The following is a 43,495-nucleotide window of genomic DNA, read 5'->3' on the forward strand; positions in this document are numbered from 1 at the left end:
CATAAAATTCATGATTCTGTCATGATTCACTTCTTATTATTATAAGGAATGAAAAAAGAGAAGATGAAGATGAATAACAATCATAAGCCAGTGAGAATCAAACTGGCACACATCAATGACACACATTCCTACTTTGAACCAACGTCATTACAGTTAAAGCTTAAGATAAACAATGAACTCACGCTAGAACCCTATGTCAGTGCTGGCGGCTTTTCTCGTATCGCAACCAGAGTCGAGCAGTTAAGAGATGATGCTCAGCGCCAAGGTCATGGGATGTTGTTCCTCCATGCCGGAGATTGCTTCCAAGGCACGCTGTATTTCTCACTATTTAAAGGCAAAGCCAATGCCGACTTATTGAACGCATTAAAGATTGATGCAATGGCGTTAGGTAACCATGAATTAGATATGGGGAATGAGCCAGTTGCATTGTTTTGCCAACGTACTCAGTTCCCATTGCTTGCTGGCAACTGGGATTTATCCAATGAATCACTTAAAAAACCTCACCGTATCAGTGATTGCAAGGATGTATATAGTTACCAACCGGATACACAGAGCGCTCAATACATTGTTAAAGAATTCCATGGTGAGCGGGTCGCGATTTTCGGATTATCCATAGATAAAATGAGCGACATCGCAAACCCTGATGCAGACACGCCTTTTCACTCAGCAATTGAAACCGCCAAGGCGACCGTAAAACAAATCCATTCATCAGGTATAAAAAATATTATTCTTCTGAGCCACTTAGGTTATGAAGGTGATTTAGAGTTAGCTGAGCAAGTTGCAGGTATTGGAATAATTGTTGGTGGACACAGCCACCGGTTGCAAGGTGATTTTTCATCAATAGGGTTAGGACAAGACGATCCCTACGGTATCAAAATTAATGATACCTATGTGGTGCAAGCGGGTTTCCATGCTTTGACAATGGGGCACTGTGTCATTGAGTTTGATGAACACGGTAAAGCAACGATGTTGAGTGGACAAAATGAACTGTTGCTGGGTCGACGTATTTTTTGGGACTCGACGCTAAACCAACAGCTCGACCAAGGTGTATTCGAAACCGCGTGCGACTTCATCCATGGTCAACCGAATGTCGTGGTTTGTAAGAAACACCCGGAAACTCAAGCGATCCTGAGCGATAAATATATTCCTCAGGTCAGGCAGTTACAGTCACAAGTCATTGCTAGTGTTGACACCAAAAAGCGTCATGTGAGAATTCCCGATGAATTTGGTGAGAGTGAGTTGGCTTCCTCCGTTGCCCGATCATTTCTGCACTGTTTAAACAAACGTGGATATGACGTTCAATTTGCAATTCATAATGCGGGTGGCGTGCGAACCTCTTTGAACCCTGGCAACATTACAGTGGCAGACATTGCCGGACGGCTGTTGCCTTTTGCCGTTCCTATCGGCTTTTACGATGTAAAAGGCAGCGCTATTCGCCGTGCACTTGAAGGCGCGATAAATAATGCACTCAACAATGGCGTAGAAGGCACTGGATCTGGCAGTTATCCGTACACTTACAATTTAAACTTCGAGTACCACGCAGATGCCCCAAAAGGTGAAAGAGTTCAATCATTAGTGATTTTTGATGGTAAACAATGGGTAGGTGTTCAAGATGATGTTTGGTATCGAGGGACTTCTTCTGCCTATACGATGAAAGGGAAAGAGGGGTACGACGCATTGCAGGAGATGAAAGGAGAAGGGCGTGTGACCAGTTTGTCCATGGCTGATTGTTTTATTGAACTCCTGACCGATGAGCCAAACTGTTTGAATCAAAGTCACAAACTTTACACAAAGCGACGTCGATAATAGATACTGGTATTCATTTTGCTGCTCTCCACTTACTACATGGGTTGATGAGGATGGCAGTATGTGGAATAAAGATTGGGCAGATACGGCAGTCGTGGTTGCCTGGATCGCAATTTGGTCAACACTGGTCTACTTTGTGCCTCTAAGCGGCTTTTGAATTGCTAAGAATGTGGATGTTACAAAAGGGAGCAGTAATGCTCCTTTTTTGTATCTATCTTCCCCGTTAGGGCTCTAACCAATGAAGAGTTTGTCTTGAGCCATTTGCTGATTTTTGTCTGTTTACTAAAGTTCAGTGGTTGAATCCATTTCTTTCTTTTTATAGTGCTTCCTGATTTTTGATAAGAATTTTATTTCGATAAGACAAGGTTTTTTTGTTGGAAAGCCTGACGCTCGGCGTTATTATGTCGGCGTTTGGGGAGTAGTTAGCGCAAGTTTACTTATCGTCATCTCGTTAAGCATCAGCTTATCCGGTAAGTAAAGGTGTTACGTGGTTTATTCACATCAACACTTCAACGAGACCAACGCATTCATTGACTAGCAGCACATAATCGTTATGTGGCTGTTGGTTGTTATTGTATGCGGAAGGTCACCAAACGAAGTCCTTCCGCCATGGGAGGAAATATGTCTCTTATCAAAAGTACCACCCAATTGAGCCAATCGGTGCCTCTTCAAGAATCATTAGCGATGTATGGTGCTTTTGGTTTATTTACCCTTGTTCTAGTTACGCTTGATATCTATCAAACACGTGGTGGCGTTATCACGATGAAAAAAGCCATCGTTTGGAGTGTTTTTTGGTTCTTGCTTGCCTTTGTTTTTGCAGGTTCTATTTATTTATTCTGGGACTTTTACGCGCCACATAGCGCTTATACGAACGACAAAGCAACGATTTCATTCTTAACTGGTTACTTACTAGAGAAGTCGTTAAGCGTGGATAACTTGTTTGTGTTTGCCATCATCTTTGCACAATACAGTGTGCCGGAGCATTTGCGTCCGAGAGCATTGCTTTGGGGGGTGATAGGTGCGCTAGTTTTACGCGCTGTCATGATTGCGGTTGGTGCTCAGTTACTTGCACAGTATCACTGGGTATTGTACTTATTTGCTGCTTTCCTTATTTGGACAGGTGTTAAGCTAGCTCGCGACAAAGGCGAAGCAGAAGAGGTTAATCCATATCCGGAGCAGTTGATTCGAAAGGTATTGCCAGTTACAGATGACTACCAAGGAAATCACTTAATCTTAAAGCAAGCTGGTAAGTGGGTGGCAACACCGATGCTGATCGTTGTTGGTGTCATTGCAGTAATGGACGTTATGTTTGCATTGGATTCTATACCAGCTATATTCGCGGTAACGCGAGAGCCATTTTTAGTCTTAGCCGCGAACGTATTTGCATTATTGGGTTTGCGATCGCTGTACTTTGTTCTTCAAGCAATGTTAGATAAGTTTGTGTACTTAAAACCAGCATTATCAGTAATCATGATGTTTATCGGGGTGAAAATGCTATTGGTTGGAACAGAATATGAGATTCCGACAGCATGGTCTCTCACATTTTTAGTTGTTGTGATGACATCGGCAGTGGTGGCATCACTCCTAAAAAATAAAGCGAAGCGTCAAACTAGCGTTAATATTACTAATCAAAAAAATATAAAGTAAGCACTAAAATCAAAAGAAATAACGAAAAATATTGTTAAATATATGTTGTTTCTTAAGGGGCGATTATGCAGGTAATGTTCAGTTATTCAATGTAATTACAGCAATTGTGATTATTTATGCCGTTATTATTCATTTGTATTTTTGAGTTTTGTAATGAGTTTGTTTTATTAGAAATTCTAATTTGAATGGGTAAAATTTGTCATTTCTTAAACAATAAGAAACTGACTAATATACAACCAACTAAACAGACTACTGCTTTTAAAGAGAGGCAATCATGGCACAAGCAATGCAAATGACAAATGTAGCTTTACCAACCTCTATGGATAAGAAAACCTACGCGGTTAACTTCAAAGGACTGATTGCTCACTTACTGGACATTCTATTTGTAGATAACACTGCGCCACGCAGTTACTACGCAGAAGACTTGTCAGCACATATTCAAAAAGACATCGGTATGTACCGTTAATATTGAAATAATGTAAGAAATACCGGCCTATGAGCCGGTATTTTTTTATTTGTAAAACATGCCTACTCAACCTACGCCCTAGAAAAGAAACACTCTAGAGGAGGTAGACATGAGAGTAGATTAAGTGTTGTATAGAAAAACGGGGCACCATTGGTGCCCCGTTTTGACATGACTGAAGTGCGATATTACTTCTTGCGGCAGTATTCTGCGATCACGTACATCGACTGACCACCATTTGCCTTACCCGAAACTAGCTTTGGATCATCGCCAAGGCTAATGCCACGAATCACTGTACCTTGTTTGATTACTTGGTTAGTGCCTTTTACTGGTAGGTCTTTAATTACTGTTACATCGTCACCTTTCTTAAGTTCAGTGCCGTTACAGTCAACCGTTTTATCGTCAGCAGACATCCCTTTCATTGCCCAGTTCATTTGCTCTTCTTCCATGTACATCATGTCAAGAGCATCTTGAGCCCAGCTTTCTGTGTTTAGGCGAGTGAGTTGGCGCCATGCAGTCACTTGTACAGCAGGAACCTGGCTCCACATGCTTTCGTTTAGACAACGCCAGTGGTTAATGTCTTTTGGCTCATCGATCTCACCCAGACACTTATCACAAACCATGATGGCAGTATCAACCGTCACATTACCGTGAGGTGGGACAGCGTATGCAGTTAGTTGAGATTCAGAAGAACACAGTTCACATTTTGACTCGCAGCGCGCAAGCAGAGTAGCTTCAATAGACATAAGGACTCACCTTAGTAATGTTATTTTGTGGCGGTATTATCCACTTTATCCTGAGAAATAAAAGGGTGTTAGCGAATTAAAGACTAGATTTTACAATACTCCAACCTGATTAAGGTGAAGATGTAAAATATTCGCTAAATAAATAATACGGAAGTATAAAAGACACTATTAATTGTTTTGGCTTATGAATTAGTTGTGTCAATTTCTACAACGATTACAAGCCTAAAAGAGGTAAATGTAGAGAGAGGGTGGCTAGAACATAGCCCTCTAATTTACAGAGGGCCTGTCGTTAACGTTCGACAATCTGGACAATTTGCTCTTTTGAAATACTCATTTCTTTACCATCCATGTCTTCATATTCGTACATACCCGTTTCCTCGTTCAGGTCTGGTTTACCGTAAGAGGTAATAATTTTCCCTTCATTTGTCGACATCAGATATTGGCTACTTCCGCATGCAGAAAGAAGTAATACAGTGGCAATAACAGTCAATACGCGCATAGAGTTTTCCTTTTAAACAAGTGAGTTAGGCAAAGACATCGATTTAACTATAGCAGAGGAAATATGAGTGGGTTTGAATAGAATTGAAATGAAAAAGCCCAGTAGAAACTGGGCTTTGGTAGGAAGGATGTTGCGATTACTTCAAAACAGAAGTGTTAGTGGCACCTGTTAATGCGTCATCCATTAAGAAGTCAGTGTTTTCCATCTGCATCTCTACATGATGATCAATATCAGACAAAGTGCCATTTGGCGAAGCAAAAGTACTGTGCGATGCAGTAGCATTAAACTGTACAAAGCTCGCAGTTGCATTCACAGTAGTGTCCGTACTGTTCACAGTCTTCAACCCTAGCTTATTAGCGAGCGGTTCAGTACCCGCGAATGGTGCATTTGGAACGCTGTTTGGTACTGTGCTATCGCCATCCACTTCTGTCATAAAGAATGGTGTCGTTAGCGAACCAGATGCCACTAAATCTGAAGCGTTTGTGAACGGATCGACAGTGTCTAGTGTAGTCTGTGCTGCATAGATAAATTGTGAAAAACCTGCTTCTAGCGCTGCTACTTGAGCTTCCGTTGCCGCAGCCTCAAAAGCTTCGTAACATGTTTTATCTTCTAGATCCGCACATGATGCATCAGCGTAATTCGCATAGTCTTTTGATGCTGCATAAGCGAGGTTATGTTTGATCTGAGGGCCGTAATTGTCTGAACCCAGTAACAAATTACCAATTTGTCCACCAGAGTTCTGTACTGATGCAGAACTAAAGGTGTACAGCGCATCCGCAGAAGGGCTGCCCAGTGTATTGTTTGCTGCTGCGACGGCAGATGTAGCTACAATACCGCCAAGTGAATGACCTAGCATTTTGACTTTTGAACCCGTCATTGGGTTGAAGCCTTGCAGAGGACCTCCAGCTAAAAGACCGCCTTGAGCAGATACTACTAAGCTAGCGCGCAAACCTAACACATCCAGAACACTCTGACGTAGGTTGTCACGCGCAACGGCTAAGTTGGAAAGATTTAGATAAGCCAGTACATTCGCATTTGCGGAACGTTGTTCATCTAAGCTGCGCGTACCATGAATAGGTAAGTCAATAGCGATAACTGCCACACCTGCTTTTACCATATTGAACGCGAACGCGTACGCATTCTCTTTCGCTGAGGTGATGCCGTGTTGATAAATCACAACGTCTGTCGCGACGCCAGATTTAGGTGTGAAGACCAGTACTTCGACATCTTCAACCGATTTCACTACGGGAACAGGCGAGTAGCGAGTAATAATACGCTCACTATCAAGCTGGGTACCATCGGTAAGAGTAAGCTTAGCTCCAACAAGTTTTAGCTGCTCTGTAGGATCTGTAGCAAGCTTTGTCACATCAACAGGATCATTTGCAAAAACGCCTGTTGATAGCTGCTGAACCATGTTTGCTTGCTCGTTCGGATCCGCTAATGCTGCGCTTAGCTTCGCTAGGCTTGGCATCGCAGATACCATTGGTTGCATGTTCCAGCTTGCGCCTTTTTCCAGGTAATGAGGCAGTCTTACCACACCTTGTGTCACGCTTACATCAGCACCTGATTGCATGTAAAGGCCTTTAATTGCCGTTTTAGCTGCGTCTAGATCGCTAATGTATTTACTAAAGTCATCGTCAGAGTCTAGCGCAGTGCTAAAGTCTTGGGTTTCACCGAGCGTTATTGTGTAGGCCGTTGATAAGTCTACTGAACCTTCGTTTGAGTCATTTTTGTAAACGGTATTTAGTGTGTTTGCGCCGGTAGAAAAACCAGTAGCGGTTACTCCTTTGACTGCCGCTAACGTATCACCTACAGACTGGGTACTGAACCATGAGGAGTAAACGATGTCGTTAGGATTAACTTGAGCTAGACCAAAAATGCCTTCAACCGCCTGAGTGACTGCTTGAACAGAAGCAAGGTCGCCAGTTTCATAAACGATTTCTTTCGATTTACCAGTTGCATAACTTGCTGATGTACCAATTGGCTCACCATTCACGTCAGTAACATCTTGTGTGACCGCAAAAATGTACTCGCTTGACTCATCAAGTGCAGCCAAGAACTGGATGTATAGAGAGTTACCTTTTGCTTGAACTACGTAGTCTTGGTTCTGAACAAGCTCTTCTTCGATTGGGTTAGATTTGCGGTCCCACTCGGTTAAGCGTTGATTAATCTTGATGACTTTAACACCAGACGACAGCATGCCCGTTGCAAAACCGTCGCCATTGAAGTTAAGAACGATTGGCATAGACGTTGACCATCCATCCATCGTGTTCATCGAGGCTCTAGGGTTGGTTAAAGCATCATCGCCATCAGTTGGCAGACCAAGCGTACCATCGCTTGTGTCCATTAATAAGTAAGACGGTGCCGGTACATCTGCGTTCGCTCCTTGAAGCGTAAAACTGATGGATGTTTCGCGATCAAGCAATGCTTGGACTTCATCTTCAAATTGAACTTTGTCGGAAGTACCAGAACTGGAGGTATCATCACCACAACCAGCAAGAAGGATTGCAGAACAAAGCATTGATAATTTAAACGTGTGTTTCATTGGTTTACTCCGTAATCCCATTATTTGAAGGTGTAGTTCATCTGTACCGCGCTGATGTAAGCAGTGCCTTCTGAGTCAAACTTAATCTCTTTACCCAGAGCATTTGTCTCAGTGAAAGAGCCTGACTTACTCTTAACAAGTGCAAAGCCTGCATCGAAAGTTAAATTCTCATTCATTGCGTAAGTTAGGCCCGCGCTGTACCAAAAACGGTCACTGTCAGGGATACTCAATGTCGCTTCACCTGCTTGTTCGTCGTACGCAAAGCCTGCACGGAATGTCCAGTCTGTATTAAGTATGTAAGTTGCACCAATGGAGTAGCGATTGTTGTCTTCATATTTCTCAGGTTTAAAGAAACATACTCCGTCATTACATTCGTTACTGGTCGCTTTTAGTTCTTTAAATGTGCTCCAGTCGGTTTGTTGCCAGCCGTAATGTACAGCCCATTGTTCATTCAGTTGATGGAAAGCCGATAATTCGATAATTGAAGGGAGAGAGATTTTTAAACGGCCATCAACTTTTGGTGATGAAGCTCGACCAGAGTCGTAACTACTAAACTCACCGTCATCAAAATCTAGATCAACCTTAGAGCGGTAGCCAAAGCCAAAACGGTTGTTTTCATTTAGCTCAAATAAAGCGCCGACATTCCAACCCCAAGCGAAAGTTTCACCTTCCATGCCGACAAGGTTATCGGACTTATTACCACCTAAAATACCGGCGAGTGCGCCTTTGTGGCGAGTCAGCTCTGCTTCAGCGTATACGAGGTTGATACCACCACCGACACTGAAAGACTCGTTGATACGGTAAGCGACATTAGGGTTGATGTTTACTGAAAGTAGGGAAGTGTCACCCGCCATATCACCTGCGGAAATATCATTTGGATAGTCAGTAGCAACACCGTATGTTGTGAACATACCGATACCCCAAGCCCAGTTATCATTGATAGGACTGATGTAATAACCTGCTGGCACGATCTGTAAAGGGGCGACATCTTTCGCGTGTTCATTGTTTACAGTGTCGTACACATCGACTTCAGGGTCGATGATAGATAACGCGCCCGAAAATTGAGCTTCTTTGAAAAGTGTCATTGCTGCAGGGTTACGAGCAAGAACGCTGGCATTGTCTGCGACAGCCCCTTCACCTGAAAATGCTCGACCAAGACCAGATGCCGAATGTTCAGCTACCTGGAAGCCCGCTGAGTGGGCATTACACGCAAACAATATTGAAATTGTAAGCAGAGAGCAGTGCTTCTTGTTCATCCTTGACCCTCCTAGGGTGTCATAATGCTGGACCGAAGTCCTTGTAATTGTTGTGTGGTACTTACACCAATTGTTAATACGCGAAATACAACGGTGATGTAAATGTAATGTTAATTGTATGTTTAATAACTTGTCAAAGTTTGAGCGTATTTTGCGTTTTAAATATGATGCATAGGTCAAACGATGGCTTGTAAGGGCATGTATTATCGTTATATTTTTGAAGAGAATGGTACGACCAGAATTGTTTTGCGAGCTTTATAGTTAAATAACGATCAAATCAAGAGATAGCTCGCTTTGCTGTTTCTTCACTTCACAGGCATAATTCGCGCTCGCTATGTAGTTATTCAATAGACGCAATAGGAACCGCATTGGAATTACTGAATGTTGAATTTTTAGGTCGTTCGCTAAGGCTCGAAGGATCGATGGCTGGGTGGCAGCAGTTATATTGGGATAATACGTTGGTGTCTCAAATCGATGCCAGTGACAATACCGCAGAGACTTGTCTACACCAGTTTAGGCTCTCTGCGGGTGAGGAAATCCTGAACTGTCATTTAGAGTGTTCTTTAACATGGCAACCGTTTGAATTGAGTTACAAGGTCACAATTAACGGTGAGCTCATCAATGAAGGTTGTCGAAATGAAAAAGACATTGAGCGCCAAGTGCCAGAAGTTACGCCACCATCCGAAAAGCGTTTAAGTGTAATAGGCCTCGTATCTCTTGGGATGAAAGCACTTAAAAGTGCGAAAGTTATTAAAGTGGCGTTAGCGTCTGCAAGTCTCGCTGCATATTCTTGGCTATTTTCCATCGAGTTCGCGCTAGCGTTGATCGCTTGTTTGGTTTTTCATGAATATGGTCACATTAGAGCGATGAAGTATTTTGGAATGAAGACCAAAGGGATCTATTTGATTCCATTCCTAGGTGGTTTGGCGCTAAGTGACGAAAAGATAAACACGCGCTGGCAGGATGTGGTTATCTCAATCATGGGACCATTTTTCGGTTTAGTACTTAGTATTGTTTTTACTTTGCTTTATTGGATGACTGGTGAGGTGATCTTCGCTGGGCTTGCTGTGTTTAACGCCTTGCTAAACCTATTTAATCTGCTGCCTATTTTACCATTAGATGGTGGCCATGTGCTCAAAAGTATTACCTTCTCAATGAATACTTGGGTCGGGTTAGCTGGCAGTATTGCGACCGCTTTATTGGGCATTTTTATCAGTTACTATTTCGGTCTGACGTTGCTAGGGTTTTTATTGTTAATGGGAATGTTGGAAGTGGTGATGGAATGGAGAGCTCGACATCAAAGCCATTTATTGCCATTAACCCGTTATGGGCAGCTATTCTCACTGGCTTGGTACTTGGTCTCTGTCGGAGGTTTTGTTTCTATCATCTGGTATTTTGCCACTCTCGGAGATAGTTTGTTAAGTTTGCCGCTACAGATATTGGGCACTTGATTAGAATCATTAAAAGCTCCCTAGGGAGCTTTTTTATTTTCAGCCCTAAACCACCTACTTCAGTAGGTGGTTATCATCCGCTTCGGCTTTGCCTGTAAAACTACTCATGCTAAATGCATCTTTGATTTTTCCAGAAGTCAAAGAGGACGAATAACATGAGTAGATACAATCAAGCTTCCCACGTACATTTAGTTGTAAAGGTTCCACCAAAGCTTTCGATATCCAAGTTGATGGGGGTATTGAAAGGCAAAATAGCCTTAAAGCTATTTAGCAAGTTTCCTCACCTTAGGAAGAACAGGCTTTGGGGTAATCACTTTTGGCAAAGAGGCTATTTTGTCGATAGTGTTGGAATCAATGAAGAAATAATACGCCGATATGTAAGACATCAAGAGAAACAAGAGCGAGTAGAGCAGCAGCAATTGGCGCTGGACTAAACAAAGGCCCCCTTTTAGGGGGCTCACACAAAGCCACCTTCTTTAGAAGGTGGTAATTTACTTGGCAAGCTTAAGTAGTAGACGATAGTAGCAATGAATTAGCCACATCTTGGTGCTTTCGCGTTATACGCAGGCAGCTTATTTATGGTTGCTTGTAAATCTTTAATGCGCGTACTGTGCGATGGGTGGGTTGAGAAGAATTCAGGTGGTTGAGAACCACCTGATGCAGCACTCATATTTTTCCATAAATCGACACTTTGACGTGGGTCGAAACCTGCTTTTGCCATGAATTCCAGCCCGACAATATCAGCCTCAGATTCCTGAGTACGACCGTATGGCAAAATAACACCGTATTGGACACCGACACCAAGTGCCGCCATCGTCATTTGTTGATACTGTTTGTACTCGGAAGCTCCAATGGCAACGTTTGCTAGAGACAACCCGGCATTTGCTAACTGACTTTGTGAAAGACGTTCATTACTGTGGTCAGCGAGGACGTGAGCGACTTCGTGACCAATAACTGTTGCCAACTGATCTTGGTTTTTCGCGACATCTAAAAGCCCGGTATACACGCCGATCTTCCCACCTGGTAGAGCAAACGCATTGACTTGTTCACTATCAAAAACAACGACTTCCCAGTCTTTAAATCCAGATTGAGCGGGAATGGTGTCAGTGATGTGTTTGGCAACGCATTGAACGTAGGCATTCGTTTTGCGATCTTTGCTGATTGGGATATCTTTCTTCATTTGTTCGAAAGATTTAGCGCCAAGCGATGACATTTCCTGATCTGAAAACATCAGGATCTGGTTGCGACCCGTCGGTGATGCGCTACACGCTGTTAAACCCGCGATAGTTAAAAGAGCAGAGGCTTTCATCCATACCTTCATAACAGGCTCCATTTAATTTTTTGTTTTGAAGCAATAGTATATACCCAAATAGTAACATGATGCATGGATCAAGTTATTCATCTGATTAATAAAGAGGGTGAGATGTTACGTCTTGAAGTTATGCCCAAGTAGCGTCTATGCTAGCTTCCTAGCACATCGTTACAACCTAACAAACCAGTTTGTGAAACTAAGAGTAAAACAATGAGTATATGGAAAAAGCCCGTAAGCATAGAGATTCTGAATGCCACGTCAAAAAATACCCTGATCGAGCACCTACAAATTAAATATACAGATTTCACTGACGACTCCCTTACAGCAACCATGCCCGTATGCAGCTTTACTCATCAACCTTTAGGAATGCTTCACGGTGGTGCATCAGTCGTGCTCGCAGAAACATTAGGCTCATTGGCTGCAAACTTCTCTGTCGATGAGGGCAGCTACTGCGTCGGTTTAGATATTAACGCGAACCATGTGCGAGCCATGCGAAGTGGTCATGTGATTGGTACGGCAAAACCGCTTCATCTGGGTATTTCAACGCAAGTGTGGCAAATCGATATCACTGATGAGCGAGGCCGTTTAGTGTGTACCAGTCGCTTGACCATCGCTGTGAAACAACACAAAACAAAGTCGGTATAAACTAAGATGGTGATTGAGTTTTCATTAGGAAAAATCATTGCAACCCAGCGTGAAATAGTGATTAAGCTCTCCGGTAGTGCAATGGTAACCTTGCAAGCGCAAACCGATGCAATTCAGTTGCTGGGTAGAGGAGCGAACGTTGTTTTATCTCATGGAGCAGAGTGCAAATGGTCTATCAAGCTGGACAACGAGGAACAACTGGCTGAACTTTCGCGAGAAATTGGTATCGATATTCAATAATCTATAGTGTGATGTTTGCACTTTTTGGTAAAAATGAGGAAACTTAGCTTATCGACAACAAGATAAGAATTTCCTCTTTATGAGTAGCCCTCGTTTACGTGTTCAGTTCGAAACACTGTTTGAAAAATTTTCCGGTCACGATACGGACGTTCAGCTCGAAGACATCACCGAAGCGTTGTTTTGTACACGTCGTAATGCTCGTATTGTTCTAAATAAACTTGAAGAAGAGGGCTGGATTGAGTGGCATCCGGCAGCGGGTCGAGGAAAACTTTCGAAACTCGTTTTTAAACGTAATCGAAGCGATGTCAGCGAAAACCTCGCCAGGCGTTATCTCGATGAAGGGAAAATCGGTCAGGCTCTAGATGCGCTTGATAACGATGCGGCACGATTGACGCAGGTTATCCAAGGTTATTTAGGGCTTCAGCATCGACAGGGCGAGCAGGTCGTGCGTTTGCCTTATTATCGACCATTGTCGATGTTAAACCCGCAGAAACCGATGCGGCGTTCTGAACAGCACATCGCCAGACAAATTTTTAGCGGACTCACTCGCCTTGATGAAAATGAACAACTTCAACCAGATTTAGCCCACACGTGGGAAGCAATTTCTGATACACATTGGCGTTTTTATCTTCGTCGTGGAGTACGCTTTCATAACGGTGAACCGTTAACAACCAGTTGTGTTCTTGAAAGTGTGCTTGCGTTAAATAGCTTGAACTTGTTTTCTCACATAAAGCGGGTGTCTTCACCACAAGAGTGGACCGTTGATATTGAGCTCGTCCGTCCTGATCGCTACCTTCCTCTGGCTCTGAGTGAGTCGCAAGCAAAAATTTTGCTACCGAGTGCTTTGCGTTCTGAAAGCTTCGATAGACAACCGATAGGGACAGGGCCGTTCCAAGTTAAAATGAATGATGATAAGCGTCTTATTTTGACTGCTTTTGATGGCTACTTTGGTTTTCGCCCTTTACTTGACCAAGTGGAGGTGTGGGTAATCGATGAAGCCTATTCCTCAATGGTTTATCCAAGCCTGTCAAAGCCGAAGATGGATAAACAAGGTTCATCCGATGAAGTCGAGCTGGACCCTGGCTGTACATTCCTATTACTAAACAAAAACACTGGGATTGCAAAAGATCCACGTTGGGCAGAGTTCCTCTCGCAAACCCTCAACAGTCACCAGATTTACGCGCATGTCCCACAAGATAAAGTGATGGAACTGGGAGTATTGCAAGCCTTTGGCCTTAAGCCCGGTTGGATTGATCTTAGGCCAGCAGAAGCGGGCAGCGTACCACAGGCTAATAAGGTAATTTCCGTAGCGTATCAGAAAAAGCATCCGATGTTTCCAGTAGTTGCCAAGGCCATCAAGACACTCTTAAAACCGCACGGTATAGAGGTTGAGTTTATTCGTTATGATTCTCAACCGCCCGCACCGGAGGAAGTGGATATCTGGGTGAAAGCTATGGGCATTGCAACGAACCGAAATGACGCGTTGGCGGGCTGGCTCCTGGATTACAGTGATATTGAGAAGTTCAGTTCAGGTTACGATTTTAGTGAATGGGCTAAACTTGTCGATCAATGGCGTGCTGGGATGCACACAGACTTTCCTGCGCGTGAGCTAGGACGACAGTTAGTAAAAAGCTGTCAGGTGATTCCTATGTTTCACTGTTGGCTAGGCGTGAATAAAGACCACAGCGGTGCGTTACAAAATGCAAAGTGTAATGCCTTAGGTTGGTTTGATTTTAATAATGTATGGGTCAAACCGGATATAGAAAGTAACCATGGCGAAACCGAATAAGAAGCAGCCGACGAAAACCGTCGATATCTATTGCTCAAAGTGTAAAACTCAACTATTTAAGTACCGTAAAGGCGGAAAAGGCGCACTGGTCAAGTGCTTCAAAGAGCGCATTGTTGACGATTTCACACAAACCCCATGCATCTGTCCCAGTTGCGGGCAAGAATTTGCAAGAGATACCCTAGTGAGAGGAACGCCTGCTTACAAAATGATTGGCGGCAAAGTGACAATGAAATAATGAAGGGCTAGAAAATGAGTATAAAACATGACTACTGCATGGTGTTAAGCACAACCAGCAACGAAAAAAATCGAGATCAGATCATTAAAGGTTTGCTAGATGCCCAATTAGCCGCGTGTATTCAAACGATGCCTATTGAAAGTCACTATGTGTGGAAAGGGGAGATTTGTACTGACAACGAATGGTTGCTGGTGATCAAAACTCGTCGAGAGCTCTATGAATTGGTGGAAGAGAAAATAGAAAACCTGCACGAATACGAGGTCGCTCAAATCGTACAGGTTCCAATTGTTGAAGGGTTTAACCCTTATTTAGAATGGTTGAGAGAATCGACGTTGAGCCGACATTAAGAATAACGACAACACTGCACCAACGGTATCGCACAACATATCTTTCTGGGCGTCCCATATGTCACCCTGCGAGCCCAGAAAGGCAATTCCCTCATCGCCACCAGCCAACTCCGCATACCACCATTCGATAATCTCATAGCCAGCAGCAAGTGACATGATAGCAAACAAAGCAAACCAGCAAGAAAACGCTTTGTTGAACCGTTTTTTGTTTATCAAGTATTCAGCGATCGGATATGCGTAAAGGCCAATTGAAAAGTGCGCAACGCGATCAAAATTATTTCGCTCTGAACCAATCATGTCGTTAAACCAGTCAAACGGCACTTCGGAGAACGTATATTTCGCACCGATAGTGTGCAAACAGAGCCAGATGAACATTAAAAAGTAAGCCGTATTACTGAACTGATAGCGAATCGAAATTGCCCAAATAGCAACAAGAATACCAATCGCTGGGATAATCTCCGCAAACCAAACTGCACGTGAGTTAGGTTCCAACGCAGAAAATAAAAACACGATGGCATAAAAAATCGTTAATCCTAAGAGTGTCGAGGTGCTTTTCATAGAGTTATTTGATCCTTCAATTTATCTTACAGTGGGACTCCATAGATTGTGTTAATGATTGCACTTAATTGAACGGTGTGCAATTGATATTTTAATGGTTTTTTTGATCACTGAAAATGTTGATTTATTGGCAAACTGCTCAACATTAAAACGTTTGCGCGTGCACTTTTCATTAAAGTTTGATTTACAACATGCCCATCCATAGAATCCATGATTCAGTCTAATAAAAAAGAAGTAAAGCCATGAAACTGGAAACTGTCGATTATCTTGCTGACGATGCTGCTCAACAGTTCGTTACCTCTCTACGAGAAACGGGGTTTGGTGTGTTGAAAAACCACCCGATTCCACAAGAGCTTGTAGAGTCAATTTACAAAAACTGGCATGAGTTTTTCTGTTCAGATCAAAAGAATGATTTTCACTTTAACGTAGACACCCAAGATGGCTACTTCCCACCTTCTGTGTCTGAAGTGGCGAAAGGGCACAAAGTGAAAGACATCAAAGAGTACTTTCATGTTTACCCTTGGGGGCAGATCCCAGAGCAGCTTAAAGCTGAAATCTTAGAGTACTACGAGCGTGCCAATGCATTTGCTCAAGAGCTATTAGGTTGGGTTGAAGCGTACGCACCTAAGGACGTTCAAGAGAAGTTCTCTATCGCGTTGTCAGAAATGATCAATAACAGTGACAAAACATTACTACGCGTGCTTCACTACCCACCGATGACAGGCGAAGAAGAGCCAGGCGCTATTCGTGCTGCTGCGCATGAAGACATTAACCTGTTAACGGTTTTGCCTGCTGCTAATGAACCTGGACTGCAAGTAAAGAGTAAAGAGGGTGATTGGATCGATGTACCATGTGACTTCGGGAACTTAATCATCAACATTGGTGATATGCTTCAAGAAGCGTCAGGTGGTTATTTCCCTTCAACGACTCACCGTGTAATCAACCCTACGGGTGGCCGTCAAGAAAAGTCACGTATCTCATTACCGTTGTTCCTGCATCCAAAGCCGGAAGTGGTGTTATCTGAGCGCTACACTGCACATAGCTACCTTATGGAACGTTTACGTGAGCTAGGGGTTATTTAACCTTTACGTGATTTCCTTACAAAGGCCGATGGTGAATGACTATCGGCCTTTTTGCATTTATGCTACAAAGTGGAAACTATGTTTTTTGTGCCGTGAATGGGGCCCTAAACTCGTGTCAGAGAGGATGAATGGAAGGACAACGTACTGTCAATAGTATTGAGCCTCATGCAATAGAAAATCCGCTGCTTTGGCCAATGTTAGAAATTCTGAGAAAACAGCCCTCTAATTGGAAAGTGCACACCTTGGCAAGCTCGTTGGGTGAACAAGGTTATATTTCAAAGCTGGACGACTCTCCCGATAAGGATTTATTCAAAAGAAACTTCCTGATCATGAATGCATTATATCAACTGCAAGACACTCTGTATCCGGATAGCTGGCTTCAAGTCGAAGCCATGGATATTCAGCTCATGTCTTCGATGGAAGCTTTGAGGCATAAGATCGATATTCATGATCCTTTGCGTGAGTATTACTTAGATTGGCGCAATTACGAAGCGGACGAAGATGAAGTGCGTCGACTGTTGAATGAATTTTGGACAACTTATCAAAAGTTCATCGGTGGTTCGTCAGTAGCCAGCGTAGATAAGACAAAGGCACTGTCACTATTTGAACTTAACACTGACGCTACGCCTGCGGAAATTAGAAAACAATGGCGAAAACTCGCGCTTCGTTGGCATCCTGATCGAGAAAATGGCGATGCAGAAAGATTTAGAGTTCTTTGTGAAGCGTGGAATGTACTGAGAAACGAATGATTCGCTAAGAATAAAGATAAAGGAAGGCAGCTAACTATAGCTGCCTTTTGATTGAACTGTCTCTGTCAGCGTATCAAAACTAGCATGATGACTTAAACTGAGATTTTCGCATGCGGTTGAGGGCAGCCATAACGTCTAGTGTGCGTGGTTTGGCTAAGTCGCCTTGTTTAGGAAGAGCGGCATGCCACTCACCAGACAGCATTTCTTCAATCTCCTTCGCCGGATGATTACACCAACCTGGAAGTTGAGCAATTTGGAACCATAACCAGCCAATTGTGTTGACTTCATCGGCTGACTCTATCTGTTCCAAAGCGCTAAGATCAGTAAACTCTTTACCAAATCGAAGTGACTCTTTGCCTTTCGCATTCACACGGAACTTGCCGTCAGTCAGAATATTCATCAACGCAACGCGGTTCAGTGCTCGAGGTGGGAAGGTCTGTAAACGTTCTTCTGACTCGTTATGGCGTTGAGTAGGGTGCTGAGCGATAACTTCTTTCGCTTTTTCAGTCACATCAACGGCTTGGTAGTCGTGCATTTGAATGACGGTATCGGCAACGTCTAAGTAGTCGCCCGACCCACCCATAACGATAATGGTAGAGATATCAAGATCATCTCGTAATTGACCAATGCGGTCGACGAGAGGAGTAATTGGCTCATCACCTTTTGCCACCAATGCCTGCATACGCTCATCTCTAATCATGAAGTTGGTAGCAGAAGTATCTTCATCAATCAATAATGTGCTTGCACCCGCTTCAATAGACTCTTGAAGCCAAGCGGCTTGCGACGTTGAGCCTGATGCGTCTTGAGTAGAAAAGTCCGCCGTATCTTTACCCATCGGTAAATGGTTGATGTAGTTCGACAGGTTCAAGTGGTGTACGCATCGGCCATCTTCGGCACGAATCTTCATAGCCTTGTTATCGGCAACAATGTATTCGCGGCCATCTCCTGGAATATGATCGTAAATTGAACGCTCTATTGCATTTAATAAGGTAGATTTACCGTGGAAGCCGCCACCTACGATCAGTGTGATACCTTTTGGAATTCCTAATCCTGTGACATGGCCCTTGTTTGGCGCATGTAAAGTGGCTTGTAGAGATTCAGGGGCTTTAAACTCAACGGCTTCTTTCATTGGAAGGTCGCAATTACCTGCAATTCGAGGAAGAATACTGCCGTTTGCGACAAACGCGACTAAGTTATTGGCCTCTAACTGTTCTCGCAGGGCATCTTGGTCTTCAACAACTTGGCAGTGCTTAATTAAAGCGGCTTTGTCGAGTTCACGCTCTAAAGTTGCTCGACGGATAAACTTAGGCAGGTGGAAAGTCAGTATGTTGTTGGCTTTTTTCCCCAATACTGAACGACCTTCAGCCGGTAAGTTAACTCGAAAACGCAGTTCAATACCTTCTTCAGTAAACAACACCGCGGTGCTATCCAGTACAGTTTGGCCTGTCAGTGAAATTGATACTGAGTTTTCTTGTTTAGCAAACTGTTCAAAACTACGCGCAATAAAATCACGTGCACCTCTTTGAAATGCAGGAGACTCGTCTCTTAGCCACTCAAGACCAGTCAAAGACCATGCGCGAGTCGCACGAAAACGTGACGCCGATGCATAAGGGTCACCCTGTACATGATCGACAAACAAAGTGAAATCAGTGAAGTCGTATTGACCTTTGATTTGCTGATAAGCTCGGTAGTTCTGCTTTTCAATTTTCTTAAGCGTGGCAGTCAACTGATCCATGAAGATATTGGCCTTTTAATAGAAGCGGGCGGCGATTATAGAAACCACCGCCCTCATAGTAAAGAGAATGCTTAGGAAGAGTAGGCGTATTGCCCGCCAGAAAGGCGCTGATTAAACAAACTTTGCTCAAATTCATTACAAGGCATAGGTTTACCATAAAGAAAACCTTGTCCGATATCACAACCCTCACCAATAAGAAACTGCTCTTGTTGGTGGGATTCAATGCCCTCGATCACTACTTGGAGTTCCAGTTTTTTTGCAATGTGTATGATTGAACAAATGATCTCGCGATCATCATCTGACTTTTCCATTTGCTGGACGAAGCTTTTATCAATTTTGATGGCATCAAACGGATATTTCTTTAAATAGCTGAACGAAGCATATCCTGTACCAAAGTCATCAAGTGACAATGTCACACCTAGTTTATGCAACTTATTTAACGTTGTGCGTGCTACTATTTCATCAGCAATTAGAGCGCTCTCGGTTACTTCGAGTTCGAGAAAGTGTGCTGGCAAATGGAAAGTGTCGAGTAGGTGTTGCACTTGTTCTGCAAAATTTACGTTTTGTAATTGAATGGGAGAAACGTTGACGGCAATTTTGAAGTTATCGATTAACTCAGACCATTGTTTCGCTTTGTCTATCGCGGTACGCAGAACAAAAGAGCCAACTTCAAAGATAAGCCCGTTTTGTTCGGCCATATGTATCAATGCTTCGTTGGAAACGTCGCCAAGTATTGGATGTCTCCAGCGAAGCAAGGCTTCTGCGCCAATCCATTTACGTGTTTTGGAGTCTACTTGAGGTTGAAAGTACAACACTAAATCGTCGTTACGCACTGCTTGTAAAAGGTAACTTTCCAGTTCATTGTGACTATTGAGATCCGCCGAATGATTTTCTCTAAAATAACTAAAAGGTTCGCCGGATTCTTTACATAGAAGCATCGCGTAACATGCATGTTGAAGGATACGCTTAGCATTGCTGCAATCTTTGTAAGCTTGAACTATACCGATATACGTGTGCAAATGTATTTCTGTTTTGTTGAAGACAAATCCATCTACGCTAATTTTAGTGATATCATCTAATAGTTGATTTAACCGAGCTTCAATATCCTCTCCCCAAATCAATAAAACCATGTCATTCGAACTTGGTCTACCAGTGATAAATCCGCTAGCACCGTGTCTGGTTAATCTGGAGTGAAATTCTTTTAAAATGTTGTCAAAGACCTCGAACCCGTGCCTGGTCTGAATACTGCGAGCGTTACTAAAACCAATGTTGATGACCACAAGCGATTGCTGATCACTATCAAGGGACTGTAAGGTGTATTGGACAATGTTCTCAAGTGCAGAGCGATTTAGAAACCCAGTTCCCTGATCATGTGTTTTTTGGTAGCTCACTTGTTTTTCCGCGGCTTTACGGCGATCAATTTCTTGTGTTAAGGAGTAACTTAACTGGGCTAAATCCGTGGTACGATTTTCAATTCGACTCTTTAGCTCGGTGTTAAGTCGCTGAAGTTTATGTTGTTGGTACACAACTGAAAGCTGTGCTTCGATTGAATCTTTGAAAGTTTCAAGCAACTGACGGTAACTATCGTTGTACTCGTTTCTCTCAGAGTCAAGCATACAGATTGTTCCAAATGTTTCCCCATTTGGCCAGAATAGCGGTAAGCCGCAATAAGAAATCATGCCTAGTTTGATGTCTGGGTTATTTTGCCATTCTTCATCTTCAAGCGCATTGGGGATTACAAGCTCGCCTTTCTGTTCTATAACTTGCTCGCAATACAAACCGTTACCAAGCAGCTCTGCATCGCCAGTACGATAAGGATTACCTAGAGTTTCGCTAGATGTATTTACTTCTATGCGATCCGGATGGATACGCATAATTAATGTGGTGGGTACGTGTGTTATTTGAGCCAGTAAGTTGACGATTTCCTGCCAACTTCTTCGCATAGACTCAGGGATTTCGTAGTCTAATGTTTGCAATCTCCCCATATAGGTCATCCTTTACGTGGTTTCACTTCCTGTGAATTAAAAATGCAGACTGCTCTATTTTGTTCTCGCTTTTTAATTAAGTATAGGGTGGCTAGGGCTCGAAACAAAAAAAAGTCCTGAAAAGTGTTCAGGACTAGGAATAGTTGTCACATATCTCATCCTTGAAACAGATAACAAGCATCAAGGCTTAAGCGACATTAACGATTCAATAGAAATGTCTTGCGAATAGTCGACATCCTCAAAGTTAAAGCCATTGAGCTTCATAAACTCATCTTTAAAACCTTGGTAATCACCAATCTCTTTAAAGTTTTCAGCATTCATCTGTTCTAAAAGAGCGTGGACTTCTTGTTGAACTTGCGGTTCAAGTTCCAAGTCATCTATTCGAATCAAGCGTTCGCCGTCAACTGGCACTTTCTCTTGATCGTATAACTTCGTAGTAAACAGTCGCTGCATTTGTTCAATACAGCGTTCGTGAGTACCTTTTTCCTTCATCACTCGATAAAGCGCTAACAGGTAGGGACTTAGCGCAGGGATGAATACACTGGCTTTCGTCACCAACGCCTTACACACGGTTGTGTAAGCACCGCCGTCAAAGTTGGCGAGTTTGAGGTTTAATGAATGACTGGTTTGGTGTAAATCGATTTTCGCTCGACCTAACGTACCATCGAGATAAATTGGGTGCGTGATGTCAGGGCCCATGTAAGAAAAGGCGATGGTTTTGCAGCCGTTTGCGATAGAGTCGTTATTGATGAGTGTGTCAATCCAGCTTTCCCAGTCTTCGCCGCCCATTACTTTAATGGTGGCATTGGCTTCCTCTTCTGTTGCAGGCGTTAAGGTGGTTTCTATCCACTTATCGTTCTCCAGCATGATAGAAGCGCCAGTGACAGGTTCACCAATAGGTTTAATGACACTGCGCCAAAACTCATCAGATTCAGGTTTAGGTCGAACACCGGTTGCCAAGCTATAGATGACTAAGTCAACTTCACCCTCAAAGTACGTTTCAATGGCTTCAATCACTTGATTGCGCACCGAACCAGAGAATGCATCGCCAACAATATTTATTGCGGTACGCCCGGCTTGATTTGCTTCTTGCTTAAAAAAGACGTTGTTATACCAACCCGCACTCCCAACCCCTTTCTCTGAAGGGCCACGCTCAAATGAGACGCCAATGGTATCGGCGTTAGCGCCACCGAACGTTAGGGCTATTCGTGCCGCTAGGCCGAAACCAGAGGAGGCACCAATAATCAAAACCCGTTTTGGGCCTTTTTTGATCTGTGGGGCGTGCTTTACGTATTCAATTTGCTCTTTAATAGATGCATGACACCCTTTGGGGTGCGCAGAGCGAGCAACAACACCTTGAATTAACGGTTCTATTCGCATGTTGTTATCTATCCTCGATGAGTGGAATTGAAAATAGATTAACGTAAAGTTACGTAAAACTTATTGAGCTAGACCATTAAAATTAGAGATGTTTAATTAATTCTTGAGCAACGAAATCAGCGATCCAAGGTTGTGCATCTGGTTTTGGGTGAAGGCCATCATCCATCATCCATTCTGGTTTGGTGACAACATGCTCTAAGAAGAATGGCATCAAGGCAACTTGTTGATGCTGTGCAAGCTTAGGGTAGATATCGTAAAACATATCGCTATAGCGCTTACCATAATTAGGTGGAACCCGAATTTGCATCATGACAACGTCCGCACCAGAATCTTTTATCATGGTAATCATTTTTGAAAGATTCGACGTAATAAGTTTAGGAGGGAAGCCTCTTAGGCCATCGTTGGCACCTAACTCAATAAGTACCATGTCAGGGCTATGCTGAGTTAGCAACTGAGGTAACCGTGCTAAGCCATTGCCGGTTGTATCGCCAGAAATGCTGGCATTAATAACTGTTACATCTTGACCATGTTCTGACAACGCATCAGGGAGTAAGCTAGGCCAACTCTCTTCGATCGGCATCTGATAGCCTGCACTCAAGCTATCACCCAAGACAAGTAGCTTTTCGCTCGCATGTGAAGTAGCGGAAAAACAAAAAAATAGAACTAAGGAAAGTATACGAATCATGCAAACACCTGTACTTAATGCACCTATTGTTCAAGCCAATTTGGTTTCTAAACAAGTCTCTACTAATCAAGAACAATTAACAATCCTCAAAGACGTAAATGTTGACATCCGAAAAGGAGAAAAAATCGCCATCGTCGGAACTTCCGGTGCAGGTAAGTCAACATTGATGACGTTGCTAGCTGGTCTTGATACGCCGACATCAGGCGAAATTACTTTATTAGGTCATGAATTATCAAAACTGGACGATGAAGCACGTGCGAAAATTCGGGCTGACTCTTTAGGTTTCGTTTTCCAAAGTTTCCTGTTAATCCCGAGTTTGAGTGCATTACGTAATGTCACGCTTCCTTGTCTTTTACGTGGTGAAGCCGAAGATGAAGCAAGAGCAGCGGAATTGTTAGCTGCTGTTGGATTGGAAAAACGTGTCGACCATTTACCAAGCCAGTTATCTGGTGGTGAACAACAGCGAGTTGCGCTAGCGCGTGCATTTATGACACAGCCTGAGCTGTTGTTCGCAGACGAGCCTACCGGCAATCTTGACCATCAAACCGCAGACAAAGTGATTGAGCTGCTATTCGATCTTAATGAACAGCACGGGACAACTCTGATTTTAGTAACACACGATGGTCATCTAGCAAGCCGATGTGACCGTATCTATCGTATGGAGGCGGGTGAGCTTAAGGAGGAGATATAATGTCTGCAGTATCATCAAGTGAAGCAACATCCACAGAGCAAAATAGTACAACACAGCACTCGTCGAATAAAAGTTTGATACGTTGGAGTTTCGGCGAAATAAGGCAGGGGAATCTTTGGCCTATTAGCGTTGCTCTTATTCTCGTGATTGCGAGTATCTTTGCGCTTTCTGCATTAGCAGAACGAATGGAGCAGGTGATCGTCAAGCAGGGGAAGGATGCATTAACGGCAGATGCGGTGTTTGTGTCTGCTAATCCCATTCCGGACACGTTGTTAACCTCGACTGAAAACCTTGAACGTTCGATGATGACGCGATTTGCCACTATGGCATTTAGCGATAATGGTATGCAGCTTATTTCTGTAAGGGCGGTGGATGATAATTACCCTTTAATGGGAGAGCTCGTTCTTGAAAATAATCCGGCCGGTCGCGTTAAAGAGAACCAACTCTGGCTTGATGAGCGGATTATGACTCAACTAAACGTAAACTCAGGTGACAGCGTCACGATAGGCGATGCCGAGTTTACTGTATCAGGCGCAGTATTGATGGAACCTGGCTTGAGCTTTAATCCATTTCAGCAAATGCCTTCTGCATACATTCATCAAAGTGACGTAGATAAAACAGGAGCAATTCAAGTTGGGAGCCGAGTTCAATACCGTCTGTTTTTACAAGCCGATGATAAAACACTAAAGAGCTTACAAGATGATACGCAGCTTTCTCCGAGCGATCGCTGGCGCACGCAAGATACTGCCAGTCGTAGTAATGAGGTTTTTGAACGCACGACGCAGTATCTGTCGTTGACCGTAGCGATTGTCATCATTATGGCAGCGACAACATTGGTTCTTACTTGTCAAAATTACGTGAACAGCCGGACACAAACTATCGCGATGTTGAAAAGTCTTGGTGCGAGTCGCCGATGGATTGAAAAGTGGTTATTTATTCAAGTCACAATCCTTCTCATTAGTGCCAGTGTCGTCGGTCTATTGTTAGGGAGCGGGCTGGAATATTTATTACGCATTCCACTCAAAGACTTATTACCCGATCCACTCCCTGGTTACGGTGTCACACCATTTTTGGTGGCATTTATCTCAGCAGTCTTGATTACGGTGCCTGCTCTCGGTATACCATTGTTAGGCTTGATTAAAACTCCCGCGTTAGAAGTGCTACAGCAGGGTAAAGCGCAACGTTCTTGGAAGCGAATGTTACTTGTTCTAGTTCCCGTTGTTCCATTGCTTTTACTGTATGCAGATAACACCTTAGTTTGGATCGTGCTCACTGGTATAGCGGTACTGTTTGTGGTACTCGCAGCAGTTAGCGTCATACTCACAAAGCTGTTTGCACGTGTGTCAACCCATCCTGCAATGAAGCTTGCGTTGAGTCGTATCAACCGGACGCCAGTAACCAGCGGCCTACAGTTTGGTGCTTTGGCATTATCTTTGATGTTGCTGTCTATCATTTGGCTTGTGCGCAGCGATATTCTCGCGGATTGGGAGAGAACCTTACCTGCAGACGCGCCAAATGTGTTCGCTTTGAACATTGGTGATTATGAGCTCGATAACTACCTAGAAACCCTAGATAAAAATGGAGTTACGCGGTCACAAGCTTATCCAATAATTCGTGGACGACTAACAGAGATTAACGGTCAAAACGTCAAAGAGATTGATTACGAAGGAGAAGGTTCTGACGCGATACGTCGAGAGCTAAACCTGACATGGGGAGATACCCTACCAGAATATAATGATGTGCTTTCGGGTGAATGGACAAACAAAGGGAGTGTATCTGTAGAAGCGGATGTAGCAAATGACTTAGGCATCAAACTCGGTGATACGCTGCGCTTTGTAATAAACAGTCAGAATTACGATGCAGTAGTAGATACCATCCGTTATGTCGAATGGCGTGACATGAAGCCTAACTTTTATTTTATTTTCTCATCTGACGTGATGGCTAATTTACCTGGTTCTTACCTCATCAGTTATAGGATTGAAGAAGGAAATGAAGCGTTGTTGACGTCAATGTCACGTGCTCACCCAACGGTCTCTGTTTTAGATATCCGAACTATGGGCGAGAAAATTCAGGCTTTGATTCAGCAAATCGTATCAGCAATCACCATCCTTGCTCTTTTAGGCGTTGTTGCTGGTCTGCTGCTCATCTTTACGCTACTGAGGTTAAGCTTGTCCCAACGCCAACAAGAGATTCGTTTGTATCGCACATTAGGTTCAAGTAAGAAACGGATCAACACAACCCTGTGGGCCGAGTACGGAATTATGGCGTTGATTGCTAGTGGTGTTGCGGTATTCGCTGCGGAAGTTTGTGTGGCCGCAGTCATGACATATGGATTCGATCTCAATGCACAAATTCACCCCGAATTGTGGATAGCTTTACCGCTTGCAACATTTGTTACGTTGGCACTTGTAGTGATGAGTTTGTTGAAAAGATTGTTAACGCCAGTAAACACTTAATCGCAGCGAGTGTTATCAAATTTGGAACACTCCATGACACTTTTATTTTAGTTATCCACAAAAACAGTGGATAACTTTTGGGATAACTAAATGGTGTAAAAAGTGGGGTGTTTCTGCAGGCTTTGCGCCATGGGTCTTACAGTGAAATTCTTATTCACATAGACACAAAAAAGTGTCTTCTTAACCATGTCGTCAAGTACTTTTTCGCAAATTTTTTCTACTTTAATGCACTTTACAGGCGCTGTTGGATATTTCGCAAACCCATGAACTTTTTGTGATTTTAATCAAGTCCAAACACGAGTAGAATCCACCGTTAGTAAAGAATTTTCCTTATAAAATTTTTAGTGAAGCAATGAAGTCTGAGTTTCCAAGTTATAAAGATAAGCATATCGCTGTTGTTGGTGGCGGTGTAGCAGGTGCAACAGCAGCAATTCATTTTGCGGAGCTGGGTTTTAAAGTTTCCGTAATAGAGAAGGGCGTATCACTAGTAAATGGTCCACCCATTTGTCATTTGCATGCTGGTGGTAATTTATATCGAGAGATTTCCGAGCAACAATGCTTAGACTTGTTAGCACAATCTATTGATACTGTTCGCCTGTATCCGCTTTCACTGAATATTCGTCCGACAATCATCGCGGTTCCTCATTCCGATGGTGGAGACCCATCCACACTAATTCCGCGATTAGAGGTTGTGAAAAGTGCTTATCAGACGCTCGTTGATAAAGATGAGAATAATAAAGTGCTCGGCGAGCCAAGCGAATACTACAAACTGTATTCAAAAGCGGAGCTAGAAGCTCTCGCGCAACGTACTCAACCAAGTCATCCTACAAACTTCGATGAGTGGTGCATTCCTTTTGCTCAACATGCTGATCTTGAAGCGCTAAAGTATCCTGTTGTCGCAGTTCAAGAATATGGTTGGAGTGTTTTTCGCCTCGCTGCAATTGCCAACTTAACACTAGATACGCTTCCTAATGCTTCAGTCTTCACACAAGCAACGTTCAAGCAAGCCGATTGGATGGGGGAACACTGGCAACTTGGCTATGAACGTGAAGGTATCGATTACCTTATGACATGCGACTACTTGGTTAACGCGTGTGGCTTTGAAACAGGCTCAATTGACAACACAGTTGGTGCCAAGCGAGACAGGTTGGTGGAGTTTAAAGCCGCTTACGTTACGAGGTGGGCAGACTGTCAACAACAATGGCCAGAAGTTATTTTTCATGGCCCGCGTGGAACCGATAAAGGAATGGCTCAATTGACGCCTTATGGCGATGGTTACTTTCAACTTCATGGTATGACAAAAGGAATCACGCTGTTTGAAGATGGTTTAGTGGAGAGCACGAACTCATCTGCTCAACCTGAACTGCCTATGCCTTTACTCTCGAAGATCCGTAACGGCTGGAGAGAAGAAGTGTTAGAAGAGCGAACGAACAACGCCATCAAACACATGGCGCAGTTTATTCCCGACTATCACTCTGCTGTAAAAGGAGGAAAAGCATTGTTTGGCGCTCAGCAAATTCCCGGCACAGATCCAGTACTCAGAGCGGCAGATGTGACTTTTGAAGATAACCACTACGCGAGAATAGAGGTGGTAAAAGCGTCATCGACACTACTCGCAGCGCAAAAAATGCTTCAATTCTGGTTTGACATCGATCCTAACCAAAATGTGGAAACACAGCATCCGGTCGCTGTAAAGTGGTCTGAACAAGAGGTCGAGCAGTACGCGATTAAACTCACTCAAGAGCGAGGCTATCCACAAGCTTTAGCAGTGCGTTATGGTATGCCTGCATAATCGGCTGTGTTTGGGCTCAGTGGTTGTATTAATACCCAAAAAACTGAGCCCATTGGCACCATACTTCTTGCAAGCCTATTCTATCTCCTTTCACAAAATTGACTTTTTGTCCGGGTTTCGCCTGTGCCAGTCTAGGTAAGTCAATACGAGCTACGCAGCCAAATTTAGGATACCCGCCAATAGTCTGGTGATCGTTGAGCAGCACAATAGGGTTACCATCGCTAGGTATTTGAATTGAACCTAACGCAATTCCCTCTGATAGTACGCCTTCGTAAGGTGGACGAATGTTATTGCCCTCAAGACGGTAGCCCATGCGATTCGAATTGGGGGAGATGATGAATGCTTTGTTATAAAATGCTTGGCGAGCGTCTTCATCAAAGTCCTCGTTCTGATAGCCTTCAATCACTCTCAGCTTAATGGGTAAGTTGTAATCTGGCTTAAAGCGAAACGTCATTTGCCTTGGTTTACGTTTCGGTAAGTTATGAGGGACAAAGGGAAGAATATCACCAGCTTTCAAAGCGCCACCATTTGAATCATAACCACCTAGAGATTCTCGCAAGACGGTCGATGCGCTTCCTAAGTGCTGAGCAACATTGAATCCACCTTTAACCGCTAGGTAGGAGCGAAGTCCATTCCTTGCGACTCCGAACTGAAGCTTCTGTCCTTTTTTCAACGTAAAGTCAGACCAATTTGAAATAGGTTCACCATCTATTTTTGCATTTAAATCACCGCCACATATAGCAAGGTGGCAGTTATGCAATGCAATAAAACAAGCGTTACCCAGAGTAATTTCAATCGCAACGCAATTGACTACGTTACCAAGCAAATGGTTGGCCCAACTGTAAGCATAGTCGTCGACCGGGCCACCTTGAGTCACACCGACATGCGCTAAGCCAAAACGACCAAAGTCTTGAACTAAAGAGAGCGGTCCTGGCTTTTCCACCAGTAATCCACCGTAACTCATAGTACGCCTCCTAAATCGATAAACTCTTGTTTTGAAATAGCATTAAAGGTGACCTTGTCACCCACTTCAAACGGTATAAAAGGAGGAGAGTCGGAGAAGAGCGCAAGCGGGCTTTTACCAATAATGTTCCATCCGCCAGGACTATCTGATGGATAGACGGCCGTTTTAGAGTCTGCGATTCCTACACTTCCGGCCGGCACTTGAGTTCTTGGTGTGGCAAGCCTTGCCATGTGCAATTGAGTATCAACGTCCGAGAGAAATGCAAAGCCTGGAGCAAAGCCAATTGCAGAAACCGCGTACTCGGTTTTCGTATGCAGGGTAATAAGATCGTCTAATGACAGACCTCGCATTTTAAAACGAGATAGATCTAACGCGGTTTCTTCAGAGTAATATACAGGGATAGTAATGTGATTTGGCTGGGAAAGCTTAAGTGATTGAGTATCAAACTGGCTCACGATTTGTTGCAGCTCATTGGCTAAGTTCTTTTCGTTGATTCGAAAAGGTAAGTAATCAATGAGAATAGTTTGATAGGAGGGGACAACGTTCATAACAATTGAAGCGAAAGTTTCTCTTATGCTGCGAGCAAGCTCTCCTACTGCATTTTCAGAAATACTCTCATCAAACTTAATGAAAATACTGCACTCGGAGATCAAAGAGATATTAAATTTCTCTTTATGCATTAATTTCCTCCAGCGTATAGGCTTTGGCGGATCTTTTGGATCAGCGCGATCGACTCTTCATTGTCACCATGAACACAAATTGTGTCGGCTTCCAATAATATGTAACCGCCTGAAGCGGTTTTGACACGCCCAGAGTCAGCTAAGGTCCGGACTTGCTCAAGTATCGCGTGCTCGCTTTTTAACACGGCATTGGGCTGTGTTCTAGGAGTCAGTAAGCCGTCATCTTGGTACAAACGATCTGCAAATGCTTCAAATAGCAAGGGAACATCATAATCGTCTGCGATTTCTAAGTATTTTTCGTTTTCCTGTGAAGCTAGGATCATTAACGGTACTTTGAACAGTGCTGCCGCCTTAACTACCGCTCTAAATATCGCATCACTTTTCATCATGTCGTTGTATAGAGCGCCATGAGGCTTTATGTAACTGATGTCTGTGTATTGCGCCCGGCATAATGCTTGTAAAGCACCAACCTGATATATAACCATGTTCGTAATTTCATCACCCGTCATGCTTATGCTTCGTCTGCCAAAGCCTTGTAGGTCGGCGTAACCTGGGTGTGCGCCAATATCAACATCGTTGTCATTCGCTAGGGTGATGGTGTCGTGCATGACATTAGGGTCGGAGGCATGAAAACCACACGCGATGTTCGCCATATCAACATGGGGCATCACGTCTTCATCTGCGCCCATACTCCAAGAGCCAAAGCTCTCGCCCATATCACAGTTCAATGTAAGTTGCTGTTTATTCAATGTCATACGTTTTATTTCTACACAAGCAATGGGTTTACGATGCAGGAAAATGCATCTAGGTTCAGTGACTCACTTCATTCTTCTATCATGAAAACGAAGCTTTTTGAGCAGATAGCTGGCGAAAAAGATCACGTTAGTCCATAAAGATGTTGCCGTTATTTGAGTTGATCCGAATTTTAAGGTATTTCGTTTCTTTTCCATCCAATTTTTGAGAATTTAAGGTTATTTTGCATTAGCATCGTGTTAATCTTGTCGCCCTTCATGGGTGATAGATTGCATAATGGTTCTTCTGTCATTTTTGTGGTTGTCTGCGACAGGAATATATATGTCATTACGAGCGAAGTTTATTTGGCCTCTTCTGGTCTTTTTAACGGCTATCTTTGTTATCTCAAAAGGTTACACCTCGTATACTGTATACCAATCGTCTAAGCATGAACTGGTCGAGCAGACAAGAAAGTTGATTAACAACGTTTCTTTCTCAATTAAAGATGCGCTGACGACAAAGGACAAGCAAAAAGCTCAAACTATTCTCGCCAACTTTTTAAACCAGCCAAATGTAACTCGGGTCAAACTTTATGACCAAGATGACCAACCATTCGCTGTTATGGAGATAAGTGGGGCACTGGCACCCGTTCCAAGTCAAACCGAAAGAAGTAGGTTGCACGCTCTAGGCTATGCCTTATCAACCAAATTTCTTTATGTTCTAGAGCCGATTATCCATGATGGCTATGTCATTGGTAGCATGAGAGTTACGCTTTCTCATCGCCCAATTGTAGAAGCCATACAATCTTTACTTCAAGATGGCGCTTTACTTCTTCTGTTTCTGATCGCTGGTGGCACTGTTTTTTACATAAGTATCGAGAGGCTTGTTCTCAGGCCCGTGATGGAACTCAACCGCGTAATAGAGAATGTGACACACGGACGAAACACGGAAAATCAAGCTCGCTATTACGCCAAGGATGAAATTGGAGACCTCGCGCGCTCTTTCAATCAAATGATGAATAGGTTAACAGTACGTGAGAAGCAGCGGCAACATTCGCTAGACACACTAGAACAAAAGCGCGCATTTTCAGAAGAGGTTATCGAATCTGTTCAGCATGCATTAGTTATTACCGACAATTCCGGACGTGTTATTCATTGTAATACGGCGACCCAGCAAATATTTCAAAAAAAATTAGATGAACTTAAATATGCCAATATTCGTGATCTAATTAAAACCAAAACACCGAATGAGCTGAGTCAGATCCTGAGTCGAGGCCTAGAGTGCGATGATATTCACCTCAAAAATGCAGATAACGAACAGCAGTTGAGCCTAACCAGTCGTCGCCTCTCGACACATGAATACTTACTGTTTTCGATTCAAGATATCACCGAAATTGAAGAAGCCATAAACCGGCAACGTGTTGCGGGGCGTGTTTTTGAAAGCAGCCAAGATGGTCTCATTGTTCTTAATCATCGCGGTGTCATTACGATGGCAAACCCTGCCGTCACTAAGTTAGTCGGCTTAGAGGTGGATCAGCTTATTGGGAAATCATTCATCCAAACGCTAAAGTGGCGCAAGTTACAGGAAATGATGCCTAGTATCATCGAGTCGATAGAAAATTATGGCGTTTGGCAAGGTGAAGTTATCGAGAAGAACCATATTGGTCAGTTTGTACCGATGTTTGCTCGAGTCAATCGTATCGTTAAGTGTGAAGACTATGGTTTCTATGATCTGGTTATTGTTCTTACCGACCTTTCCGGCGCAAAAGAGATGGAACGATTGGAGCATTTAGCTCATCACGATGCTTTAACGGGGTTAGCCAATCGATCTAAGTTCCATTTAGAGTTGGAACAACTAGTACAACGCTCTGGATACTTGCGTGACGAATTTGCAGTTTTGTACCTCGATCTGGATGGATTTAAAGAAGTTAACGATACCTACGGTCATGATGCAGGTGATGAAGTTTTGAAAAAAGTTTCCGAGCGTCTAACATCTGCGACGAGACATAGTGATTTAATCGCAAGACTTTCTGGTGATGAATTTGTCATGTTGGTTAATCCCGCCAATCAAAAAGTGGTCACCCGAATAGCAGAACAGTTGCTCGAGAGCATATGTGCTCCAATTGAGTACAAAGGTCACTTACTCAAAGTTGGCGTTAGTATCGGCGTAAAATTAGTCGGCGTAAATGAGCGCGATGCTACTCGAGTTTTAAAAAGTGCGGATACGGCAATGTATCAAGCAAAGAAAGCCGGGAAAGGCCAAGCAATATTAATGGGATGCGAATTACAAGAGACAGTTTAAATCGTAACGTCAAAGCTTTAAACTAACTCAATTCGCGTCAGAAGGAATAATAAAATGAAAGTACTCGTTACGGGTGGTATGGGCTATATCGGTAGTCATACGTGTATTCAAATGATCGAAGCTGGCATGACGCCAGTGATTCTAGACAACCTGTACAACAGTAAATCTACGGTATTAGATCGAATTGAAAAGGTATGTGGTGTAAAGCCAACCTTCATTAAAGCCGATATCAGAGATAAATTGGCGATGGTAGAAGCACTAAAGTCGCACAATATTGAAGCTGTTATCCATTTTGCAGGTTTAAAGGCCGTCGGTGAGTCTGTAGCAAAACCTTTAGAGTATTACGACAACAACGTTAATGGCACTTTAGTATTGGTTGATGCAATGCGTGAAGCCGGAGTTAAATCGTTGGTATTTAGTTCATCAGCGACGGTATACGGTGATCCTGCTTCTGTACCCATCACAGAGGACTTTCCAACTAGCGCAACTAACCCATATGGGCGCAGCAAATTAATGGTAGAAGAGTGTTTAACCGACTTCCAAAATGCGAACCCTGACTGGAGCATTACACTTCTTCGTTACTTTAACCCGGTAGGTTCACATCCAACAGGCGAGCTAGGTGAAGATCCTCAAGGTATTCCCAACAACTTAATGCCGTTTGTTTCTCAAGTTGCGGTAGGGCGCAGAGAGTTCCTTTCTGTGTTTGGTAGTGATTATCCGACCAAAGATGGCACAGGCGTACGTGATTATATTCATGTAATGGACTTATCCGATGGTCACGTTGCTGCATTAGAAAAAGTAGGTAGCAAAGCTGGCCTTCATATCTATAACCTCGGTACTGGTAACGGCTACAGTGTACTGGACATGGTGAAAGCATTTGAAGCCGCAAGTGGTAAAGATGTCCCATACCAACTTGTTGAGCGTCGTCCAGGTGATATTGCAGAGTGTTGGGCGGATCCATCAAAAGCGATGAATGAGTTAGGTTGGAAAGCAACTCGCACTCTAGAAGAAATGACTGGCGATACATGGCGCTGGCAGTCTACTAACCCTCAAGGTTATCCAGATGCCTAATCTTTAATTTACATAATAGTAACAAAAAGGCGCGTGATTGCGTCTTTTTTGATCCAAATCGGAAAAAATCGTAAATTACTGGTTAAAAGGTAGCAAGTATATATAGAGCTGTTAAACTATGCCCGACTCTTAATTTGGGTTATAAATTTTCTCATAGCTATTGGGGTAGTTCATGGAACTCGGTCTGATCATCACTTTCATCATTGCAGCAGCAGTAATGGTGAAAAAAGAGATGGCAAAACAGTAAACTTTCATTTTTCATACTTTTCTTTACATTTTTGAAATGAAAGCCATAAAAAAAGCCAGCATTACGCTGGCTTTTGTGTTTTTAAGGTTTAGAACTCGTATTTAACACTAATGTTATAATTACGCTCAGCTTGCGTTTTGTCTCGACTTAACTCAGTCTTACCGCGAACATCGTTCCAAAGATGGTATTCTTCATTCGTTAGATTCATAACACCAGCACGAATGGTTATATCTTTCATTGGTTTGTAGTACGCCGTTAAGTCAACGACTGTCGCAGACGGCAAAGCAACTTGGTCTTTGATTCCGCCTTTATCACCATCTGAGTTGATATCACTGTTCGATTTCTTAGCCGTGTAGTTTACTTTTAGGCTTGTCCCCCAAAGTGCATTTGGTGAATCGTAATTTACAGCAGCTACGGCATTCCATGGGTTTACACTGTTCAAAGGATTACCATCACCATCTTCACCTTCTGTGTATGCTGCAACAAAGCGAGTTGTCACGCCTGATGGAAGACCAGCAATGGCATGCCAATCAAGACGGTTAGAGAGCTCAACCCCTTTAATGTTTGCTTCACTAATATTGATATTTGTGAATTCAGTTAAACCACCATTGTTTGATGACGTTTGCTCAATAAAGTCACTGTAATCACTGTAGTAGAACGCTACTTCAGTTGCAGACGCTGCAGTGTTATGACGGTAACCAAGTTCATAAGACAAACTCTTTTCAGATCCCAAATTTGGGTTAGGGCGGTTGGTATAGCCATGAGCCGGATTATCGTAGGTGTAGTAAAGCTCGTCGAACGATGGCGCTCGGAACCCTTGGCTCACTTGCGCGAAGATCGTGCCAGGTTGCGATACAGAGTAAGTTGCTCCTAAACGACCAGTTAATGCAGAGTCGCTAAACTTCTCGAATGACTCTTCAGAAGTATTTGAAGGATTAGTAGAGAAGTAATCGTAACGCACACCTGGAGTCAGAATTAGCTTGTCATTAAGAAGCGAAATTTCATCTTGCAAGAATAAACCAAAGCTTTCTTCTTTTGCATCCGGTGTGTAAACGTAAACAGTATCTGGCGTGCCAGGATCGGAATTAAACTCGCGATTGGTATTACTGATGTCACTATGTTTGTACGATATTCCGTAAACAATATAGTGATTTTGAATCTCTTTATCTAACTGAGTTTCGAATTCAAATTTGTCTTCAGTATATTCGTAATCTTTTTTCTGTTGGTTGTCACCACTAGGCGGTACGTAAGGTGGGTAACCAGGGCTAGCTTCGATAAAGCGATTAGAGACGCCGTTTTCTTCTTTACCAATCCATGTAAGCTTGGACGTGATCGTATCCGAGATAGCTGCATCTGCAAACCAAATGTGCTTGAGCCCAATGCGATTTTGCTTGGTTGTGTCTTCAGCGTTGAAGTTTTTGTAACTTTTATGTGCGATCTCTGAGTCAGTCTCGTTGTAAATAACTTCTCCCAAGAACTCCAAGCGATGAGCGTCATTCAATTGAGATTGAAGTTTTACCAATAGATCGTTTTTGTAATAATCTTGGTTGTCCACAGAATAGTTATCGTAAGGCGCCTTAGAGAAATTTTGTAGCTCTGCACCATCACGGCGTGTAAAGGCTATAAGTGCTTCTGTATTACCGAAACGCTTTGCTAAAGCTACATGCTCACTAAAAGAGTTATCTTCCGATGAATAAGAGAGTTTAGCTTGACCACCAAAGTCTTTACCATCTTTGAGGAAATCCTTCGGATCTTTTGTTTCGAATGCGACAACACCGCCAATTGCATCACTACCATGTAGGCTAGAAGCTGCTCCTTTAACAATTTCGACACTCTTTAGCATATCGGGGTCGACAGTAACGGCACTAGAATTGATAAACGAATATGGTCCACCGCTGAATACACCTGGTTGAGATGCACCGTCTACTAAGATTTTAACTCGTTTACCTTCCATCCCGCGAATGTTAATACTTTGGACGCCTTGGCGTTGAGTGCCATTAACAGTAACACCTGGCGTATACTCGAATAGATCATTCAAGTCCTTTACCATGTTTTCTTCGATGTCTTTCTCTGATACAACAGCAACAGAAGCAGCAACAGTGTTTATGGTTTGGTTGGTACGGGTGGCCGACACAACGACTTCTTCAAACTTAGAAGCTTCTTCCGCATAAGCAGTATGGGAAAGGGCAACTAAAATGGAGGCTGACAAAATTGATTTTTTATACATTGGCTTCAATACCTTAGATCCATAATAGGTAACAACACGCGGATATTAATGGATCTAAATGGTAATTACTATCATTACCATTGTCATTTATTGATTTGTATTGAATCTTATTCTTAGGCTATGAGCATTCCTAGTCTTTAGTTATCAATATGTTATATTATTTGTCGTTAGTTCTTGATAAGTTCATCCAAATACAACGAATGTGATGAATGTCACATTAAGAGAGGCCGTGTGCAGAGTCCAATTACGTTAGAAGCACTCCATATTCTAGATGCTATTGATCGAAGAGGGAGTTTTGCTGCTGCTGCGAATGAGTTAGACAGAGCCCCGTCATCGCTGAGCTATCAAATCCAGAAACTCGAGCAAGACTTAGACATTATTATCTTCGATCGCTCTGGTCACAAAGCCCATTTTACTGAAGCAGGTAAGCTTATTCTTGAAAGAGGAAGAGCCATTTTACAAGCCAGTGAAAAGTTAGTGAACGATGCAACGTTATTGGCGAATGGCTGGGAACTGGATATTACCATTGCCTTCGATGGCATTATTCCTATATCCAACTTTTTCCCGATGGTTGATGCGCTGGCCGAGGTCAGCTCAACTCGAGTCAGGCTGCAAGAGGAGATTCTGGCTGGTAGCTGGGAGTCGTTGAATACGGGGAGAGCTGATTTACTGATTTGCCCATCACTGGATACGCTTCCTCAAGAAGTTAAGTCAGAAAAAATTGGTAAAATGAGTATGTATTGGGTAGCTTCCGCTGATCACTATGTTCACAAGCGTAGTGGTAAGTTTGATGAAGCAGCGCGAGAAAAGTATCGGATCATTGCTATTGCAGATACCGCACGTGAGCAACCCGCGCTCTCAATTAATATTATTCAAAAACAGCCTCGCTTGACCGTCACCAACTTTACGGCAAAAGTAGAAGCGCTCACTGCAGGTTTAGGTATTGGTACATTACCAAGCCAAATTGCACAACCTCTTATTGATAGTGGTGTATTGAAACGAATCGAAGGCACTGAAGAACAGCCGATGAATATTATTTTGGCATGGCGCCGGAACACTATGGGTGAAGCAAAATCCTGGTGTATTCAGTACTTAAAAAAGAATTGGAAACTAAAGTAACAACGTAACTTTTACTTCTTAGATTCTCATTGATTACCGAATGTAAGAAGTAAAAGCCATCGCTAATGCTGCGCTTTTCAATTTAAAGGGAGCACCATATCTGCCGTACCGTCTGCAAACTGGATATCGATCTCAAACCCCAAGTTCTGAGCCAACATCAACATCCCTCTGTTTGTTGGCATGGTCATTCCAGACATTTGCTTTGTGCCTTTAACTTTGCAATAGCTGATTATTTTCTGCATCAGCACTTTGCCTAAACCTTTTCCTTTCAAATCTGAACGAACCAAAATAGCAAACTCAGCGTCACTATTGTCTGGTGTAATCAATGCGCGGGCTACCCCTATGATAGACGGTCCGTCAGTATTAAACGCTACCGCAACAAACGCCATTTCGCGGTCGTAGTCGATTTGAGTAAAGTTTGCCAAAGCCTCATGGTTGAACTCTCCAACTTCAGAAAAGAAACGCTTATAGAGATCTTCTTTCGATACGCTATTAATGAATTGAGCATGCAGCGGCTCATCCTCTGGCAAGATAGGGCGAAGCAAGATAGGTTGGCCATCTCGAAGCGTCACCGTTTCGACAAACTCTGCCGGGAAAGGGCGAATCGCTAGCCGTTTTTGGGCGTCTCCTTCGTACTTACACAGTGTGACATCTGCATCAAGGATAGTTAAATCGCTTCCGGACACCAGTACTGGATGGATATCCAGTTTTTGTATTTCTGGTAACTCAACTGCCATTTGGGAGATACGAACCAAGAACTTCGACAACTCAGTAATATCGAGCGCATCTTTGTGTTTCTGCAGGCGAATCTTTCCAGACTTTAGGGCAACAACGACAAGGTAGCGCGCAAGCGTCATGTTCAAAGGAGGAAGTGCAGCGACGGCATCTTGGGCGATATTCCACTCAGAGCCGCCTTGACCAAGCAAGATCACTGGTCCAAAGACTTTATCTACTGCAATACTAATCCGTAGCTCTTCAGCGCTGCCGAGCTTTGCCATCCCTTGTACCAACAGCCCATGTACATTGGCGGAAGGGTAGCTGAGCTTTACGGTATCTAAAATGGATAGCGCTGCGTTGGAAACTTCTCGACTGTTTCTTAAATTTAGAGCGACACCGTGAACATCCGATTTATGAGGAATGTCTGGAGAACGCAATTTTACCGCAACAGGATATCCAATATTTTCTGCCATATGAACGGCTTCAATGTCGTCAGATGCAATCCACGTAGGCAAAACGTTAAACCCGAACAGCTTAAATAATGGGCTGGTTTGATGCGTATCCAAGGTAACTGTGTTTTTATCCAGTAGTCGTTCGTTTACCCATTCTTTTGCTGAACTCACACTTCCAGAATGTAATGGCTCTGCCGTCGTTGGCGTTTCCATTAGTTGTTTCTGGTTTCGTCTGTATTCGACCAAGTGCATGTATGCTACAACCGCACTTTCAGGTGTTCTATAGGTTGGAATGCCTGCTTGAGTAAAGGCCAGTCGCGCTTCTCTCGACGTTTGTTCTCCTGACCAGTTGGTCAAGATATTAAAATGCTTATGCCGAGGGTGAGATTTGATGGCATTAATAACGGCTTGAGCAGTTTCAAGAGGATCAGAAACAGCAGAAGGACTATGCATAATCAATATCGCATCTGCACAGTCGTTATTCATCAGTGCGTTAATGGTATCAATATAGCGTTTTTGGGTTGCGTCACCAGACAGATCAATTGGATTTCGAGCACGCCAGTTGGATGGAAGTACTGCTTGTAATTGCTCAATGGAAGCGTCATCAAGCGTTGCGAGTTGGCCACCACGTTCAATCAAAGTATCAACGGACATAACAGCAGGGCCGCCGCCATTGGTGATGATCGCTAAACGCTCTCCACGAAGTGGCACAGAATGCGTGAGTGTTTCTACCGCGGCAAAAAGCTCATGCGTATTGCTGACTCGTAACATACCAGTTCTGCGAATAGCAGAATCGTAAATTACGTCAAGTGTATCTCCGTCTTGCTGCTCAAAAGTATTCATCTCTTTAGAGCGGCCCGCTTTTAGCACCAATATACGTCGGTTACGTGAAGCGGCGCGCGCAGCAGACATAAATCGGCGAGCGTCTTGGATATTATCAACATAAAGCAGAATAGCTTCAGTGTTTCCATCCATACTCAAATAGTCGAGCAAATCTGCAAAATCGATATCTTGTCCGCGCCCAATCGAAATGAACGAAGAAAAACCAATGTTCTTATCATTTGCCCAGTCTAAAACCGTGGTACAAACCGCCGCGGATTGTGAGATGAAAGCAATTTTTCCGGGTTTAGCTGCAACAGGGGAAAACGTGCAGTTAAAATTGTGCCAAGGAAGGATGATACCTAAGCTGTTTGGGCCTAAGACTCGAATGTTCAATGATGAGATATCTAAAGGATTAGGGTCATCAGAGATAACAATCGCAAACGGTGTGCCTCTCTCATCTAGCTCTTTAAGCAATTGCTCGTTACGTGAAACGTTCGTACACAAAATTGCAATATCTGGCGTATAGGGCAGGGAAGCTACATCAGGGTAAGCGATCACGCCAGATACGGCTTTATATCGCGGCGTTACTGGCATAATCGCGCCACCAAATCCACTTTGTAGAAGGTTGCGTATCACAACATGTCCTGCTCGCAATGCTTTTTGAGATGCCCCAATAACGGCCACAGAGTTGGGTTTAAAGAGTTTATGTAATTTATTCATGCTGACTCCTGGCCGTTTGTAAGTCACGTTGGCTTCTCGGTTTCATATCAATCATAAACGAATAATTTACTGATAAAACATCTTCAGACCAGACATTGCAGAAAATGTGTACGATGCTTATGGAGTTTGTGTTATTCATCACATCAAAATCACAGATTATTGTATTTGATGCTTGATAAACGGCCCTGCTATCGGCATGATTTATCGTAATATTTATCCAGAGCATTTGTTACTTCATGAAAAAAATCGCAATCATCGGCTTGTCAGTTCTGCTTTCTGCTTGTGCATCTGAAACTTACATCACGGATGTGACCTCAGAAAGTTACCGAGAGGACTACAAATCAGATCGTATCTCTAAACCAATTATGGCGTCTGAAAACGCTGTAGTAGAAAAAGACGTACAACCAACTGTTGTGAAAATGACGGCAAAGCCTGAAGAGAAGAAAGTAGTCAAGCTAACGCCAAAAGAGCAGGCGAAGCCAGTTAAGATCGTACCACCAAGTAAAAAGCAAGCTGGCATTCAACGATTCGGCTATACCATTCAAGTCGCAGCTGTGGGTAGCCAAGCGAAAGTCGATCAGTTTGCAAATAAGCTGCCACAGAACGGTCAGCCAATTTGGGAAAACTACAAAGTTGTAAACGGTACTAAGTGGTTCTCAGTTTTGTACGGAGACTACGCAACAAGCGCAGAAGCCAAGCAAGCGATTTCGACTTTGCCAGCTCAATTTCAGCAGTTAAGGCCATTTGTTAAAAGCATTGATGCAATCAAAAACTCAGCTTACCCAACGCTTAACAAATTAAATTAACACATCAAATAAGGGAGCGAATAGCTCCCTTATTTATTTGCTCAAATCCTATTCGAACAACATTCCTCACATTAAAATTACTGTACGTCACACTTCAAAGGTTTATCATAATAAATAGTATCTTTTGTAGGTCACGGAAAGATGGATTCATGATTAAAAATATTCTTTTACTATGCGGCGGTGGCTCTTCTGAGCACGAGATTTCATTATTGTCTGCAAATTTTGTCGAACAACAACTAAATCTTATTGAAGACGTTCACGTTACACGCGTAGAAATAAAAAACGAAGGTTGGATGACCAACCAAGGTGAGTTGGTTTACTTGGATCTCAATACCAAGCAGTTGTGCTCAAGTGAATCTAATCAAACCATTGATTTCATCGTGCCTTGTATACATGGTTTTCCTGGCGAAACAGGCGACATTCAATCTCTGTTTGAAATCGCAGGTATTCCTTATCTTGGCTGCGGGCCAGAAGCGAGTAGCAATAGTTTCAATAAAATCACATCTAAGCTTTGGTACGACGCTATCGGCATACCCAATACGCCATACTTATTCTTAACGCGAAACGATGAAGAAGCTCACGTTCAAGCTCATAAAGCCTTTGAAAAGTGGGGAAAAGTTTTTGTTAAAGCCGCTCGCCAAGGCTCTTCCGTTGGCTGTTACAGTGTCACAGAAAAAGACAAGCTTTCTAATGCAGTAAATGATGCTTTTGGGTTTTCTGACCAAGTGTTGGTTGAGAAAGCAGTAAAACCTCGAGAACTTGAAGTTGCTGCATATGAGATGAATGGCCAACTACATATCACTAAGCCAGGCGAGGTCATCGCGCCTGATGGTGCTTTTTACTCGTACGATGAAAAGTACAGCAGTTCAAGTCACTCGCTCACAGAAGTTGAGGCGAAGAATCTAACTCAAATACAATTAGATTCCATCCAACACGCGTCTGAGACGGTATTTAAACAAATGAATCTTCGTCATTTATCTCGTATCGACTTTTTCCTAACGGAAGATGATGAGATTTACTTAAACGAAGTAAACACATTTCCAGGAATGACTCCGATCTCAATGTTCCCTAAAATGCTTCAAAACAACGGGCACAAATTTCATGAGTTCTTGGAAGATTGTATAAACAGTGCAAAGTGATTAACGTTATCGAGACGCGTTTTATGATACAAGTTGTTTTCTAGAGCAAGGTTTATTCAAGCCGTATTTGAATATTGCTCAGTAGCAATTATGATTATATCAACGCATTAAACAGATGACTCAGTGGTATGGCGATTTCAAATTATAGAGGTTTTAACCTGCAGTCAGTCGGATCAGATGGCAGTGTTTGGAAGGTTAAAATCAAGAACCACGTCTTACAGGGAAGTTTGACGGCGGTAAAGAAAAGCATTGATTGGTGGTGTGACACCGCATCGATTATTGATCCCAAAGAGTTTGCTTCACTCGGACAGAGAGTGCAGCAAACAGGTGTTGCAAAATCAGAGGTCTTTAACGGCTATACTATTCAAAATGATACAGGCCAACCTAACTCTTGGTACTGTATGTTTAATGGTAAACTGATTAAGGGCAGTAAAGCCGCTATTCAACGCCATATCGAAGCTTATTTGGTTGCAAAGCAAAAAGCGATGCAAGCTCAACAACAAAAGAAACAATAGAATGACTCTGGTATATTCAACAGAAACCGGTCGAATTAAACCGGAAGAAGAAAAAGTATCTCGCCCTAAAGGCGATGGTGTTGTTCGGATTCAGCGCCAAACGAAAGGCCGTAAAGGTAAAGGCGTATGCATTGTTACAGGTTTAGACTTGGATGATGCACCTTTAAAGTTATTAGCGGCAGAACTCAAAAAAGTCTGTGGCTGTGGTGGCTCTGTAAAAGATGGCAATATCGAGATTCAAGGTGATGCTAGAGACAAGATCAAGGCACATCTTGAAAAGAAAGGCATGACAGTCAAATTAGCCGGTGGCTAATTTAATATTTCCAGTAAACAAAAATGGCGTCTAAAGAAATAGACGCCATTTTTTATAAGTTGCTAATTGAAGAGCAAGCAATCGTAGATTGATAGATCGATATTAGCTATTTTATGGTAAATAACCATTATGTTTAATGCTCACCGTAAGGCCCTTAAATTTAAAATCTGCAGGGGAATAGGAGCATACTCAGACAACATTTAGCGTACGGCGATATGCAATTTAACATAATATACATAATGCGAACTTAAGAGTTAGAAGATTAGCATTGGTGAAGTCAGTTTAGTTACACCGTATTTGGCTGTTGCTGCTTTGCAAGCCTCATCAGCTGTCTTGTATGGACCGTGAACTTCGATTTCACCACAGCGACAACTTGATAATAACCAGTCATCAACTTTAAAACCGTGTGGCTGATTAAGTTCCTTCATTGTATCTTGGGTTACGTTTAACACTGTACACGTTGGTTCTGCATCTTGCTCATTCAACATGAGTCAACATGGACGGCTTTGTTGCGTAATTCGATGGAACTAAATCAAGAAGCTACGATCTGAGCGGTTACGCCCATCAATCGTCGTA

General features: G+C 43.0%; 37 protein-coding genes and 1 pseudogene. 22 read left to right on the forward strand and 16 right to left on the reverse strand.

Features of this window, described 5'->3' with window-relative positions; translation table 11 throughout:
* The first annotated feature begins 63 nt into the window (after positions 1-63).
* From R7041_RS13095 to R7041_RS13105, 3 genes are all read left to right on the forward strand, one after another.
* The gene (locus tag R7041_RS13095) at positions 64-1,806 is read left to right on the forward strand and encodes a bifunctional metallophosphatase/5'-nucleotidase (protein ID WP_005376363.1); all 1,743 of its coding nucleotides are present in this window, start codon (positions 64-66) and stop codon (positions 1,804-1,806) included.
* 621 nt (positions 1,807-2,427) lie between these two features.
* A complete protein-coding gene (locus R7041_RS13100; RefSeq protein ID WP_206949002.1) occupies positions 2,428-3,453 on the forward strand; it encodes a TerC/Alx family metal homeostasis membrane protein in 1,026 nt (341 codons plus the stop codon).
* 274 nt (positions 3,454-3,727) lie between these two features.
* Complete coding sequence (locus tag R7041_RS13105; protein ID WP_005376351.1) at positions 3,728-3,919, forward strand: hypothetical protein; 192 nt, start codon at positions 3,728-3,730, stop codon at positions 3,917-3,919.
* Positions 3,920-4,104: 185 nt separating this feature from the next.
* Here the strand turns inward: R7041_RS13105 and R7041_RS13110 are convergent, their stop codons facing one another.
* From R7041_RS13110 to R7041_RS13125, 4 genes are all read right to left on the reverse strand, one after another.
* Positions 4,105-4,662 (reverse strand): PhnA domain-containing protein, encoded by a 558-nt coding sequence (locus R7041_RS13110; protein WP_005376350.1) that lies wholly within the window; start codon positions 4,660-4,662, stop codon positions 4,105-4,107.
* Positions 4,663-4,951: 289 nt separating this feature from the next.
* The gene (locus R7041_RS13115; protein WP_017634171.1) at positions 4,952-5,161 is read right to left on the reverse strand and encodes a YgdI/YgdR family lipoprotein; all 210 of its coding nucleotides are present in this window, start codon (positions 5,159-5,161) and stop codon (positions 4,952-4,954) included.
* A 136-nt stretch (positions 5,162-5,297) separates the two neighbouring features.
* Complete coding sequence (locus R7041_RS13120; protein ID WP_137282648.1) at positions 5,298-7,706, reverse strand: VolA/Pla-1 family phospholipase; 2,409 nt, start codon at positions 7,704-7,706, stop codon at positions 5,298-5,300.
* Between the two features lie 20 nt (positions 7,707-7,726).
* Positions 7,727-8,962 carry an outer membrane protein transport protein gene (locus R7041_RS13125; protein WP_170893218.1) on the reverse strand — a complete coding sequence of 412 codons (1,236 nt, stop codon included), beginning with the start codon at positions 8,960-8,962 and terminating at the stop codon, positions 7,727-7,729.
* A 422-nt stretch (positions 8,963-9,384) separates the two neighbouring features.
* Here R7041_RS13125 and R7041_RS13130 point away from each other — a divergent pair, with 422 nt between their 5' ends.
* Positions 9,385-10,413, forward strand: coding sequence for a site-2 protease family protein (locus tag R7041_RS13130; RefSeq protein ID WP_242531600.1), 1,029 nt, complete (start codon positions 9,385-9,387; stop codon positions 10,411-10,413).
* A gap of 170 nt (positions 10,414-10,583) precedes the next feature.
* Positions 10,584-10,847: pseudogene (gene tnpA / locus R7041_RS13135) on the forward strand (IS200/IS605 family transposase); the annotation flags it as partial.
* Positions 10,848-10,945: 98 nt separating this feature from the next.
* On the opposite strand, the gene R7041_RS13140 reads toward tnpA, so the two are convergent.
* On the reverse strand, positions 10,946-11,734 hold the full coding sequence (locus R7041_RS13140; protein ID WP_017634168.1) for a M48 family metallopeptidase: 789 nt from the start codon (positions 11,732-11,734) through the stop codon (positions 10,946-10,948).
* A gap of 201 nt (positions 11,735-11,935) precedes the next feature.
* Between R7041_RS13140 and R7041_RS13145 the strand changes: the two genes are divergently transcribed.
* The 5 genes from R7041_RS13145 to cutA all read left to right on the forward strand — a co-directional run bounded on the left by R7041_RS13145 (position 11,936) and on the right by cutA (position 14,981).
* Positions 11,936-12,370 carry a hotdog fold thioesterase gene (locus tag R7041_RS13145; protein WP_005376340.1) on the forward strand — a complete coding sequence of 145 codons (435 nt, stop codon included), beginning with the start codon at positions 11,936-11,938 and terminating at the stop codon, positions 12,368-12,370.
* Positions 12,371-12,376: 6 nt separating this feature from the next.
* Positions 12,377-12,610, forward strand: coding sequence for a DUF3389 domain-containing protein (locus tag R7041_RS13150; protein WP_005376338.1), 234 nt, complete (start codon positions 12,377-12,379; stop codon positions 12,608-12,610).
* Between the two features lie 79 nt (positions 12,611-12,689).
* Entirely contained in the window at positions 12,690-14,399 is a 1,710-nt protein-coding gene (locus R7041_RS13155) for an SgrR family transcriptional regulator (protein ID WP_053307684.1), read from the forward strand.
* On the forward strand, positions 14,383-14,634 hold the full coding sequence (locus R7041_RS13160; RefSeq protein ID WP_053349877.1) for a hypothetical protein: 252 nt from the start codon (positions 14,383-14,385) through the stop codon (positions 14,632-14,634). Before R7041_RS13155 ends, R7041_RS13160 begins: the two co-directional genes overlap by 17 nt.
* A gap of 14 nt (positions 14,635-14,648) precedes the next feature.
* A complete protein-coding gene (cutA, locus tag R7041_RS13165) occupies positions 14,649-14,981 on the forward strand; it encodes a divalent-cation tolerance protein CutA (protein WP_154204358.1) in 333 nt (110 codons plus the stop codon).
* On the opposite strand, the gene R7041_RS13170 is transcribed toward cutA, so the two are convergent.
* Entirely contained in the window at positions 14,943-15,539 is a 597-nt protein-coding gene (locus tag R7041_RS13170; RefSeq protein WP_005376330.1) for a DUF2238 domain-containing protein, read from the reverse strand. The genes cutA and R7041_RS13170 overlap by 39 nt on opposite strands.
* 242 nt (positions 15,540-15,781) lie before the next feature.
* On the opposite strand from R7041_RS13170, the gene R7041_RS13175 reads away from it, so the two are divergent.
* Positions 15,782-16,621, forward strand: coding sequence for an isopenicillin N synthase family dioxygenase (locus R7041_RS13175; RefSeq protein ID WP_005376329.1), 840 nt, complete (start codon positions 15,782-15,784; stop codon positions 16,619-16,621).
* Positions 16,622-16,749: 128 nt separating this feature from the next.
* The gene (locus tag R7041_RS13180; RefSeq protein ID WP_005376328.1) at positions 16,750-17,370 is read left to right on the forward strand and encodes a DNA-J related domain-containing protein; all 621 of its coding nucleotides are present in this window, start codon (positions 16,750-16,752) and stop codon (positions 17,368-17,370) included.
* Between the two features lie 79 nt (positions 17,371-17,449).
* Here R7041_RS13180 and R7041_RS13185 read toward each other — a convergent pair whose 3' ends face one another.
* The 4 genes from R7041_RS13185 to tesA form a co-directional block, all read right to left on the reverse strand.
* Positions 17,450-19,105 (reverse strand): ABC-ATPase domain-containing protein, encoded by a 1,656-nt coding sequence (locus R7041_RS13185; protein WP_064369257.1) that lies wholly within the window; start codon positions 19,103-19,105, stop codon positions 17,450-17,452.
* A gap of 71 nt (positions 19,106-19,176) precedes the next feature.
* Entirely contained in the window at positions 19,177-21,090 is a 1,914-nt protein-coding gene (locus R7041_RS13190) for a sensor domain-containing phosphodiesterase (RefSeq protein ID WP_017634164.1), read from the reverse strand.
* A 180-nt stretch (positions 21,091-21,270) separates the two neighbouring features.
* Positions 21,271-22,470 carry an enoyl-ACP reductase FabV gene (gene fabV / locus R7041_RS13195; protein ID WP_206949004.1) on the reverse strand — a complete coding sequence of 400 codons (1,200 nt, stop codon included), beginning with the start codon at positions 22,468-22,470 and terminating at the stop codon, positions 21,271-21,273.
* 82 nt (positions 22,471-22,552) lie between these two features.
* Positions 22,553-23,155 (reverse strand): multifunctional acyl-CoA thioesterase I/protease I/lysophospholipase L1, encoded by a 603-nt coding sequence (gene tesA, locus R7041_RS13200; RefSeq protein ID WP_054575991.1) that lies wholly within the window; start codon positions 23,153-23,155, stop codon positions 22,553-22,555.
* Between tesA and R7041_RS13205 the strand changes: the two genes are divergently transcribed.
* From R7041_RS13205 to R7041_RS13215, 3 genes are all read left to right on the forward strand, one after another.
* The gene (locus tag R7041_RS13205) at positions 23,154-23,846 is read left to right on the forward strand and encodes an ABC transporter ATP-binding protein (RefSeq protein WP_005376323.1); all 693 of its coding nucleotides are present in this window, start codon (positions 23,154-23,156) and stop codon (positions 23,844-23,846) included. The genes tesA and R7041_RS13205 overlap by 2 nt on opposite strands.
* A complete protein-coding gene (locus R7041_RS13210; protein ID WP_053303614.1) occupies positions 23,846-26,302 on the forward strand; it encodes an ABC transporter permease in 2,457 nt (818 codons plus the stop codon). The genes R7041_RS13205 and R7041_RS13210 overlap by 1 nt, the downstream gene beginning before the upstream one ends.
* Positions 26,303-26,654: 352 nt before the next feature.
* Positions 26,655-28,094 (forward strand): FAD-dependent oxidoreductase, encoded by a 1,440-nt coding sequence (locus tag R7041_RS13215; protein WP_206949005.1) that lies wholly within the window; start codon positions 26,655-26,657, stop codon positions 28,092-28,094.
* A gap of 28 nt (positions 28,095-28,122) precedes the next feature.
* Here the strand turns inward: R7041_RS13215 and R7041_RS13220 are convergent, their stop codons facing one another.
* The 3 genes from R7041_RS13220 to R7041_RS13230 are packed head-to-tail and all read right to left on the reverse strand — an operon-like array spanning position 28,123 to position 30,493.
* Entirely contained in the window at positions 28,123-29,058 is a 936-nt protein-coding gene (locus tag R7041_RS13220; protein WP_053349879.1) for a biotin-dependent carboxyltransferase family protein, read from the reverse strand.
* Positions 29,055-29,738, reverse strand: coding sequence for a 5-oxoprolinase subunit B family protein (locus R7041_RS13225; protein ID WP_064369254.1), 684 nt, complete (start codon positions 29,736-29,738; stop codon positions 29,055-29,057). Before R7041_RS13225 ends, R7041_RS13220 begins: the two co-directional genes overlap by 4 nt.
* Positions 29,738-30,493, reverse strand: coding sequence for a 5-oxoprolinase subunit PxpA (locus R7041_RS13230; RefSeq protein WP_005386314.1), 756 nt, complete (start codon positions 30,491-30,493; stop codon positions 29,738-29,740). Before R7041_RS13230 ends, R7041_RS13225 begins: the two co-directional genes overlap by 1 nt.
* Before the next feature lie 319 nt (positions 30,494-30,812).
* On the opposite strand from R7041_RS13230, the gene R7041_RS13235 reads away from it, so the two are divergent.
* Both R7041_RS13235 and galE read left to right on the forward strand, forming a co-directional pair.
* Complete coding sequence (locus tag R7041_RS13235; protein WP_064369253.1) at positions 30,813-32,771, forward strand: diguanylate cyclase domain-containing protein; 1,959 nt, start codon at positions 30,813-30,815, stop codon at positions 32,769-32,771.
* A gap of 54 nt (positions 32,772-32,825) precedes the next feature.
* Complete coding sequence (gene galE, locus R7041_RS13240) at positions 32,826-33,842, forward strand: UDP-glucose 4-epimerase GalE (protein WP_005376309.1); 1,017 nt, start codon at positions 32,826-32,828, stop codon at positions 33,840-33,842.
* A gap of 335 nt (positions 33,843-34,177) precedes the next feature.
* Here the strand turns inward: galE and R7041_RS13245 are convergent, their stop codons facing one another.
* Positions 34,178-36,316 carry a TonB-dependent hemoglobin/transferrin/lactoferrin family receptor gene (locus R7041_RS13245; protein ID WP_053303617.1) on the reverse strand — a complete coding sequence of 713 codons (2,139 nt, stop codon included), beginning with the start codon at positions 36,314-36,316 and terminating at the stop codon, positions 34,178-34,180.
* Between the two features lie 231 nt (positions 36,317-36,547).
* On the opposite strand from R7041_RS13245, the gene R7041_RS13250 reads away from it, so the two are divergent.
* Positions 36,548-37,435, forward strand: coding sequence for a LysR family transcriptional regulator (locus tag R7041_RS13250; RefSeq protein ID WP_033907071.1), 888 nt, complete (start codon positions 36,548-36,550; stop codon positions 37,433-37,435).
* A gap of 77 nt (positions 37,436-37,512) precedes the next feature.
* Here R7041_RS13250 and R7041_RS13255 read toward each other — a convergent pair whose 3' ends face one another.
* Positions 37,513-40,146 carry a bifunctional acetate--CoA ligase family protein/GNAT family N-acetyltransferase gene (locus tag R7041_RS13255; protein WP_170896979.1) on the reverse strand — a complete coding sequence of 878 codons (2,634 nt, stop codon included), beginning with the start codon at positions 40,144-40,146 and terminating at the stop codon, positions 37,513-37,515.
* A gap of 236 nt (positions 40,147-40,382) precedes the next feature.
* Between R7041_RS13255 and R7041_RS13260 the strand changes: the two genes are divergently transcribed.
* From R7041_RS13260 to yciH, 4 genes are all read left to right on the forward strand, one after another.
* The gene (locus R7041_RS13260) at positions 40,383-40,952 is read left to right on the forward strand and encodes an SPOR domain-containing protein (RefSeq protein ID WP_005390018.1); all 570 of its coding nucleotides are present in this window, start codon (positions 40,383-40,385) and stop codon (positions 40,950-40,952) included.
* 149 nt (positions 40,953-41,101) lie between these two features.
* A complete protein-coding gene (locus tag R7041_RS13265) occupies positions 41,102-42,091 on the forward strand; it encodes a D-alanine--D-alanine ligase (RefSeq protein WP_033907069.1) in 990 nt (329 codons plus the stop codon).
* Between the two features lie 128 nt (positions 42,092-42,219).
* A complete protein-coding gene (locus tag R7041_RS13270) occupies positions 42,220-42,606 on the forward strand; it encodes a DUF3319 domain-containing protein (RefSeq protein WP_005376294.1) in 387 nt (128 codons plus the stop codon).
* A gap of 1 nt (position 42,607) precedes the next feature.
* A complete protein-coding gene (yciH, locus tag R7041_RS13275) occupies positions 42,608-42,919 on the forward strand; it encodes a stress response translation initiation inhibitor YciH (protein ID WP_005376292.1) in 312 nt (103 codons plus the stop codon).
* A 254-nt stretch (positions 42,920-43,173) separates the two neighbouring features.
* Here the strand turns inward: yciH and R7041_RS13280 are convergent, their stop codons facing one another.
* Positions 43,174-43,407, reverse strand: a complete 234-nt coding sequence (locus R7041_RS13280; protein WP_017820154.1) for a hypothetical protein — start codon at positions 43,405-43,407, stop codon at positions 43,174-43,176.
* Positions 43,408-43,495: the final 88 nt, after the last annotated feature.

Origin of the sequence: Vibrio sp. 1751, from assembly GCF_033339895.1 — a bacterium.
Lineage (GTDB): Bacteria > Pseudomonadota > Gammaproteobacteria > Enterobacterales > Vibrionaceae > Vibrio > Vibrio alginolyticus.

What these genes read in the sequence shown, in the direction of transcription:
- R7041_RS13105 (WP_005376351.1), top strand. Translation starts at nt 3,728, where the DNA reads ATGGCACAAGCAATGCAAATGACAAATGTAGCTTTACCAACCTCTATG.
- R7041_RS13230 (WP_005386314.1), bottom strand. Translation starts at nt 30,493, where the DNA reads ATGACATTGAATAAACAGCAACTTACATTGAACTGTGATATGGGCGAG.
- R7041_RS13170 (WP_005376330.1), bottom strand. Translation starts at nt 15,539, where the DNA reads ATGAAAAGCACCTCGACACTCTTAGGATTAACGATTTTTTATGCCATC.
- R7041_RS13270 (WP_005376294.1), top strand. Translation starts at nt 42,220, where the DNA reads ATGGCGATTTCAAATTATAGAGGTTTTAACCTGCAGTCAGTCGGATCA.
- R7041_RS13160 (WP_053349877.1), top strand. Translation starts at nt 14,383, where the DNA reads ATGGCGAAACCGAATAAGAAGCAGCCGACGAAAACCGTCGATATCTAT.
- R7041_RS13140 (WP_017634168.1), bottom strand. Translation starts at nt 11,734, where the DNA reads ATGAAGGTATGGATGAAAGCCTCTGCTCTTTTAACTATCGCGGGTTTA.
- R7041_RS13190 (WP_017634164.1), bottom strand. Translation starts at nt 21,090, where the DNA reads ATGGGGAGATTGCAAACATTAGACTACGAAATCCCTGAGTCTATGCGA.
- R7041_RS13100 (WP_206949002.1), top strand. Translation starts at nt 2,428, where the DNA reads ATGTCTCTTATCAAAAGTACCACCCAATTGAGCCAATCGGTGCCTCTT.
- R7041_RS13185 (WP_064369257.1), bottom strand. Translation starts at nt 19,105, where the DNA reads ATGGATCAGTTGACTGCCACGCTTAAGAAAATTGAAAAGCAGAACTAC.
- R7041_RS13225 (WP_064369254.1), bottom strand. Translation starts at nt 29,738, where the DNA reads ATGCATAAAGAGAAATTTAATATCTCTTTGATCTCCGAGTGCAGTATT.
- R7041_RS13125 (WP_170893218.1), bottom strand. Translation starts at nt 8,962, where the DNA reads ATGAACAAGAAGCACTGCTCTCTGCTTACAATTTCAATATTGTTTGCG.
- R7041_RS13110 (WP_005376350.1), bottom strand. Translation starts at nt 4,662, where the DNA reads ATGTCTATTGAAGCTACTCTGCTTGCGCGCTGCGAGTCAAAATGTGAA.
- R7041_RS13260 (WP_005390018.1), top strand. Translation starts at nt 40,383, where the DNA reads ATGAAAAAAATCGCAATCATCGGCTTGTCAGTTCTGCTTTCTGCTTGT.
- galE (WP_005376309.1), top strand. Translation starts at nt 32,826, where the DNA reads ATGAAAGTACTCGTTACGGGTGGTATGGGCTATATCGGTAGTCATACG.
- fabV (WP_206949004.1), bottom strand. Translation starts at nt 22,470, where the DNA reads ATGCGAATAGAACCGTTAATTCAAGGTGTTGTTGCTCGCTCTGCGCAC.
- yciH (WP_005376292.1), top strand. Translation starts at nt 42,608, where the DNA reads ATGACTCTGGTATATTCAACAGAAACCGGTCGAATTAAACCGGAAGAA.
- R7041_RS13115 (WP_017634171.1), bottom strand. Translation starts at nt 5,161, where the DNA reads ATGCGCGTATTGACTGTTATTGCCACTGTATTACTTCTTTCTGCATGC.
- R7041_RS13120 (WP_137282648.1), bottom strand. Translation starts at nt 7,706, where the DNA reads ATGAAACACACGTTTAAATTATCAATGCTTTGTTCTGCAATCCTTCTT.
- R7041_RS13245 (WP_053303617.1), bottom strand. Translation starts at nt 36,316, where the DNA reads ATGTATAAAAAATCAATTTTGTCAGCCTCCATTTTAGTTGCCCTTTCC.
- R7041_RS13145 (WP_005376340.1), top strand. Translation starts at nt 11,936, where the DNA reads ATGAGTATATGGAAAAAGCCCGTAAGCATAGAGATTCTGAATGCCACG.
- R7041_RS13235 (WP_064369253.1), top strand. Translation starts at nt 30,813, where the DNA reads ATGTCATTACGAGCGAAGTTTATTTGGCCTCTTCTGGTCTTTTTAACG.
- R7041_RS13155 (WP_053307684.1), top strand. Translation starts at nt 12,690, where the DNA reads ATGAGTAGCCCTCGTTTACGTGTTCAGTTCGAAACACTGTTTGAAAAA.
- R7041_RS13130 (WP_242531600.1), top strand. Translation starts at nt 9,385, where the DNA reads ATGGCTGGGTGGCAGCAGTTATATTGGGATAATACGTTGGTGTCTCAA.
- R7041_RS13175 (WP_005376329.1), top strand. Translation starts at nt 15,782, where the DNA reads ATGAAACTGGAAACTGTCGATTATCTTGCTGACGATGCTGCTCAACAG.
- cutA (WP_154204358.1), top strand. Translation starts at nt 14,649, where the DNA reads ATGAGTATAAAACATGACTACTGCATGGTGTTAAGCACAACCAGCAAC.
- R7041_RS13180 (WP_005376328.1), top strand. Translation starts at nt 16,750, where the DNA reads ATGGAAGGACAACGTACTGTCAATAGTATTGAGCCTCATGCAATAGAA.
- tesA (WP_054575991.1), bottom strand. Translation starts at nt 23,155, where the DNA reads ATGATTCGTATACTTTCCTTAGTTCTATTTTTTTGTTTTTCCGCTACT.
- R7041_RS13150 (WP_005376338.1), top strand. Translation starts at nt 12,377, where the DNA reads ATGGTGATTGAGTTTTCATTAGGAAAAATCATTGCAACCCAGCGTGAA.
- R7041_RS13280 (WP_017820154.1), bottom strand. Translation starts at nt 43,407, where the DNA reads ATGTTGAATGAGCAAGATGCAGAACCAACGTGTACAGTGTTAAACGTA.
- R7041_RS13265 (WP_033907069.1), top strand. Translation starts at nt 41,102, where the DNA reads ATGATTAAAAATATTCTTTTACTATGCGGCGGTGGCTCTTCTGAGCAC.
- R7041_RS13220 (WP_053349879.1), bottom strand. Translation starts at nt 29,058, where the DNA reads ATGAGTTACGGTGGATTACTGGTGGAAAAGCCAGGACCGCTCTCTTTA.
- R7041_RS13095 (WP_005376363.1), top strand. Translation starts at nt 64, where the DNA reads ATGAAGATGAATAACAATCATAAGCCAGTGAGAATCAAACTGGCACAC.
- R7041_RS13210 (WP_053303614.1), top strand. Translation starts at nt 23,846, where the DNA reads ATGTCTGCAGTATCATCAAGTGAAGCAACATCCACAGAGCAAAATAGT.
- R7041_RS13215 (WP_206949005.1), top strand. Translation starts at nt 26,655, where the DNA reads ATGAAGTCTGAGTTTCCAAGTTATAAAGATAAGCATATCGCTGTTGTT.
- R7041_RS13205 (WP_005376323.1), top strand. Translation starts at nt 23,154, where the DNA reads ATGCAAACACCTGTACTTAATGCACCTATTGTTCAAGCCAATTTGGTT.
- R7041_RS13255 (WP_170896979.1), bottom strand. Translation starts at nt 40,146, where the DNA reads ATGAATAAATTACATAAACTCTTTAAACCCAACTCTGTGGCCGTTATT.